The 57,671-nt window shown below is 35.0% G+C and carries 45 protein-coding genes and 2 pseudogenes (2 of these 47 cut by a window edge); 43 read left to right on the forward strand and 4 right to left on the reverse strand.

Going from position 1 to position 57,671, the window contains the following annotated elements:
* The 3 genes from RTW14_RS00560 to RTW14_RS00570 all read left to right on the forward strand — a co-directional run.
* Nucleotides 1–1,477 carry the 3' portion of an ABC transporter ATP-binding protein gene (locus RTW14_RS00560; RefSeq protein ID WP_312647368.1) on the forward strand. 224 nt of this gene lie to the left of the window's left edge, so only the last 1,477 of its 1,701 coding nucleotides appear in the window; its start codon lies off the left edge, out of view; the stop codon is at nt 1,475–1,477.
* Entirely contained in the window at nt 1,470–2,300 is an 831-nt protein-coding gene (locus RTW14_RS00565) for an energy-coupling factor transporter transmembrane component T family protein (protein WP_312647369.1), read from the forward strand. Before RTW14_RS00560 ends, RTW14_RS00565 begins: the two co-directional genes overlap by 8 nt.
* Nucleotides 2,301–2,411: 111 nt before the next feature.
* Complete coding sequence (locus tag RTW14_RS00570; protein WP_312647371.1) at nt 2,412–3,734, forward strand: ClC family H(+)/Cl(-) exchange transporter; 1,323 nt, start codon at nt 2,412–2,414, stop codon at nt 3,732–3,734.
* Nucleotides 3,735–4,289: 555 nt separating this feature from the next.
* Here RTW14_RS00570 and RTW14_RS00575 read toward each other — a convergent pair.
* Together RTW14_RS00575 and RTW14_RS00580 are read right to left on the reverse strand one after the other, a co-directional pair.
* Nucleotides 4,290–7,742, reverse strand: coding sequence for an S-layer homology domain-containing protein (locus RTW14_RS00575; RefSeq protein WP_312647373.1), 3,453 nt, complete (start codon nt 7,740–7,742; stop codon nt 4,290–4,292).
* A gap of 58 nt (nt 7,743–7,800) precedes the next feature.
* Nucleotides 7,801–8,925, reverse strand: a complete 1,125-nt coding sequence (locus RTW14_RS00580; RefSeq protein ID WP_312647374.1) for an acyltransferase — start codon at nt 8,923–8,925, stop codon at nt 7,801–7,803.
* 293 nt (nt 8,926–9,218) lie between these two features.
* Between RTW14_RS00580 and RTW14_RS00585 the strand changes: the two genes are divergently transcribed.
* From RTW14_RS00585 to RTW14_RS00650, 14 genes are all read left to right on the forward strand, one after another.
* Nucleotides 9,219–10,691 carry a sodium:solute symporter family transporter gene (locus RTW14_RS00585; RefSeq protein ID WP_312647375.1) on the forward strand — a complete coding sequence of 491 codons (1,473 nt, stop codon included), beginning with the start codon at nt 9,219–9,221 and terminating at the stop codon, nt 10,689–10,691.
* Between the two features lie 186 nt (nt 10,692–10,877).
* Nucleotides 10,878–13,253 carry an S-layer homology domain-containing protein gene (locus RTW14_RS00590; RefSeq protein ID WP_312647377.1) on the forward strand — a complete coding sequence of 792 codons (2,376 nt, stop codon included), beginning with the start codon at nt 10,878–10,880 and terminating at the stop codon, nt 13,251–13,253.
* An 83-nt stretch (nt 13,254–13,336) separates the two neighbouring features.
* On the forward strand, nt 13,337–13,948 hold the full coding sequence (locus RTW14_RS00595; RefSeq protein ID WP_312647379.1) for an S-layer homology domain-containing protein: 612 nt from the start codon (nt 13,337–13,339) through the stop codon (nt 13,946–13,948).
* Nucleotides 13,949–14,012: 64 nt separating this feature from the next.
* Nucleotides 14,013–15,404, forward strand: coding sequence for an S-layer homology domain-containing protein (locus tag RTW14_RS00600; protein ID WP_312647380.1), 1,392 nt, complete (start codon nt 14,013–14,015; stop codon nt 15,402–15,404).
* 435 nt (nt 15,405–15,839) lie between these two features.
* Nucleotides 15,840–18,551 (forward strand): S-layer homology domain-containing protein, encoded by a 2,712-nt coding sequence (locus RTW14_RS00605; protein WP_312647382.1) that lies wholly within the window; start codon nt 15,840–15,842, stop codon nt 18,549–18,551.
* 198 nt (nt 18,552–18,749) lie between these two features.
* On the forward strand, nt 18,750–20,291 hold the full coding sequence (gene murJ, locus RTW14_RS00610; protein ID WP_312647384.1) for a murein biosynthesis integral membrane protein MurJ: 1,542 nt from the start codon (nt 18,750–18,752) through the stop codon (nt 20,289–20,291).
* A 33-nt stretch (nt 20,292–20,324) separates the two neighbouring features.
* Nucleotides 20,325–21,056: an IspD/TarI family cytidylyltransferase gene (locus RTW14_RS00615; protein WP_312647386.1), complete on the forward strand. Its 732-nt coding sequence runs from the start codon at nt 20,325–20,327 to the stop codon at nt 21,054–21,056.
* A complete protein-coding gene (locus RTW14_RS00620; protein ID WP_312647389.1) occupies nt 21,037–22,086 on the forward strand; it encodes an alcohol dehydrogenase catalytic domain-containing protein in 1,050 nt (349 codons plus the stop codon). Before RTW14_RS00615 ends, RTW14_RS00620 begins: the two co-directional genes overlap by 20 nt.
* Nucleotides 22,087–22,098: 12 nt before the next feature.
* On the forward strand, nt 22,099–23,223 hold the full coding sequence (locus tag RTW14_RS00625) for a CDP-glycerol glycerophosphotransferase family protein (RefSeq protein ID WP_312647391.1): 1,125 nt from the start codon (nt 22,099–22,101) through the stop codon (nt 23,221–23,223).
* A 15-nt stretch (nt 23,224–23,238) separates the two neighbouring features.
* Complete coding sequence (locus tag RTW14_RS00630) at nt 23,239–24,438, forward strand: glycosyltransferase family 4 protein (RefSeq protein WP_312647392.1); 1,200 nt, start codon at nt 23,239–23,241, stop codon at nt 24,436–24,438.
* Between the two features lie 46 nt (nt 24,439–24,484).
* Nucleotides 24,485–25,429 (forward strand): glycosyltransferase family 2 protein, encoded by a 945-nt coding sequence (locus RTW14_RS00635; protein WP_312647393.1) that lies wholly within the window; start codon nt 24,485–24,487, stop codon nt 25,427–25,429.
* A gap of 45 nt (nt 25,430–25,474) precedes the next feature.
* A complete protein-coding gene (locus RTW14_RS00640; RefSeq protein WP_312647395.1) occupies nt 25,475–26,092 on the forward strand; it encodes a sugar transferase in 618 nt (205 codons plus the stop codon).
* Complete coding sequence (locus RTW14_RS00645; protein ID WP_312647396.1) at nt 26,037–27,188, forward strand: lipid II:glycine glycyltransferase FemX; 1,152 nt, start codon at nt 26,037–26,039, stop codon at nt 27,186–27,188. Before RTW14_RS00640 ends, RTW14_RS00645 begins: the two co-directional genes overlap by 56 nt.
* A gap of 4 nt (nt 27,189–27,192) precedes the next feature.
* A complete protein-coding gene (locus RTW14_RS00650; RefSeq protein WP_312647397.1) occupies nt 27,193–28,371 on the forward strand; it encodes a LegC family aminotransferase in 1,179 nt (392 codons plus the stop codon).
* A 59-nt stretch (nt 28,372–28,430) separates the two neighbouring features.
* Here the strand turns inward: RTW14_RS00650 and RTW14_RS00655 are convergent, their stop codons facing one another.
* Together RTW14_RS00655 and RTW14_RS00660 are read right to left on the reverse strand one after the other, a co-directional pair.
* Complete coding sequence (locus tag RTW14_RS00655; RefSeq protein WP_312647399.1) at nt 28,431–30,410, reverse strand: O-antigen ligase family protein; 1,980 nt, start codon at nt 30,408–30,410, stop codon at nt 28,431–28,433.
* Between the two features lie 170 nt (nt 30,411–30,580).
* Nucleotides 30,581–31,903, reverse strand: coding sequence for a TolC family protein (locus RTW14_RS00660; RefSeq protein ID WP_312647400.1), 1,323 nt, complete (start codon nt 31,901–31,903; stop codon nt 30,581–30,583).
* A gap of 616 nt (nt 31,904–32,519) precedes the next feature.
* On the opposite strand from RTW14_RS00660, the gene RTW14_RS00665 reads away from it, so the two are divergent.
* The 26 genes and pseudogenes from RTW14_RS00665 to RTW14_RS00785 form a co-directional block, all read left to right on the forward strand.
* Complete coding sequence (locus RTW14_RS00665) at nt 32,520–32,711, forward strand: nucleotidyltransferase substrate binding protein (protein ID WP_312647402.1); 192 nt, start codon at nt 32,520–32,522, stop codon at nt 32,709–32,711.
* Nucleotides 32,712–33,983 carry a glycosyltransferase gene (locus tag RTW14_RS00670; protein WP_312647403.1) on the forward strand — a complete coding sequence of 424 codons (1,272 nt, stop codon included), beginning with the start codon at nt 32,712–32,714 and terminating at the stop codon, nt 33,981–33,983. It begins immediately after the preceding gene.
* Nucleotides 33,984–34,243: 260 nt separating this feature from the next.
* A complete protein-coding gene (rfbA, locus tag RTW14_RS00675; protein ID WP_312647405.1) occupies nt 34,244–35,131 on the forward strand; it encodes a glucose-1-phosphate thymidylyltransferase RfbA in 888 nt (295 codons plus the stop codon).
* Between the two features lie 18 nt (nt 35,132–35,149).
* Complete coding sequence (rfbC, locus tag RTW14_RS00680) at nt 35,150–35,710, forward strand: dTDP-4-dehydrorhamnose 3,5-epimerase (protein WP_312647406.1); 561 nt, start codon at nt 35,150–35,152, stop codon at nt 35,708–35,710.
* A 59-nt stretch (nt 35,711–35,769) separates the two neighbouring features.
* A complete protein-coding gene (rfbB, locus tag RTW14_RS00685) occupies nt 35,770–36,789 on the forward strand; it encodes a dTDP-glucose 4,6-dehydratase (RefSeq protein WP_312647408.1) in 1,020 nt (339 codons plus the stop codon).
* A gap of 34 nt (nt 36,790–36,823) precedes the next feature.
* A complete protein-coding gene (gene rfbD / locus RTW14_RS00690; protein WP_331654371.1) occupies nt 36,824–37,744 on the forward strand; it encodes a dTDP-4-dehydrorhamnose reductase in 921 nt (306 codons plus the stop codon).
* A 161-nt stretch (nt 37,745–37,905) separates the two neighbouring features.
* On the forward strand, nt 37,906–38,874 hold the full coding sequence (locus tag RTW14_RS00695) for a glycosyltransferase (protein WP_312647410.1): 969 nt from the start codon (nt 37,906–37,908) through the stop codon (nt 38,872–38,874).
* A gap of 28 nt (nt 38,875–38,902) precedes the next feature.
* Nucleotides 38,903–39,676: an ABC transporter permease gene (locus RTW14_RS00700; RefSeq protein ID WP_312647411.1), complete on the forward strand. Its 774-nt coding sequence runs from the start codon at nt 38,903–38,905 to the stop codon at nt 39,674–39,676.
* An 8-nt stretch (nt 39,677–39,684) separates the two neighbouring features.
* A complete protein-coding gene (locus RTW14_RS00705) occupies nt 39,685–40,407 on the forward strand; it encodes an ABC transporter ATP-binding protein (RefSeq protein ID WP_312647412.1) in 723 nt (240 codons plus the stop codon).
* A 129-nt stretch (nt 40,408–40,536) separates the two neighbouring features.
* A complete protein-coding gene (locus tag RTW14_RS00710; protein ID WP_312647414.1) occupies nt 40,537–44,538 on the forward strand; it encodes a glycosyltransferase in 4,002 nt (1,333 codons plus the stop codon).
* 14 nt (nt 44,539–44,552) lie between these two features.
* A complete protein-coding gene (locus tag RTW14_RS00715) occupies nt 44,553–45,515 on the forward strand; it encodes a GDP-mannose 4,6-dehydratase (protein ID WP_312647415.1) in 963 nt (320 codons plus the stop codon).
* Between the two features lie 15 nt (nt 45,516–45,530).
* The gene (locus tag RTW14_RS00720) at nt 45,531–46,565 is read left to right on the forward strand and encodes a GHMP family kinase ATP-binding protein (RefSeq protein ID WP_312647416.1); all 1,035 of its coding nucleotides are present in this window, start codon (nt 45,531–45,533) and stop codon (nt 46,563–46,565) included.
* Between the two features lie 14 nt (nt 46,566–46,579).
* A complete protein-coding gene (locus RTW14_RS00725) occupies nt 46,580–47,227 on the forward strand; it encodes a D-sedoheptulose-7-phosphate isomerase (protein WP_312647417.1) in 648 nt (215 codons plus the stop codon).
* A 4-nt stretch (nt 47,228–47,231) separates the two neighbouring features.
* The gene (locus RTW14_RS00730) at nt 47,232–47,921 is read left to right on the forward strand and encodes a nucleotidyltransferase family protein (protein ID WP_312647418.1); all 690 of its coding nucleotides are present in this window, start codon (nt 47,232–47,234) and stop codon (nt 47,919–47,921) included.
* The gene (locus tag RTW14_RS00735; protein WP_312647419.1) at nt 47,914–48,360 is read left to right on the forward strand and encodes a D-glycero-alpha-D-manno-heptose-1,7-bisphosphate 7-phosphatase; all 447 of its coding nucleotides are present in this window, start codon (nt 47,914–47,916) and stop codon (nt 48,358–48,360) included. Before RTW14_RS00730 ends, RTW14_RS00735 begins: the two co-directional genes overlap by 8 nt.
* A 190-nt stretch (nt 48,361–48,550) precedes the next feature.
* Entirely contained in the window at nt 48,551–50,080 is a 1,530-nt protein-coding gene (locus RTW14_RS00740; RefSeq protein ID WP_312647420.1) for a hypothetical protein, read from the forward strand.
* 5 nt (nt 50,081–50,085) lie between these two features.
* Nucleotides 50,086–50,493, forward strand: a complete 408-nt coding sequence (locus RTW14_RS00745; protein ID WP_312647422.1) for a sugar 3,4-ketoisomerase — start codon at nt 50,086–50,088, stop codon at nt 50,491–50,493.
* A gap of 2 nt (nt 50,494–50,495) precedes the next feature.
* On the forward strand, nt 50,496–51,590 hold the full coding sequence (locus RTW14_RS00750; protein ID WP_312647423.1) for a DegT/DnrJ/EryC1/StrS family aminotransferase: 1,095 nt from the start codon (nt 50,496–50,498) through the stop codon (nt 51,588–51,590).
* 15 nt (nt 51,591–51,605) lie between these two features.
* Nucleotides 51,606–52,712, forward strand: coding sequence for a UDP-N-acetylglucosamine 2-epimerase (locus RTW14_RS00755; RefSeq protein ID WP_312647424.1), 1,107 nt, complete (start codon nt 51,606–51,608; stop codon nt 52,710–52,712).
* A gap of 6 nt (nt 52,713–52,718) precedes the next feature.
* Complete coding sequence (locus tag RTW14_RS00760; protein ID WP_312647426.1) at nt 52,719–52,856, forward strand: hypothetical protein; 138 nt, start codon at nt 52,719–52,721, stop codon at nt 52,854–52,856.
* Nucleotides 52,857–53,215: 359 nt separating this feature from the next.
* The gene (locus RTW14_RS00765) at nt 53,216–54,163 is read left to right on the forward strand and encodes a glycosyltransferase family 2 protein (protein ID WP_312647427.1); all 948 of its coding nucleotides are present in this window, start codon (nt 53,216–53,218) and stop codon (nt 54,161–54,163) included.
* Between the two features lies 1 nt (nt 54,164).
* Entirely contained in the window at nt 54,165–55,415 is a 1,251-nt protein-coding gene (locus tag RTW14_RS00770; protein ID WP_312647429.1) for a lipopolysaccharide biosynthesis protein, read from the forward strand.
* A gap of 1,109 nt (nt 55,416–56,524) precedes the next feature.
* Nucleotides 56,525–56,653, forward strand: a complete 129-nt coding sequence (locus RTW14_RS00775) for a hypothetical protein (protein WP_312647431.1) — start codon at nt 56,525–56,527, stop codon at nt 56,651–56,653.
* 1 nt (nt 56,654) lies between these two features.
* Nucleotides 56,655–56,840: pseudogene (locus RTW14_RS18780) on the forward strand (DapH/DapD/GlmU-related protein); the annotation flags it as partial.
* 402 nt (nt 56,841–57,242) lie between these two features.
* A pseudogene (locus RTW14_RS18785) lies at nt 57,243–57,341 on the forward strand (sugar O-acetyltransferase); the annotation flags it as partial.
* 109 nt (nt 57,342–57,450) lie between these two features.
* Nucleotides 57,451–57,671, forward strand: partial view of an FAD/NAD(P)-binding oxidoreductase gene (locus RTW14_RS00785; protein WP_312647433.1) — the 5' portion only. The gene runs 154 nt beyond the window's last position; the window shows 221 of its 375 coding nt (coding positions 1–221); the start codon lies at nt 57,451–57,453; its stop codon lies beyond the right edge, outside the window.

The raw sequence follows: 57,671 nt of genomic DNA on the forward strand, positions 1-57,671 counted from the left end.
AGAGTGTTCCTTGTTTCAGATGGGGAGTCATGTGGGAACCATACTGCAAGACCAGGATTGTCAGTTTGTAGGGCTATCGGCAGGAGAAGATGTAGCATTTGCATTTGAAAATGACTGCGTTCCAACAGAAAAAATGAGAGACTTAGTAGATATGGCACTAGAGCAGGTTGACATGCTTAAGCAAAAGAATGTTACACCACAAAGCCTTTCAGGCGGGCAGAAACAGAAAGTGGCCATAGCAGGAATACTTGCAATGAAGGCGCCTATTTTACTATTTGATGAACCTTTGGCAAACTTGGACCCAGCCAGTGGGAAAAAGGCTATGGAGACTATTAATCTGCTTCATGAAAAACAAGGCAAAACCATAATTGTAATCGAGCATCGAATAGAGGATGTCCTTGAGCATAATTTTGATCGTGTAATCGTAATAGACGCAGGAAAGATTGAATTTAACGGTACACCGGATGAACTGCTGGCAGATGGACATTTACCCAAAATGGGACTGCGACAGCCACTATATGTAGAAATGTTAAAGATGTGTGGGGTTGAATTAAAAGCAGAAGATAAAATATCTAACCTTGAAAATACATTAAAGTTTAAGGAACAGGTAGTAAGTAAATATATGTCAGATACTTTTGAAAAACAGGAAAAATACCAAGAAGAATTACTGAGGTTAGAAGGTATCTGTTATAAATATTACAAAGAAGATCCCTATACCATTAAAGATATAACATTTGACGTGAAGAAGGGGGAAATGCTTGCTATTGTTGGAAATAATGGGGCAGGTAAATCCACATTACTTAAAACTATTTCTGGTATTGCCAAGTATCAAGAGGGTTCAATGCATTACGTGGGAGAATGCATTGATAAATGGTCTGCAAGAAAGCGTGCAGGGGCCATCGGATTTGTTATGCAGAATCCGAATCATATGATTACTAAGGATATGATTTTTGATGAGGTAGCATTTGGACCTAGAAATTTTGGGATAAAGGAAGAAGAAGTAAAGGAAAAAACGGAAAACGCTTTGAGAGTCTGTGGGCTTTATGCCTATAGAAACTGGCCAACGTCCTCACTAAGCTATGGACAGAGAAAACGTCTGACTATAGCCTCTATTTTGGCTATGGGGCCAAAAGTAATTATTTTAGATGAGCCTACAGCAGGGCAGGATTACACAAGCTATAGGGAATTTATGACCTATCTATCAAAGATTAGAGAAAATGGGACAGCTGTCATTCTTATTACCCATGATATGCATCTGGCGCTGGAATATGCGGACAGGGGTGTGGTACTTTCACAAGGTACAGTGATCGCACAGGATACCATGGATAAAATCTTATCGGACAGTGAATTGATAGAACGTGCCAATTTAAAGCATACCTCTATTGAAAGCATGGGAAAGCTTTATGATGTGGATGATTTAAGCGGCTTTATTGCTTACTTTACACGTAGAATTACTGGAGGTGAAGCGCATGACTAAAAGTGGATCCTTATATATTGAAAGAGACTCTGTATTTCACCGGTTGGATGGAAGCATTAAGCTATTAATGCTAGTTGGCTGGACGGCTTTTGTATTTGCATTTATGGACATTCGCGTATTTGCAGCAATTATAGTGTTAGGACTTGTTATGCTTAAGATTTCTAAGCTTCCCAACAAAGCTATTTGGCCGTTTTTTGTGTTTATTATAGTATTTACTATATTTAATTCAGCATTTTTGGTGGCCGTTACGCCGTCATATGGTTCAAAGCTTACAGGAACCTATACGGAATTGTTTACTTTGTTTGGAGTGTATACAGTGACTTTCGAAACCCTTTTTTACTGTCTGACTTTGACATTAAAATATATTTCGATTTTGCCAATAACTATTTTATTTATTTTTACTACACACCCAAGTCATTTCGCGGGGAGTATTAACAGACTAGGCATTTCCTATAAAGTGTCATATGCGGTTAGTATTGCATTTCGTTATATACCAGACGTTAAGGCTGAGGTGGAGCATATTATTCATGCACAAGAAGCAAGAGGTGTTGCTTTTCAGAAGGGTGATGCCAGTGCATTTACTCGGCTAAAAAACTATGGAACGGTTATGATTCCTCTGCTCATGTCTTCCTTAAGCAGAATCGAAGCAGTTTCCAATGCCATGGACTTGAGAGGATTTGGAAAAAGTAAAAAAAGGACCTGGTATCATAGAGAACCACTTTCAGTAGTTGACTTTATCTTTGCCGCTTTGTCTATTGCCGTATTATTGGCAGGTATAAGCATAAAGGCGAGCATTGGTGCCATTTTCTGGTATCCATTTTAGGCGATATATTAATATTTATTAACTAACACAGGCTTTTTTGGAACTTTGTAATCTATGTTACAAGATGAAGTTTCAAAAAGGCCTATAATTTTGAATTATCGAGGTAGTGACATGCATTTTTTAGTACATAAAACAATTAAAACAGTAGGGAAGTTTAAGACATTTAAATACTCTTTAATGCTAAAAGGAGCTATAGTAGGAGCGTTAACAGGAATACTGATTGTTTTATTTCGGCTGAGTGTACAGGGGATGTGGGGCATTACAGAGCAAATTCTTAACTATGCCCGTAAAAGTGTTCTATTTGCTATGGCTTGGTTATTAATTTTATTTTTTATAGCACTTGCTATTTCGTTTTTATTAAAAATAGAACCAATGATCGCAGGAAGTGGTATCCCACAGGCAAAAGCTGATGTAAAGGGCCAACTATCTTTAAAATGGTGGAAAGTGCTTCTTTGTAAATTTACAGGCTGTATATTGGCATTAGGCAGCGGCTTGAGCTTAGGGAGAGAAGGTCCCAGTGTTTTGCTTGGAAGTATGGTTGGAAAAGGGTTTGCACGCATAACTAAGAGAGGTAGGCCCGAAGAACACTTTTTAATGACCTGTGGTGCGGGAGCGGGTCTAACCGCAGCTTTTAATGCGCCAATTGCAGGAGCGGTATTTTGTCTGGAAGAGATGAATAGATCCTTCTCAGAGAAAACCTTACTGACAGCCATGGCTTCAACTATTACCGCAGATTTCATGGCTAGTTATATCTTTGGTCTAAAACCCATTTTTACATTGAAAGTTGGGCAGACAATGCCACTTAAGTACTATTGGTTAATCATGATTCTTGGGGTTGTATTAGGTGCATTGGGGGCCTTATTCAATAAATGCTTGGATATGTTTCAAAAACTGTATAAAAAGCCTTTTATTAGACCTTTTAGGATAATGATACCCTTTGTAATGTTATTTGTTCTTGGATTCATATATCCTAATGCTATCGGTTCTGGCAGTAATTTAGTAGAGGCCGTAAGTACAGGAAAGTTTCTAATCAGCGCAATGTTTATTCTGTTTATAGTATGGTTTATATTTTTTATGTTCTGTTTCGGTTCTGGCGCTCCTGGCGGAATATTTATGCCACTGCTGGTATTTGGAGCAATTTTAGGCAGTATATTCGGGCAAATCTCTGGGGTTGGACTTGGATTTGGCAATGCTTATTTAGAAACATTTGTGATTGTGGGGATGGCAGGTTACTTTTCTGCTATAGTACGTGCACCTATAACTGGAATCATACTGATTAGTGAAATGACAGGAACACTATCCCATTTATTGGCATTATCTTTGGTTTCCTTAGCGGCCTATTTTGCAGCAGATATCTTAAAGGCAAAGCCAGTATATGACCAGCTTTTGCAGCGAATTATGAATGAAATGAAACGACAGGAAAAAGCAGCATAAATGAAAATTGGACTCCGTTCTGATATCAGATTTAAGTTAAGTATAGTTTGCTTGCAGATTAGAGTTGATAAAGTGGATGTGAGCTTGTAAGATTTCTAATCCTGTAATTTGGGAGTTTTAGTCCTATGAATTGCGAGCTATAATCCTACAACCCGCGACTTTGAGATAATTACCATAAACTATGGAAGAAAAGAAATTTTAGGGCAAAAAAAGAGGCCCAAATTACTAAATATAGGATATTGGAGCCCAAACTTTATAAATATAAAACTAAAATTGCACTAAATGTACTAACAATCGTATAATTAGTGCAATTTTTATTAGCAAAAAATAGAGTTCTTGCCCTAATAAGGTGATAAACCTAGTTTTTATGGCAAGAACTCGTAAATTAGAGCGACAAAAGCTGGAAGCAAGAGCCAAAATTAAAAAGGAAAGGTTCATTTTAAAGAACCTCTCCTTTTTTGAAATTTATATCTTTGCTTCAGATTTACATAGAGTCACCCAAGGTGCACCCATAGGTACTTCCGCCTTAGAGTTACTTTTGCGTATACCTTTTGGTTATTGCATAGTTCCTTTTTTTTCTTTCGCTTTTATAAAAACTCCTTTAGCCTCATTAAGAGCACTCTCACTGCCATCGACTTCCTCCTGAGTTGCCTCTCTTTTTTTATCATTAATATATACTGCAGCAGCGAGAACTCCGGTAAACGTATTATATTCATCAATTGTTACCCAGGTGTCTCCACTAGGTACTTTCTCAGCGGAGTCACTTATGCGTATGCCGGCAAGCTCAGAGTTAGCAGCAGCTATTGACGATTTAAGTTTAGACTTATCAGCCATATGACCTTTATCCGTTTTGAAGGCTGTTGTTGCTGTACTTAAAGCACTTATTCTTGCTGATACCTCACTTGCAGTTGAAATGGAATTTATGTTTTCGTTGGCTTTAGATATTGCGCTATTTAAGTCGTTTACTGCCAGTTGAGTAGCCCATTTTTCTGATGGAGAGACATCAAAACCATCCACACTTATTCTCACACTTCTAGCTAAAGCATCGGCATCTTTTACAGCGTTAGTTAAAGCTGAAATATCTATTCTAAATTTAGTACCAGATTTTTTACCATTTGTAAATGAAGTTACAGCAGCATTCAAAGTATTTGCCGCTACCTGAGCATCTGCAGTGGTAGAAACTATGTTCCTATCAGTAGTAGCTTTATTAATTGCAGTATTCAAAGTATCCAATTGTGATTGTGTAACCCATTGTACTCCCTCAAAAACATCGGAACCATTAGCGCTAATAGAAATACCTTCCTTTGCTTTATTTGCATTACTAATCGCAGTATCAAGTAAAGTTAAATCAATATCCCTTGCAGCCGTAAAAGTTGCACTGGAAGAATTTAAATAAATGTTCGAACTATTCCTAAACCTGCCGGAAGGAATTGACACCGTATAGCTATTTCCAGCAGTTAGAGCCACCTTTGGAACAAGAACCATAGTACTTCCACTGATGCTTGGAGTGAAGGCAACATTTGAACCCGTAGTATTATTTCTTAAAGTAATATAGCTTGTCATATCAGATGTTGAAGGCTGATAACCTGAAGTATTATACATGGTTGTAGAGTAACTCAATATAATGCTTTGGGTTAAGGCAACATTTGCCGCACCGTTGACTGGAGTAAAACTTACAGTAGGTGCTGATGGTGACGAAGTAGTCCATGTAACACTATAAGAGCCGATATTGGTATCATCTGACTGCGTTCTAAATTTCCTTGATGGAATCTCCACATAATATTTCTGCCCTTCCTTAAGGGTAGATTTAGGATCCAGCGTAATTGTCTTCTTGGAAGAATTTATACTTCCAGAGAAGGAAACTTTGCTTCCGCTTGAACTTCCTTCTCTAAATATAATGTTATCTTCAACATAAGAATCAGTTATGCTCTTTCCTGCATAAGTCTCAATGGACTCAGAGAAAGTAATGTATGGGTCAATCGTACGGCTTACGTCCGTTTCTCCTGATTTAGGATAAAACTTAAGCGTTCCATCCGTATCATCACCTGTTGTAAAGTAAGTAGTCTGAGCAGCATTACCTTTATCCTTCGTGTCTAAAAACTCATTCTTGTCTATGACTACATAATATTTGGTATCATCATCCAAATTTTTGTCAGGAGTCAGCGTGATAACTTTCTTACTGCTGTTTATGCTTCCAGAAAAAGATACTTTGCTGCCAGAGGAGGAACTCCTTCGGAGATAAACCAGGTCAGCGATATCAGAATCTCTAATAGTTGAGCCATTGTATTTCTTTACAGCGGTATCAAATGTAAGCGTAATGGTTGTATCTAACTTTACATTTGATGCTTTATTTTTAGGACTTACGGCAATGTCATAATCAGAGTTTGAATCATTACCTGTTGAAAAATAAGTCGTTTGGGCATCATTTCCTTTTTTATTAGTATCTAAGAATTGATTCCTTGAGATAACAACATAGTATGTGGTATCGTCAGATAAATCTCTGTCAGGTGTTAGTGTAATAACCTTTGCACTGCTGCTTATACTTCCAGAAAAAGATACATTACTTCCAGAAGAGGAACCTTTTCGAAGATAAATCAGGTCAGCAATATCTGAATTGCGAATACTTGATCCATTATATTTTGTAACAGCAGTATTAAATGTAAGAGTAATTCTTGTATTAAGATTTACATCTTTTTCATTATTTCTAGGGCTTACTGCAATGGCATAATTAGAGTAATCAGCAGAGGAAATACCCGAACCCATTTTAACGTATCTTGGTTTTGTCTCGTAAGTAACACCGCTGGAATTTACGTTCATGGTGTTAATACTGCCAGAACCATTAAAAGTAGCGGCAGCATCGACATTAGCTGTGCCAATACTTGCTTTGCTGTTTAGTTTGATAGTACTGCTTCTACCCGAACTATTTACGTTTAAGGTAGTAATGGCTCCAGATTCTACATCTACATCAGCTGAAGAACCCGTTACATTAACCTTAACAAAACTTCCCTTTAAAGTAGTATCAGCAGAGCCTTTTATATCCACATTATTAAAGCCAGTTCCATATAAGCCGCCAGATAAGCCGGAGGTTTCAAGTGTGGCTGTGTTTCCAGTAGTAGTTTTATTAATAGTTGTCTGACCCTTTGCCAGAACTCTTACTGCAGAAGAACTTTTTTCAACATAAGCGTTTGCAACTCTGGAGTTTGATACTGTAATGGTATTTTCACCACCACCATACACGTATAAAGTTCCAAGAACCATACAGTTAGATAGTTCTGCTTCACCACTACCTAAATCAGAATGCATCGTAACATTGTTTGAATAAATGCGGTTAGATAAAGTGGTCCCTTTGTCCTTTACGGTTGTACTTGAGGAAACAATATTTTCTTTATCCAGAATACTACAGATAATCTTTGCAGTCATTCCTCGGGTAAGTGAGTCCTGAGGATGGTATCTGCCATCTTCATAAGCCCCCATATATCCTTTTCCATATATTTTTGCAACTGCATCCGTGGCCCAGCTGGAAATAGATCCTTTATCTTTAAATGATGAGATGCTGCCGCTAGTACCGTAGGTTGGCACAAATCTGGAAACCATAGCAGCAGCTTCTTCTCTGGAGACTGCATTGTCAGGTCTGAAGGTATTATTATCGTAGCCCCCTACAAATGCAGCAGAAATCCCCTTTGCTACATCATTATAATACCACTCATTAGACGGTACATCTGAAAAAGTTACACTAGTAGAGCCGGTATTGCCAAGCGCTTTGTTTACCATGCTGGTAAACTCTGCTCGTGTAACAGATTTGTCCGGACAAAAAGTCCCATCAGGATAACCCTTTACAAAACCTGCAGATACAGCCTTATTTATATAAGATTCTGCCCAATGTCCACGTATGTCACTAAAAGTAGCTCCATAAACTGTAGTTGGAACAGATATTAAAGGAACGGCTATAATAACTGCTAAAAAACATGCAAATAATTTTTTCGTCAAATTAGTTAAGACGATTTTCATAAAATAATTCCCCCTTCGATACACGATTATGGCGTATCCATAATCTGCTATTCATATTTTAGCACCTGCCAGTGCGAAAAACAAGTTTTGGAATACCAAAAACAAGATGGTAAATTTGCATTATAAGAACACTCACCGCTAAACTGATGAGGTAAATTATAAATGCATTTTGAGGCAGAGACCATGCGGATTCAGTGGGTAGTAAAATCGCTGCTGCACGGCACTGCTGTATGATAAACGGATGAACTAAATATACCACCAGCATATATTGAGGAAGATGCCCTGCAAGTATCTCAAGGGGCTTCCAAGGTTTTATGAAGCTTAGTTTCGCTGCCAGTAAAAAAACAGCAAAACTCATAAAAAACACTGTTGGTGAATAGTTGCTAAAGTAAATCAAGTTTGGATCTTCAAAACCAAACATAGGGTTTAGTTCCCAAGTCTCTTGATAAGTAAATCTTAAGGATAATATTCCAAGTACAAAAACAACTGTAGAAATACGCCAGCCAGGGGTGTAAGTACTTAAAAGATAGCCCGCCACGTAATATCCTATATATCCCAAGAAAAAAGAAAGGGACAGTTTATCCAAAAGCATATCAAGAAGAGGAATATTCCAAAGTTCTTGATTTAACTTAGTTACAGAGGTGATTAAAACACATAGGACCACAAAGTAGATTAATTGTGGTTTAGAAGCCTGCGCTGTAATGTGCTTTATCAGGGGGGTTATCAGATAAAGTCCTGCAAGCATGTAAAGATACCACATATGGTAATGTCCTTGTGCAAAATATAGCCAAAATTTGTTCCAGTTAATTTTATCCCAACTGTCAGATAAACCAGAAGTTATCAGTGCCTCAAAAAAATTTTGTTCTGCCAGTGAATAAAAGAAAGACCAAAAAACAAATATAGCAACTAGCTTAGGAAGATACTTTTTAAATATCGTGATTAATGAAATTTCTCTGTCAGGGCGTAATAAAAATGCACCACTGAGCATGACAAAGATTGGGACACCAACTCGCGATACTGTTGCAAGTTTTACAGCCTGCTGCCATTGAAGATATTCATCTACGGAAACCGGAGCTTTATTGATGTATTGTACAGAAAGGTGCAGCATAACTATAAGATATGCCGCTAATATACGTAAAATGTCGTAATTTACCAGTCTTCCTGATAAATGCTTCGTCTCCATGAAAGTCTCCCCTTTTATGCTATTCATAACCCAATAAATGGTTATTATTTCTACCATTATAATATCAGATAAGATCTGTCGCAATATATATCGGTAAGATGAAATAAAACTTTAATGTTGCGAAATTTGTCAAAATATCATAACATGTTTATTGTATCCCTAAACTTATGGCAGATAAGGACTGGTAAGTTTAATAAGGGCAGTAGTGCGCAATTAGCGCAAAGTAGTAGTTATAAGTTATTTTAATCCGGAAGACCGGAACGTAGGGTAGTAGTTTAGGAGGAAAACTTAATATGACACAATTCATTACAACGATTTCATTGGTAGTGTTTATTTTTATTATGCTAGGCATTGGAATCATAAGCACTAAAAAAGCAAGCAGTGTAGAGGGATTTCTGCTGGGAGGCAGGAGCATGGGACCCTGGTTATCAGCTTTTTCTTATGGGACTTCTTATTTTTCAGCAGTTATCTTTATTGGATATGCTGGCATGCATGGATGGAATATTGGTCTAGGCAGTATGTGGATAGGCATCGGAAATTCTGTTTTAGGCTGTTGGCTGGCATGGAAAGTATTGGCGAAGAGAACCAGAAATATGACAAGAAAATTAAAAGCAAGGACCATGCCAGAATTTTTTGCTGCTCGATATGATTCCAAAGGAATGAAGTTGTTTTCAGCTGTTATAATCTTTATATTTTTGATTCCGTATTCAGCTTCTGTTTATAAAGGACTTGGTACCATGTTCAGTGCCATTTATGTGGGGGCAGATCCTGCAATCTGCATGCTTCTAGTAGCAGTCTTAACAGGGATTTATCTGGTTTTAGGAGGCTATGTTGCTACCGCACTTAATGATTTGGTCCAAGGAATCATTATGATTGTAGGACTTGTGGCTATGATCGCAATACTGGTTAACCGTCCTGAGGTAGGTGGAATTGCACAGATCGTTCCCAGATTATCAGCAATAGACTTGCAGCTTACAGATATAACCGGCGGGGACAGCGCTTCTTTTTTAATTACCAACATTATGTTAACAAGTTTTGGGGTATGGGGATTACCTCAGATGATAAATAAATATTACGCTATAAAAGATGACAAGAGTATAAAGATTGCAACTGTGGTTTCAACATTGTTTGCCCTTTTTATCGGTGCTGGAGCCTATTTTACAGGCTCGCTATCAAGGCTGTTTTTACCAGCTACTGAAGGGGGAATGCCAGATGTGGCAGGTGGTTTTGACGGTGTTATGCCAACCCTTTTAATGGAGGCACTTACGTCCAATGTGTTTTCCATGGTTGTATTAAGCATCATCATGCTGCTTCTTTTATCCGCTTCTATGTCAACCCTTTCAGCCGTAGTGTTATCATCCAGCTCAGCAGTATCGGTGGATTTAATCGGAGAAATAAAGCCAGAAATAAAGGACAAGCACCAAATGATTGTTATGAGACTCTTATGTGTTCTCTTCATAGGCTTGTCTTTTATTTTTGCAACCATGAATATTTCTTTTATTGTAAATCTGATGTCCTTTTCCTGGGGAGTGGTGGCAGGATCCTTTATAGGACCATTCATTTGGGGCATATATTCAACGAAGGTTACAAAAGCCGGAGCTTGGGCAGGGCTGCTGAGCGGCCTTATAGTAGTAGGTGGAGCTATGATGTACTATTGTAGTATAATAGGATTTGCAGATGCAAAGACGCTTGCACCCCAGATGGGAGTTGTAGCGATGATAGTTTCTGTTATAAGTGTGCCTGTAGTAAGCAAGTTTACAAAATAATTAAGTTGGGGCTATTGCACTTTAAATTAGTGAGTAGCCCCTTTTTTAATGGTGGACAGTACTTAAAGCAGGATATATAATTAAATTATGGATATTTTTATCAGTGTACATAATTGTTAATTGAGAACAAAAACAATAACTTTAACGTCACATAGAATAGAGATGAGAAGGGGAGGTTTAATAGTCATGAAAAAAAAGATGCTTGCGGTAATGCTTTCAGCAGCCATGGTGCTGACAACGAATGTTAGCTTTGCGGCAGCCAATACAGATAAATTTACAGATCTTAATGGACACTGGGGACAGGCCATTATAAATGAAGCCGCAACTTTAGGTATTGTTGGAGGATATCCAGAAGGTTATTTTTTACCAGATAACCTTATGAAGAGGGAAGAGTTTTACAAATTGATTACGAATGTACTTACTGCAGTTCCGGATACTTCCAAAACTACACTTGCATTTAAGGATGTGGACCCAATAGAATGGTATATTCCTACTATAAAAACTGCTGTTGCAGCAGGTATTACAAAGGGATATGAGGATGGTACTTTTGGGGTTGGTCAGATGATTTCTAGACAGGAAGCAGCAAAGGTCGTGGCTTCAGTTATATCAACAGGTAATCTGGATATTTCTAAGAATGCCTCTACGGCAAAGGATGCGACACTAATTGGGGACTGGGCATTGCCTTATGTAAATATCATGTTCCAGAAAGGATATATGAAGGGTGACGATCAAGGTAACTTCAGGCCTACAATGGCACTAACAAGAGCAGAAGCGGCAACCTTGCTTTTAAATGTTAAAAAGAAAGAAACGGTTATAAAAGGGCCAGGAACTACAGCGGTTGCTCCGACAACAGAGGTGGCCCCAACAGGAAATGCAGGCTGCCAAAGAGTTCATTTGATTACTGCGGGAGCTTTCACAGTAGGGACAGGTACAGCAAAGGATCCTTACGAAGTCTCCACAGAGGCCCAGCTTAACCATATAAGAGCGCATTTAAGTGAGGGTGGATATTACAAATTGACGAAGGATATAAAAGTAAGTTCTGATTTTGCCACTACGATACCAAATGTATCCACAAGCACATCAAACTGGAATGAAGGAAACTTTGAACCGATTGGGACAGAAGACAAGCCTTTTGTAGGTAATTTTGACGGAAATGGTCACAATATAAGTGGTCTAAATATAACAGGAACGGCTAAAAGCAAAGATACTGGAAATGTGGCTGGATATGCAGGACTTTTTGGATATGTGGATTCTAAGAGTACTATTGAAGGTTTAACGATAGATAAGTCAACTATAAAGGGTTCGGTTAATGTGGGAGGTATTGCTGGATATAACAAAGGCAGCATTACAAATTGTGTACTTGGAGAGGGGAGTATTGTGGCTGGTCAGGTAAATACTGGCGGTATCGCAGGCTATTCCAAGCAGAAATTAAAAAGTAATGTTAATAAAGGAACTGTTGAAGGGTCAGAATCTAATACAGGAGGAATAGTTGGCAGCATAGACTTGGAAGGGGAGGCATTATCTGGATGCGTAAATAAGGGAGTAGTAAAAGGACGATCAAGAACAGGCGGAGTGGTTGGTTATATAATGGCTTCTTCTGCTACCGTTAATATTGAAAAATGTAGTAATTCGGGAAAGGTGAGCGGCACAGCTGATTATGCGGGCGGTATTGCAGGTCAGGGGGATGGTTCTTCCTACGGAGTATATATAACAGAATGTTATAACACTGGAGATCTTTCAGGGGATAGCGCTAATGGAGGTGTTGTAGGATATGCAAAGGGAGAGAGAATTAAAATAAATGATTGTTACAATACAGGTGAAATAAATGGAAAAAATTCTGGAGGAATAGTTGGCAATAATGAAGGCCAGATAGAAACGTGCTATAACAAAGGAAAGATTGTAGCAAACTCTGAGGCAGGTGGAATAGTGGCTTATCAGACCACCGGAGACGGGCGTATTCAAAAATGTTATAATGACGGAAAAGTTACGGCTAATTCAAATGCTGGCGGCATAGCAGGACTAAGTAAAGATAAGATTTTTAATGTATACAATACAGGAAGCGTTAAGGCAACCGATACAGCAGGGGGACTGGTAGGCTGGAATTATGCTATTATTCAACGCTCCTATAATGCTGGTACAGTAGAAGGAAATAATGCTATAGGCGCTTTAATAGGTAGAAACAGAGCCAAACTTATAGATTGTTTCTGGCTTGCAGGCACTTACAATTCAGACATTGGGATAGAAGATGCCGGCTCAGCAAAAAGCATTGTTATGATACTTTCGAAGGAACAACTTTCAGGTCAGTTAAAGGTGAAACTTGGTAATGGATTCCAGCTATTAACCGCTTATCTAAATAGTAAAGATGGTTCGAAGGTATGGGAGTATACTTATAAAGTTAATCAGTCAGCTACCAGTGAAAGTTCATCGATTATTTCGGATGGTGGAGGCATTGTCCCTCCTATTACCGTTTCGACTACAGATGAAAAGGGAAATGTCATAAGTTCGTCAGATTTGAATTCTGGATATATCTATCCGGGCTTAATTGGTTTAGAAAGAAAATAGTTTTGTAACACCTATGTAATGGACTTCACTCCATTCTTTGGTATAATGTACAAATAGAGTTAAGAATTTAGGAGGAGATTAAGATGATTGGAAAGAAAATAGCGGCATTAGCCATATCGGCGGTTTTGGTGTTGAGTAGTGGTAGCATCGCATTTGCGGATACTACCAGCTCCAGTTCTGGGAAGATATATCCACAGGATGTAATGAATACACAACTACTTACGCCAGTGAAATTTTTAATGGATAAAAAAGTTATTACGGGAGATCAGGATGGATTATTTCACCCAGAAAAAAATATTACAAGAGCAGAATTTGCTACTATGATGGCAAAGGCTACAAATAATATTAATGAACTTGATACAGTTGCAAAGAAAGTTTATTATAGCGACTTGAGCGGATATGACTGGGCAAAAGGGTATATAAACGCATGTGCAAAGGCAAATCTAATACAAGGTGTGGGCGAACAGAAATTTGCTCCAGGCAAAAATGTATCTTATGCAGAAGTGATTACTATTATAATAAGAAGTAAGAATCCATCGGCTGTTACTGCGGGTACATGGCCGGATAACTATATTCAATATGCCCAAATGAATATGAATAGTATGATTGGAGATCGTAATATATCTGACTGGTCTGCTCCGGCAACAAAAGGTGATGTGGCAACGATGCTTTATAGGAGCATGCCAAAGAATTAGCTGAAATGCAAAAACTTGGACAAAAATGAGGCAGATCAATGAAAAAGGGAGGCAAGATTAGGAAATGAAGAAGATATTAAACATTGTTTCATTCATGCTGGTTGCAATGATGTTTGCCAGCACGGCAGCATTTGCAGCTACTGTTCCCACGGATATAGCAGGAACAAGTTGTGAAGAGGCGGTTAAAACTTTAACGGAAGCGGGAGCTATTACTGGGGATACGGATGGTAAATTTCATCCAGAAGATAAATTAACAAGGGCACAGGCGTGTATTATCATAGTTAAGACGATTGATCCAGTTGCATCACTTGTAAATGGTACAGCTACTCAGTCGTCAGGCAAAACTGGATTTACAGACCTTAAAGGATACAGCTGGGCATCTGGTTATATTGCCTATGCAGTAGAACATGGCATTGTTAAGGGCTATCCTGACGGGACTTTTAAGCCAGGTGTAAATGTAAGTACAAATGAAATGCTTACTATGGTTCTTAGAGCTGCGGGATATACAGAAGATAAAATAGGTACCGTCTGGCCCAATGATTATATTACAAAGGCTAAGGAGGTAGGCATTCTTAAAGGCATTGATGAGTCTTATCCGGAAAATGCTACCAAAGGCATGGCTTCTCAAATGACTTTTAACCAGATGAAAGAACTAAGAGCTATGGCTCCAACTATAACTCCAGACCCACAAGGTACAGAGAAAGACAAGCCAAGCAGCATTCCGTCAACTAGTGGAATGAAATTTGTGACAGGAAGTTTTGATGACAATTTGAATACTTTTGGAGGCAAAACAATTTCTGGGAATATAGAAATTTATACTTATGGGGCTAAGAAAGATTATAGTAAGGACATGAAACTTTCGGATAAGGAAGATGCATATAGAAAAGATACGGTATATAAGTTTAAGGATGTTAAAACTCCTGCATGGTATCTTGTAGAAAATGATAAAATAACTAAAATGATTTTACCCGTAGACACAGGGTTTAGCGGTAACGTATATGGAGTCGTTAATGGAACAATTAAGGTGTCAAGCCAGGATAAAGAGGCCATAACGGGATTTGAGACATTAACTGCCACAAAAGCCATCACATGGTTTGGGAAAAAAGGACTTGCAGTACCAACATTTACGCCTGGTGACGGACAGCTTTATGAATTATATACATCAAACGGTGAGGTAAGGAACGTGGCAACAACTGACGGAGCTAATGGGAAGATGTTTAAAGAGCTCACAACAGGTAGGTCATGGACTGCTGTTACTGAATATGGTGATAGTGTTATTACCATTTCAAGTGGATTTATTCCAGTAAAACGAAATGCTTCCATATATATTTGGGATGACAGCAACAAGGAATACAGAGCAGGAAGCCTTTCAAGCATTAGAGCTGGTAAGGAAGTAAGAGCTTATGATGTTAGTGATGATGACTCAAATGAAGCTGATGTTGTGATTGTCAAATAAGAAGTGTCGTAATTTGAGCATTGATGGAATGTGATTATTTAAGAGACTGTATCAAAATGAGATTTTATTTTGATACAGTTATTTTTTTAAACGAAAGTATGACTCTATTACTTTAAACGTTAACATTCTTGTAATACTACTGTAATAGACTTATATAATTTTTTTGCTATAATATAAAAGTACTAAGAAATACAAAATCAATATAGAGAAAAACTAATATAAATGTGTATTACAGTTATGTTACATTTCCCTCAATAGGTTGACTGATGTATTTCATAAAGGGTATAATTCACTGTGATAGGATATGCATTAGGGACTCCTTAATACCATAACCTATTCATCATGTCAAATTATCTTCAGAAGGGGAAGGTGATTTGCTCACAGTAAAACAACAGAACCCCTTCGAGGAACAATTCTAAAGGAGGAATATTAGAAATGAAAAAAGTACTTTCATTTGTGCTAATTTTAGCGCTAGTACTATCCAGTTTCTCAATGGCCTTCGCTGGTTCAGCCACTGAGCTTAAATCATTAAGCGATATTGGCGGAAATACTAACGAAGAAGCTATTGAAGTAAACTATGACTTAGGTATCGTAACTGGTAACCCAGACGGTACATTCCAGCCAGCAAAGGCTGTAACAAGAGCAGAATTTGCTGCTATGATTACAAGAGCTTTAGCTATTCCGCAGAGCGCTCTTGCAGGTTATGCAAATGCAACTTTTAAGGATACAAACGGTTATGCGTGGGCTGTTCCTTACTTAGCATTCTGCAACTCAAAGGGCATCATGCTTGGAGACGGTGCAGGAAATGCTATGCCTGGAAAGACAATCACTGTAAATGAAGCTGTAACTATGGCTCTAAGAGCAATTGGTTACACTGCAAACAGTTCTGAGTTAACAGGTGTTTGGCCTTCAAACTACGTTACTAAAGCTCAGGAATTGAAAATGTATGATGACGTAGCTAAGGATGCTGCTGGTGTTGACAAGGCAAATGCAGCTCAGATTATCTACAATACATTAACAGTACAGAAGGTTGCTGTAAACTCAGACGGTAAGACAGAAAAGCTTTGGGCTGATAACCACAAAGATGACAAGGGTAACCTTGATAACGCAACAACTCTTCTTACTGCAGGACTTAACTGCACAGCAGAAGGTCCAGTAGTTGTTGGTGGAAATAGTTCTTCTATCGATGATTCTCTGATTAACATTGCAAAGCACATCGGTAAACATGGTACTATCTACAGAAATGATGACAAGGAAATCGTAGCCTTCATTTCAAAGGATAACGATCAGATTGTTGGTAGATTTACTGCTAAGGATAAGTTCGTAACTACTAACGAAGAAAAAGAATATAACATTAATTGCACATCAGCTGGAGCGCTAATGTTAAACAATGCAAAGACAAATTCTACAAAAGCAGAATTTGCTACTAAAGCTCCAGATGGTACAGTTTTCGGAATGGATGGTACTGAATTTGCTCTTAACGTAGACCTTTCAGGTAAGACGATTAAAGAAATCTATTCTGCAGTACAGTGGAAGGCCAATCAGTCAAAGCAGATTGATGCTGGGGATTTAAACGATATTAAGGATACTAAGACACCTAGACTTTTAGGTGAAAAGTTCATCTTAGATGATAATGATAAGATTGACTACACTCAGTTTGACTTAGTTGGTGTTAAGAGTCTTTCAGACATCAAGGCTGACAATGTAGTTTACGTTTACTCAGACAGCAAAGGTATCAGAAAGGTTGAAGTTGGTACTCAGACTGTTGAAGGTACAATAGACAGCTTTAAGAATGCTAAGAGCGATGCTGCTACTAAGTTTGCAATCGGAGCTAACACTTACAAGAATGCTGAGCAGGTTGTAAACGGAGTTAGCGGAGGTTCATCCGTTGAAGATAAAAACGTAGCTGACGATGTTAAGGCATTCTTAGATGCTAGAGGTTATGTATATGACTTTACTAAGGGCAAAGGAAATAAGAACTTTGCTGTAATCGAAAAGCAGGATGCAAACATTGACAATCAGGTTAAGATGATGCTTGCTGATGGTACTGAAAAAGTATTTAATTATGATAAAGCAGATGATAAGGCTGGTAAGTTATATGCTGGTACAATCATTGGATATGGCTTAAATAAAGATGGCAAGATTACAGATTCCAATAGAAAATTCATCACTGCTGAAAAAATCAATCTTGCAAGCAAGACAGTTGTGAACTCAATTACTAATGCTAAATTGAATGCACAAGGAACAAGTGTACCTACAAGTGCAGCTTCTGTAACTACTCTTTTCAAGAACGCTAAGATTGACAAAGATGCTGTAGTATTCACTTATAAGACAAAATCAACTACTAACGTAGCAGATCTTGACAAAGAGACTCGTACTCCAAATGGTTCACCATTAATAACAAGCCCTACTGATGCTAGTATAAAATATTATAATTACATTGATGATTATGATGTAACTACTCTTGATAAGGTAGATGTTGATAAGGACATAGCAGGAGACGGTGTATATCTATTATTTGATGAAAATAATAACGGTTCATTGAAAGAAGATAAGATAGTAGCAATGTTTATCCCTGATAGCGCTGCTAAATCAGGAACTAAATCTTATGCTGTGATTAATGAAAAGACAAGAGGCACAAACGCTGATAAGGATAAAGTATGGAAGATTACAGGCATTATAGACAATCAAGTTAAAACGGATGTATTGACTGATGATGGTGGAGATTCATTCTTCGATGGTTATAGTGCTCCTGTATATAAGAAGGGTCTTACTGGCTTAGCTTTATATCAGGTTAAGGTTGATGCAAAGGGTGTTATTACAGATGCTACCCGCTTCAAACCAGGCACTGTGGACTTTGATAATGATAAAAAACTTAAGTCTACTGACGTTATGACTGTAGAAAAAGCTGATAAGAAAAATTCAGTATTAGTTCGTGATAAGGATGCGAGTGGCAATGTTCTTACTTCAAGTACAAGATATGCTATCTCTGATAAGGCCTTTATCTATGAATTAAATAGTGATGACGACTATGTAAAGTCATCATCAGACTTACATGACGGAGATCAGGTTGTTCTTTATGAAACTAACGATGATGAGGATGGATATGATATCGTAGTCTTTGTTAGAGCTGGATTTGACAAATAAGTCTTAATGGCAAGATAAAGATTAATCTATTGATTCAAAAATATGTAATATTTCAAAAGACGGGTTTATGCCCGTCTTTTGTTATTCTATGGAAAGTTTTCTAGAATTTATGGATTTGTAATCTGACTTGTAAATAAAGACTGTAAAGGGTATAATATATATCAAATAATCAAGGAAGGTAAATAGGTAGAAGCGGACTTGGGTAATAAAATACAGAGATCAGTAGCACAAACTGCAGTCTTGATGGCAATATTAACTTTGATTTCAAAACTGTTTGGCTTTATGAGAGAAATGATTTTAGCAGCTATTTTTGGTGCCAATTATATTGTAGATGCTTATGTAATGTCCCATACTATTCTTACAACTTTATTTGGGGGTATTATTATTGCCTTATCAACAGCCTATATGCCTTTATTTTCACAAATATCAGAGAAGAAAAGTAAAGAGGAAGGAAAAAAATTTACCAGTGATATTATTGGATTGCTGATTTTGATAACCCTAGCCATTTCTATTATAGGTATATTTTTTTCTAATCAGATTGTTACTGTATTTGCATGGGGGTTTAAAGGTGAAACTGCAAATCTTGCTAAATTTTTTGTAAAGATTCTTTTTTCATATATTATTTTTTCTTCTATAGCAGGCATTCTAGAGTCTTATTTGCAATATAATGGAGTATTCATACCACAGATTATAAGCGGATATCTGATCAGTATATGTATGGGCGCTGGGATAATTATCAGTGCATATACAAGTTGCTATTATCTGGCTTTTGGAACATTGGCAGGATATGCTTTAAGATGTCTGGTAGTCATATATTTTGCAAAGAAAAATGGGTATAAGCAATACCTTCAGATAAATTTAAAGAAAAACCTTAAAGAGATATTTAGATTAGCTTTTCCCGTATTTATAGGGAGCTATATAACATATATTAATATTTTTGTTGACAAGACTTTAGCTTCTAATCTGGCAGAAGGCAGCATAGCAGCCTTAAATTATGCATCGTTGCTCAACATGATGATTATCAATGTTACCATAACCATATTATCTACAATAATATATCCGAAATTGTCACAGGCTAATGCTTTGAATCAAAAAGTACGATTTAATGCATTGGTCAGCAATGGATTTAATATTGTAGTTATAATAGGGTGGCCTTGCTCACTAGGGGCAATGCTTTACAGTACTCAGGTTATTCGAATGGTTTATGAAAGAGGGGCATTTACTGAAAGTGCCACGGGAATGACTAGTTCAGCTTTTTTTTACTATGCAGCTGGAATGATGTTTGTAGCTGCCAATGAGTTTATAGTACGTATTTATTATTCAATGAAAGACATGAAAACTCCCATGATGGTTGGAGGAGTCAGTGTTATAGTAAATATAGCTTTAAATCTTATTTTAGTTAATTATATGGCTCATAATGGCTTAGCATTAGGAACTACTATCGCTGCTCTGGTTAATTTTGTCCTACTACTCTATGGAATGAAACGGTATCATACTAATGTGCATATTATTTCTTCCAAGGGTAAATTGCTAAAAATTGTTATAGCAGGTATTTTAGCGGTAACAGGCTCTTATGTTAGTTACTTAATTATGATAAATTATATGAATCAGACTTTTATAGAGAGACTGGTACAGATGGCTACAGTAGTCATAGTTGCAGCTACCTTATATTTGCTGTTGCTGATTGCGTTTAAAATTGAAGAGGTTAAACTGATAAAACAAATTTTTAAGAGAATGTGATTCAGTTTTATTAAAGGGGAGAGACGATTTTATATGAATATAGGAATAATATTGGCTGGGGGAATTGGAACCAGAATGGGGCAAATTGAAAGACCCAAGCAATTCATTGAAATTTATGGAAAACCAATTGTTGTTCATACTATTGAGGCATTTGAAATGCATAAAGATATAGATCAAATTGCAGTAGTATGTTTGAAAGAATGGATGGAGAGCCTAAGGGGACTTATTAGAAGGTATGAATTATCAAAAGTCCAATGGATTATAGAAGCTGGAGAAACTCGACAGGATTCCACAAATAATGCATTAAATCATTTAAGAAATGTTTGTAACGATGACGATATTTTAATTATACACGATGCTGCAAGACCGTTGATATCTTCTAGAATTATAACAGAAAACATTATAGAAACGAAGAAAAGCGGAGCGGTAGATACAGTGATTTCTGCAACAGATACAATTGTTTGCAGCTTGGATGGAAAACGTATAAATGATATCCCTAAAAGAAAGAATTTTTTTCTTGGACAAACGCCCCAGAGTTTTAAATATAGTGTGATTACAAATGCATATGATACTATAACAGATGAGAAGCGCAGAGAGGCTACGGATGATTGTAAGATTGTAAAAGCCTATGGGCATGAAATTAGTTTGGTAATGGGTGATAAAATCAACTTTAAAATAACAACTTCGGATGATTTGATGATGCTTAAAGCCATGTTAAAATTAAGTGATATGGGGAGAGGTTCTTATGTTTTCCAAAATGATTAAAATTGTTGAACCTCGCAGGTTTGAGGAATATATAACTTGTTTGGAGCAAAAGGCAGGAGAACTAGTTATAAAACCTCAGTTTTTAAATATTTGTAAAGCAGATTTGCGCTACTATTTAGGCTTACGGGAGCAAAACATTTTAGCATTAAAGTATCCCCTTTGTTTAATTCATGAAGCAATAGGCGAGGTTGTTAAAGAAAGTGAAATTGGAAATATTAAAAAAAATGAAAAAGTTGTTCTCATTCCCAATCGTTTACCAGAATGTAAAAGAGATAAAGAGTGTGCCTATGTTTGCCTTGATTTATCATTAGGGAAAAATTATTGTCCTGAATCGGTTTTTGCATCCAGCAATGCAGACGGTTTTTTGAGGGAGTATCTTGCATACAAAGAGGATAGCACGGTAAAGCTTACAACAATAGAAAATGAAGCCTCATATGTATTTTTGGAGTTAGTTTCTGTAGCATGCGCTGCTGTTCGACGGGTAGATATCAATAAATTTGATGAAGTCATTGTTTGGGGCAGCGGAAATATGGCATATATAACAAGTGCAGTGATAAAATATTGTTATGGGAAAAGTGTTACGGTAGTAGGAAGAAATGAAACAAGACTTAAACAATTTCAGTTTTGTGATACACTATCAGTATTGCAGGCAAAGAAAAAAGATTTAAAAAGAAACCTATTTTTCGAATGTGTCGGTGGAAGCAATTCTCAAGAAGCAATCAATCAAATCATTATAGAAGGAGCCATTGGTGCGGAAATTGTATTAATGGGAGTTCCAACTCAAAATCCCGCCATAAATACCAGAGGGATTTTGGAAAAAGGAATCATAATGAAAGGAACAACTCGAAGTGAAAGGGAAGACTTTTTAACGGCTGTGAAGTGTTTTGAAAATCATTCATTTAGGAAAGAGATTGAGAAGTTAATTATAGATATTATTGAAATACGGAATATTTACGATGTACAGAAATGTTTTGAATTAGAAGAAAATGAAAAAAAATTAGGAAAGCATGTTATGAAACTGAATTTATAGAGGAGTCGTATGGTGAAAAAGAGATTGCTTTTATATACAGCATATGGGGCGTTAAAAGGGAACATATGGACAATGTATGACTTTTATTGTAAAAATTTAAAAGAGAGTTTAAAGGATCAGTTAGAGGTGGTCTATGTGGATGCTGAGGCGGTAGGAAATCAAAAATTTTCGTCAGCCAAATCGTTTGTGAAAAGAAATATGGCTCTTTTGTTCCCACATTTATTGGTAAAAGGGAAATTTGACTATTGGGTGACAGATAGCGGAGGGAATTTTTTAAGCAGATTGTCCAAAGGTGTAGAAGTAGCACATGGCTATGGAACTAAACAAACACCAGGAGCAAATGAAAAAAACTCATTAAAGATAAAACTTTTGGAAAAATTTTTTTTGAAAAATTTAGATGCTTTTATAACTTTATCAGATTTTGATAGTACCTATTTTTATAATCGATGCCAAATAAACCATAACGCCAAATATTTACCTTTGGGATTACCAAGAAATGATCGTCTTTTGGAATTTGAACAAAATCATATATTAAGGCAAGAATTTTGTAAAAAAAATAATATTCCGTTTTCTTCAAAGCTTTTATTGTATGCTCCCACATGGAGAGAAGCAACATTTCATGAAATCGAAACCAGCAATTTAGAAGAGCTGAATGAACTGCTAAAAAGAGAATCCGCATATTTTCTGTACAGGCCACATCATCATGGAGGCATTTTTTCCCAAAAAGATATAGAAAATTTAAGTAACTTTATTTTCTTTGATAGCACAGTTATGGCAGATTCACAAGCAGCCATTTCTATTATTGATTGCTTGATTACAGATTATAGTTCTATATTTGTAGATTTTTTGTTATTGAATAAACCCATTTTCTTTTACGTATTTGATTTAGTAAAATATAAAGATGATAGGGGTCTGGTTATTGATTATAAGAATGACATGATGACTCCCGGACCTAAAATCTTTGACATGAAAGAGCTGATTGATGAAATCAGTAAATGGTTATCCGGACAGGATTCATTTGCTGGGGTAAGAGAAGAAGCTAGGGAATTTTTTCATAACAATTTGGACAATAAGAGTACACAGCGTTTATGGTCTTATTTAGTAGAAAAACTAAATTTGGATGTAAGCAAGTGCTAGAAAGGCATATTAACCATGAAAAATGAAGTTTTAATAATTTCACATTTCTCGGAAAATGAAGACAATATATCTAATGACAGATTAAAATATATTGCAGGTATGATAGGAAAGAGCTACTTAACAGAATTGCTGACATCTTCTTTCCTTCATACCGCTAAGAAACATAGTTTGAACAAGAAGGAACAACATGAATTTTATACGACGACCTATATAGATGAACCGGGATACCAAAGGAATGTTAGTATCAAGCGCTTTATCAGTCACTTTAGAAGTGGAAAAAATCTGAAAAGATATTTAAAAAGTATACAATGCCCTAAAATGCTATATTGTGCAGTTCCGTCTTTAAGCTGGGCCTTTGTAGCTACTAGATTTGCGTTAAGGAATAGAATTCCCATAGTAATTGATATTCAGGACTTATGGCCAGAAGCGTTTAAAATGGTCTTTAATCCTTGGGGATTGGGAAACATTATATACTACCCCATGAAAAGAATCGCAGATTATATATATCAACATGCAAATGCAGTAATTTCTGTATCGGATACATATTGCCGAAGGGCTGAATTAGGCAAGACTGAACGCAAATTTTTTTTGCCTGTTTATATAGGAACTTCTTTTGAAAGATTCGATAAAATATTACCGCATCAACAGGAGCAGGATATTTTTTATTTGATTTACGTGGGCACTTTAGGTCACAGCTACGACTTAAAGTGTGCAATTGATGCTTACGGAATCGTCAAACAAAATAAAAATACTGATCTGTTAAAGTTTCTTATATTAGGAGATGGCCCTTTAGAACAGGAATTTAAACGATATGCCAGAGATAAAAATTTAGATGTGGAATTTAAAGGAAGGCTTAAATATGAGGAGATGGTATCCTATTTAAAGAGTGCACATATTGCTATAAATCCCATAAATGGGAAGTCTGTTGCTAGTATTATAAATAAACATGCAGATTATGCTGCCGCGGGTCTTCCGGTTATATCCACGCAGGATAGTCAGGAGTATAAGATTTTATTGGAAAAATATAATGCTGGATTTAATTGTGAATGCGGAGATTCTCAGCAAATGGCTCGATATATAATCCATTTGCTGACAAATGAAGAAACATGGAAAGAGATGGCTGCTAATAGTAGAAAATTAGGAGAAGCTGTTTTTAATAGAGATACATCATATATTAAAATTGAAGAGTTAATACGGAAAATATTAAAGAAATAGAGTTTCTACTTACAATATAAGAGAACTTAATTTGGAGTATAAAAATATGTTAGGAATTGTAATCTTAAATTACAACACGGCAAAATTAACAGCAGATTGCATAAATTCAATAATGAATACCTATAAGGGAGCTTTTAAAATATATATTGTTGATGGAGGTTCTACAGATGACTCTGTTATTATCTTGGAGGATGCTTATAGGGAATCCGAAATTATAAAGATAATTCAGTTGAATAAAAATTATGGCTTTTCTTATGGAAATAATAGAGGTGCCGAAATAGCAATAAAGGAAGGATGCAGGAAGATACTTATAACGAATAGTGATATTATCTTTTATGAAAATGCCATCGAAAATCTGATTTTAACGTTTGAAAAATATGAAAGTACTGCTTTAGTATTTCCATGTGTTTATAATACAGGAGATATTTTGCAGAGTGTTGACATTGTAATAAAGAAGAGAAGCTGGCTGGATATTTTAATTTATGAGAATATTTTTTCGAAGTTTGTTCCAAAAGCTATTAAAAAGAGAACTCGGAGACCTGTAGAAGAATGTATGGAAGAAACACAATCTTTCTACTTTGAAGGCTGCTGTTTTTTAGTTGATTCCATTAAGTTCTGCGAAGTAGATATGCTAGATGAAAATATCTTTTTATATGGAGAGGAAAGCATTCTTAGCGAAAAAATTATAAGAAAAAATTATAAGATGTATTATATCCCAGATTCAAAGGTACTTCATTTAAAAGGGGCAAGCAGCGAAGGAATAACTAGAGCCGAAAGAAGCTATATTTGTTTAAAAAGTAAATTGTATTTCTGGTACAAATATAAAAAATTTCCTAAAATTTTAGATTGGATTACAGTAAAAGCAGGACTTCTTATACTTAGAGTCCGATATAGAAAAATAGAGGGAATTACACAACTTCATTATCGATATAAAATAGAGTTACTGAGCTATATGGAAGAGCTACATAAGCAAAAACGAATATTGATATAAATTATGTAATATTTAATATAAGAAAATTATGGAGAACATAAAAAGATGTATAAAAAATATCTTAAAAGGTTTTTGGATATAGTAATTGCATTAATCGCATTAGTGCTTTTATCACCCGTATTTGTGGTCGTTGCCATATTAGTGCAAATGAAATTAGGAAAACCGGCGATTTTTAAACAGGAGAGGCCTGGTCTACACGGAAAAATTTTCACTTTATATAAGTTTAGAAGCATGACAACTGAAACTGATGAAACAGGAGTGCCTCTGCCTGATGAATTAAGGCTTACAAAGTTTGGAAAGATGCTTCGGACAACCTCATTAGATGAACTGCCAGAGCTATGGAATATTTTAAAGGGTGAAATGAGCTTGATTGGACCAAGACCTCTTTTGATTCAATATCTGCCTTTATATAATGAACATCAGAGAAGGAGGCATGATGTCAGACCTGGCTTAACCGGGTTGGCACAAGTCAATGGTAGAGCAGATTTATCATGGCAGGAAAGATTTGATTATGATGTGGAATATGTAGATAATGTCTCTTTTGCTGAAGACCTTAAAATATTGCTAAAGACTATTGCTGTTGTATGTAAAGCTGAAAATATTGAAAATGAAGAGTCAGGAACATGGTATCCTTTTATGGGTAATGATAAAGAAGATGAATGAGGATAAAAGTGAAGGTGATAAAAGAGTGAAATTAGATGTCATTACGCTGCAAGAAAAGAAAAAATGGGATAGTATTGTATCATTATTTAGTTCAGCAGATGTATATTATTTAAGTGAGTATGTAGAGGCTTTTCGGCTTCATGGGGATGGCGACCCGTGTTTATTTTATTTCTTAGACGAAAGTAGTGGATATAAGGCGCTGAATGTTGCCATGAAAAGAGACATTGCAAAAAATGTTCATTTTGCTGGGAAAATAGAGGAAAATAAGTATTTTGACCTTGCTACCCCATATGGATACGGGGGTATTGTTTTTAATGGAGGAAGTAAGCAAAAAACTTTTTTAAAAAGTGTAAATGAAACATATACTCAATATTGCAATGAATTTAATATTGTTTCTGAATTTGTCAGATTTCATCCCAACATTGAAAATGGTCCCGAGTCTAAAGGCTTATATGACGTAATACAACTAGGTGAGACAGTGTGCTTAGATTTAAGGGATAGAGAATTAATTTGGGAGAACATAATCAGTAAGAACAGAAATATGATCAGAAAAGCACAAAAATCTGCTGTAAAAATAAAAAGTGAACTGTCGCATCAGATAATGCAACAGTTTATTCAATTATATCATTCTACTATGGATAGGGATCATGCCGACTCATATTATTATTTTGGCGGCAATTTTTACAATAGCATTCTGGAAGATTTAAGGAACAATAGCACTATCTTTTATGCAACATGGGAAGATCAAATCATAGCAGCCTCTATAATTTTGTTCAGTGGTAATCGAATGCATTATCATCTATCTGCTTCCAATGCTGCTTTTAGGCACTTGGCACCAACTAATTTATTACTTTATGAAGCGGCCTGTTGGGGCGCGGAAAATGGGTATAAAACGTTTCATTTAGGAGGTGGTTTGGGAGCTCAAAACGATAATTTGTACAACTTTAAGAAGGCTTTTAATAAACAGGAAAATACACAATTTTGGATAGGTAAGAAAATATTTAATGCTGATTTATATGATTATTTATTGAAAATCAGAAAACAGGAAATAAATTTTGATGATAAAACGGGATTTTTTCCTAAATATAGAGGGTAAAAAGATGGACAGAAAACAAATACAATTAAGTGTTCCCAATTTAGATATGAAGATTGTGGACAATTTACGGGAATGCATTGAAACAGGCTGGGTTTCTACAGGGGGCAGATTTATAACAGAGTTTGAACAGAAAGTTGCTAAATATGTCGGCATCCAGGATGCAGTTTCGGCACAAAGCGGTACGGCAGGCCTGCATGTGGCGTTGAAAATTTTAGGGGTTACTGTGGGGGATGAGGTCATTGTGCCTACCCTTACTTTTGTGGCTGCAGTGAATCCTGTTAAATATCTTGGGGCAGAGCCCGTGTTTATGGATTGTGATAGTTCCTTTTGTATGGATACAGACAAGCTGAAGAAATTTTGTGAAGAAGAATGCAGGTTTGATGGAAATAAGCTGATAAACCAAAAAACCGGTAGAACCATCAAAGCGATAGTGGTGGTACATGTTTTTGGAAATCTGGCTGACATGGAAAAGATTATGAATATGGCAGCAAAATACAATCTAAGAGTTCTGGAAGATGCAACAGAGGCTTTAGGGAGCTATTTTAAAGAAGGTAGATATAAAGGATTTTTTTCAGGGACAGTAGGTGATGTGGGGGTATATTCCTTTAATGCCAACAAAATAATAACTACCGGCGGAGGTGGCATGATTGTATCACGCAATCAGGCATATTTAGGCGAAGCAAGATATCTGACTATAACGGCCAAAGAGACTACCCCGGAAGAAGCCTTATTTTTTGTCCATGGAGAAGTGGGATACAACTATAGAATGCTAAATTTACAGGCTGCTTTAGGTGTCAGCCAGATTGAAAAATTAGAACAATTTATTCAGACTAAAATGGCGAACTATAAGACTTACGAAGAGCAATTACAACATACTGAGGGAATCACAATTATTCCGTTTCAAGAAGATATAAGATCAAATCATTGGTTTTATTCTCTGTATATCGAGGGTGAACGATTTGGCGAAAGCAGAGATGAATTAATGCACCGATTAATTCAAGAAGGAATTCAGTGCAGACCTGTTTGGAAATTAATCCATACGTTAAGGCCTTATATTAACGCTCAGAGCTATAAAATCAGTAAGGCCGTAGATTATGCTGACCACATTCTTAATGTGCCTTGCTCCACCAACCTGACGGAAGAAGAAGTCAAATACGTCTGCAAGATGATTGTACAAAAATAATAGTCGGATAGTAAAGCCCCTGTAAAAAAGCTTTAAAGGCTTTTTTACAGGGGCTGATTTTATCTTTCTTTTATCGGAGTGACTTGGCCTTTTAGCATGATGTTTATAGCCATGCCCGTGCCCAATAAGCCGTAGAACATTGGCATAACAGATACCGTAGAGTCGTCTACTAATCCTGATACAAGGAAACCGCATATACCGAGGAAAATCCCCAGACCGGTATATTCGATGAATGTGCTGATATTTGATTTCCAGAACAGTTTAAAGCTCTGAACAACATACATAAACCATAAAACTAGTAAAGCCAGTACAGAAATGCCTCCAGTACCAATCCAGGCCCCCATATACATATTATGAGGTTTGTCAACAATCATATTAAGATTCCAATTCGCATTATATTTTCCTACGTAGTCATTTTGAGGGAAATAGATACAGTAGGTATCAGCACCGTGGCCTATCAAAACAGTTTCTTCCATCATCGGCAGAGTACGGGACCAAATGTATCCGCGGCCGGAGCCGAAGCCTTGATTATTTTTCCAACCGATGGCATCTGTTTTGTTTAGTGATACGAAATTTCCCAAGTCATTTCGATATCTCACATCTTGGCCGTCCATAGTGACAAACGGCCATTCCTTTTCCCCAATTTTTATGATAAAGTAATGATTACCGGCAGAGTCCTGTGCAGGTCCCAAGACTAAAGACTTAAATCTTTTGTCATCAACTGAAAAAGAGGAATCGGTTCCAGCGATAAGCTTAATATCAAGATCTTTGCCCTTGCTGTCCGTAAGTTTTATGGCAAGAGGAGTTTTGGGATATGTAGTAAATGTTATCTCATTGCCATTATAGCTTAAATGAATATCATTCCCTTTGGTTTCTATATAATCAATGTGAACTTTTGAAGTATTGGAGGAGTTTTGGCTTTCTGCTTTTCCAGATATTTCTTGAGTCTTTTTAGTATCAAGTCCCAATACGCTATGAGTTGTACCTGAAATTTCTGGCAGCCATCTGTCGGAGGTCACTCCACCAATAAGAACGGTAATAGCTAAGAGCAAAATAATGGGTTTCCACCAATTAAGCAGCGCTTTATTGAGGACAGCAAGTGCAACTAAAACAACAATTGCCATTCCCAAAAATCCTCCTGAAGATTCCGAGCCAATCAGATTAAACATAGTTAAGGCGAACAATATACCCCAAAATATTTTCTTCCAGATAGTCTCCTCTTTTCCCTGCATCATTGAACGAATAAACAGTAAACCAAAGAGAGGAATTAGTAATGTAAGATAAAAGGAAACATAGTTAATGTTATATACTGTTTGATATATTTCTTTATTCTTAAAATTAAATGTAAGACCATCAATATGACTCCAAAACCAGCTTGGCGTAATCAGCTTCCGGCCAAGTATAGTCTTGAAAAAATCATGATTAAGTGCTTGAGAAAGCCCCAGAAGATTAAGGAGTATTGAAGATGCCACCGTAGGATATATAATCCATTTGATGTTATTCTCACTATTTACTGTGTTAATGATAAAAAATAACAAGATCATATAGGAAAGCAGTGGCAGTGTACCTTCAAATCTGTCATTCCATCCCCAAAGAGCAAATTCTTTGTAATCACTCGTCATGTAAGATATTAAAACAAAAGCGCAGTATACAAGCATGGGAATGTAGTATGGTGAACGCTTTATAAAGAAAGTCTGTGAAAAAACACGGTATAGCAAAAAAAACAATACTAATACAGCACAAATAACGATTGCCACCATTTTAAAATAACTGAAGAATTCAGTTAAATCATTTCCATCACTTGTCCAAAAAAATTGATTCATTGGCCTTTTGTATTCATGCAATCTTACAATCATGATGACGAATGCTGTGAAAAATGCAGCTGGAAGCAGTTGAAACCAATGCATGTCTTCATTTATTCTTGGAGCCATACTCATAGAATAAATGTAATCTGAATGTTTGCCTGAAGTAGAGGCACTTTTTTTAGTGGGCTGCTTTGTCTGTGCAGTTTTATTCCCCTGTTGATTTATTTTAGCCATTGATAATTCCCCCAAATATTTCAAATTTAATCTATATGCCTTCCTATTATACCTTAGCCTCTGAAAGAATGCAAATTTACCAGGTAGTTTTTATAATTTTTTCAGATATAAAAGTATGCAAAAAGCAGACAGCACAATTTGCTGTCTGCTCTGTATAGTGCAGCAAATATTTATTTAATGGATACTGCTTCAGTACCAATACCAAAGGATAAGTTATAGGCATTGACTGCTAAATTATAATCCAGTATAGCTTTATAGTATGCTTGCTGAGTATCGAAGGTGTCTATATTAATGCCAGACAGATCCGTCACTGTAATAACACCGCTATCAAACCGGAGCTGGGCTAATCTAGATGCTTCTTTTGAATTTTCATAAGAGACCTTACCGGAAGTTACTGCATCGTATTTTTGCTTCATATCCATATACTTTGTGCGAACATCCACTTCCACTTTTTCAGGTGCAGTTTTTACTCCTTCCTGCGCCATTAATAAAGTTGATTTGGCGCCTAAATAAGTAGCGGAACTGCTTGGATATGCTTTGACATTATTCAATGCATACTGTGCCATTTCTGCATTGTAATTGGCTCCATTGATTTCGTTTCTATTGATAAGAGCTTCTTTCACCCCTTCATCCACAGCTTTGGTTGGGAAAGATAAAGCCGTCAAGCTGTCGGTCAAAGTTACTTTCTGATGGATATTATAGCCCATAAATAAGTTGAAATTCATTTTCATTTTCTCAAAGCCATTGACTGCCAGAGCATATTTGTCTTTTGCCGTATTTAAGTTCGTTTCAGCAGTTAAGGTGTCCAGCTTTGATACAGTACCCAATTTAAATTTAAGCATGGTGCTGGTGTAAATGGCCTGAGTTCTGGTCAAATTGTCTTTGGCTACCTGAACTTGAGCTTCCGTATATTTATAGTTATAATACATCTCATAGGTCTGAGATTTTAAATTATTGATAGAAGCATCATAGTTTTTTGGAGCCTGTATGTTTCCGAAAGTGCGGTTTGCTTCTAGCATGGTTTTGTTTGAAGTATCTAAAGCCCATTGAGATGCCACATCCTTAGCTTTTTCCAGTTGATGCATGGACGAAAGTTTTTCGCTGTAGCCTTTAGCAACAGATAAATCAGTATCTAAAGTGTATTTGGCCAAGGTTGCCTGTGGACTGTCAGCCAGCATTTTTTTGTATGTGTCATCTAAAGAAAGGCTGATTGGAGCAATCACTGCAGGTCCTTGAATGCCAGCAGCTGTAATAGCTGAGTTGGTTGTAGTTACAGCGGAGTTTGTAGTTGTTAGGGCTCCGTTTGTTGTGGTTATCGCGGTTCCTGTTGTGGAAATTGCGGATTTCGTAGTGCTAATGGCACTACTTGTTACTGCACTAGTGGTTGCTGGAGTTCCAGCTTTTGTAGTTGCTGCTGCGGCAACAGCTGTTACAGGAATGGAAGTAACCATAAGAGCAGATGCCAGCAATGCTATGAATAATTGTTTTTTCATCTTTAAAAGAATCCTCCTTTTATTTATCTGATTTATCATTTGTTTGCATGTATCGATTGTATTACATCATTGGTAAAACATTGTATTTCATCATAGGCATAACTTTAGAGTAAAGTCAGCCTGAAGTGTTATTCGTCGTTAAATAAACTGACCCATTGGTCGGGGTTTATTCTACTACCTTACACACAATCATGTCAATATACATTATACCAAAAGATGTAGGAATAAATATTAAATCTTTCTTAATAATTGTTTGGGAATTATCAAATTCAAAATTTAATTTAAAGAAAAGGCTTGCCCTAAAAGCTTTTAATAACCTACGATTATCGCAATAATTGCAAAAAAGAGGCATCCTCGGGCAATACAAATAGTAATAGTAGAAAAAATATAATACATGTACAAAACTGAATTTAGTAATAATAATCATAACAAAATCATTGTTATCTGTGGAAGGCGTATGTTTGTTGGCAGAAAAACGGAACTCGAGGAATTGGAGACCAAGAAAGTTGTAAAACTGTTCCAGATAGCTTATAATATTTAGAACAAGAAGATTATAGAATCAGAAGGCACGGATACAAAGTTGTTAGATAACATAGATAATGAGGGAGTAACATTGATGAATAAGCTTGAGGAAAAGCAGGATAATGAGGATGGTGTTATCAAAGAGGAAGCGGCATGGATTTCTCTGTTAAATGATAGAAATAGCACATCTCGTATATACGATGAACAAACCGCCATAGATGTTTTGGGGCGTATAAAAGGACAATATGTAAACTTATTTGATGAAATAATAGAGAGATTGAGATAGATGAAGAAATTACTTTATGTAGCATCCAGTTATGGGCACATACTCAGTTTTCACATACCTTATATAAAAAAACTGCAAGAGATGAACTTTGAAGTTCATGTGGCAGCTGCAGGAGCATTAGGAAAGATAGGAGCAAATACTACATTCTCAGATGCACTCAGGGACATTCCAAAGATTGATATTCCGTTTCAAAAGAAAATCTTTTCACCTAAAAATCTTGGCTGTACCCTTGAACTGGTTCAGCTTATAAAAAAGGAAAGGTATGATGTCATAAGTGTACATACTTCTTTAGCGGCTTTTTTTGTAAGGCTGGCGGTTATGCTTATAAGAGGCAGTAAGCCCACAGTAATAAATACGGTACATGGATATTTGTTTGACAAGGACACACCTTTTCTCAAACGAAATATTTTTATTTGTGCAGAAAGAGTAACCATGCTGGCAACAGATGTATTAGTTGTGATGAATCAGCAGGACTACGAGATAGCTGAAAAATATCACCTATATAGGAAAAGACTGATTAAAATTCCGGGGGTAGGCATTGATACCCAGCGCTTTTCAAGAGAAAAAGTTGAAGAGGAGCTTCTTCGTGATGAGATGAACAATGGGAATAGAAATGGTACTGAGGAAAGTGATAGGGACTCGCTCCGCCGAACAGAACGGTTAAAATTTGGAATTGTTGAGAATGATATTGTTTTAATCTATGCAGCAGAATTTTCAAAACGCAAGAACCAAAGGATGCTTATAGAAGCCATGTCAGACCTTCCGCCTAATGTTAAATTACTTTTAGCAGGTGAAGGAGAGCAGCTAGAGGAATGCCGAAAATTGACGGAGCATTTTGGTCTGAATTTGACGGAACATTTGAAGTCGAAAGGGGAACAGATGGGAAGCAAATCTTCTAATCATGGGAACAGAGTACTCTTTTTAGGGCATGTAAAGAATCTAGAGTCGTATTATTATCTATCGGATATTTGTGTGTCAGCCAGCAGAAGTGAGGGGCTGCCTTTTAATATCATGGAAGCTATGTCCATGGGGCTGCCAATTGTAGCTACAAATGTGAAGGGCCATCAGGATTTAGTGGAAGAAGGAGTCAATGGTTATCTATATGATTATGATGGTATAGAAGGCTATGTTGAAGTAATAAAGTGGTTAATAAAAGAGCATGGAAGCTTGCGAAATAACACTGATATATCAAAAAACAACGTTATAAAAGCACGAGAGTATAGTTTAGATAATGTGATAAATGAAGTACTAAATGTGTATAGTGAGGTATAAATCCGCTTTGGTTATGAAAGGAAAGTGAACCATGAGAACAAGCATAATTGGAAATCTTGATACTCAGGTATGAAAAATGCTTTGGTTGGATGAAGAAGATGCAAATGATAAGAACAACAATGAAATATAAATATATCAGGGCATGAAAAGGTGTAAAAATCAGTCGATTATTTAATCAATATATGTTATAATGAACAGATATTTGCCATGAATGAGACAAGTATATATTTTACTAAAAAAGAACAAGAAAGGATTTTGTTATGAAAGGCATAGTTTTAGCTGGTGGCAGTGGTACAAGACTGTATCCGCTTACCATGGTTACATCAAAGCAATTGTTACCTGTATATGACAAACCAATGATATATTATCCTTTGTCAACTTTAATGCTGGCAGGAATAAAGGACATCTTGATTATATCCACTCCACAGGATTTGCCTAACTTTGAAAGACTCTTAGGAAATGGAAACAAATATGGAATTAATTTATCCTACAAAGTACAGCCTTCACCAGATGGACTGGCACAGGCATTTATATTGGGTGAACAATTTATAAATGGTGATGATTGTGCTATGATACTTGGTGATAATATATTTCATGGTAATGGTTTAACTGTGCAATTAACAAAGGCTGTTAATAATATCAAGGATCATGGTGGAGCTACTGTTTTCGGTTACTATGTAAATGACCCAGAACGGTTTGGTGTAGTTGAATTTGATAAAGAAGGAAGAGCGGTTTCATTGGATGAAAAACCAAAAGAACCAAAATCAAACTATGCGGTAACAGGTCTTTATTTTTATGATAAACAAGTTTGTGAATATACAAAAGCATTAATGCCTTCTGCAAGAGGAGAACTTGAAATAACGGATTTAAATAAAATTTACCTTGAAAATAATAATTTAGATGTAATAACATTAGGCAGAGGTTATGGCTGGTTAGACACAGGGACTGTAGATAGCCTTGCAGAAGCTGCAGAGTATGTAAAGGTGATAGAAACAAGGCAGGGATTAAAAATCGCATGTCTTGAAGAAATTGCTTATAAAAATAAATGGATTGATACTAATAAACTGTTAGAAAGTGCTAAAATGTACGGAAAAAGTGAGTATGGTCAGCACTTGCAGCGGGTAGCTGAAGGGAAAATTATATATTAGTGTAATTGGGAGCGGAAAATGAAAGTTATAGAAACTAAAATTGAAGGTGTCTATATTGTAGAGCCGAAAGTATTCGGAGATGAACGAGGATGGTTTATGGAAACCTACTCCAAAATAAAAACACCACAAATCGCGTGTGAATTTGTACAGGACAATCAATCTTTTTCTAAAGAAAAAGGAACGCTAAGAGGAATACATTTTCAAAATGGTGAGTTCGCACAGGGGAAGTTAGTTCGTTGTGTGCGTGGAGCAGTATTGGATGTAGCAGTAGATTTAAGAAAAGGGTCTCCTACCTATAAACAGTGGGTGGCAGTAGAGCTTTCAGCAGAAAATAAAAAACAGTTATTTATGCCAAGAGGATTTGGTCATGCATTTTTGACTCTTACAGAAGATGTTGAATTTGTTTATAAGACGGACAACTATTACAACGGACAAAGCGACAGAGGCATTAAGTTTGATGACCCAGAGATAAATGTAATTTGGGATTTAGAAAGATGGGATATAAAAGAACTTATACTTTCCGATAAAGATAAAAACGCGCCGCTGCTTAAAGACAGTGATTGCAGCTTTGTATATTAGAAGAGGGGCAGAAAAAACTGCCCTTTTTATTTGGGTTAGATGATTTTGGAGGAAAACTTATGAAAATATTAGTAACTGGCGGAGCTGGTTTTATAGGTGGAAATTTTGTGCATTACATGATGAAGGAGCACAAAGAATATGAGATTTTGTGTGTTGATGCACTTACCTATGCGGGAAACATGGAGACTCTTGCCCCGGTTATGGATAATTCCAAATTTAAATTTGTAAAAGCTGATATAGCAGACAGAGCAGCAATTTACAAGATATTTCAGGAAGAAAAACCAGACATAGTTGTGAACTTTGCGGCTGAAAGCCATGTAGACAGATCTATAGAAGAGCCTGAGCTCTTTTTAAGAACAAATGTGATGGGAACACAGGTAATGCTTGATGCCTGTAGAAAATACGGCATTCAAAGATATCATCAGGTATCCACAGATGAAGTGTATGGTGACTTGCCACTTGACAGAACAGACCTTTTCTTTACAGAAGAAACTCCTATTCAAACATCAAGCCCATATAGTGCTTCAAAGGCTAGTGCAGATCTTTTGGTACAGGCATATTATAGAACTTTTAAAGTGCCAGTAACCATTTCAAGATGTTCAAATAACTATGGACCATATCATTTCCCTGAGAAGCTGATTCCACTTATGATTGCAAATGCATTAAATGGTAAATCTCTTCCTGTATATGGGAGAGGAGAAAATGTCAGAGACTGGCTTTATGTAGAAGACCATTGCAGAGCAATTGACATGATTGTTCATAAGGGCACTGTTGGAGAAGTTTATAATATTGGTGGACACAATGAACGAACTAATTTGGAAGTGGTAAAGACTATTATCAGAGAACTTGGGGTTAGTGAAGAATTGATTACTTATGTAACAGACAGAGCTGGTCATGACTTAAGGTATGCTATTGATCCTACCAAGATTCACCATGAACTTGGATGGCTGCCGACTACAACATTTGATAATGGCATAAAGAAAACGATTACATGGTATCTTGATAACAGGGAATGGTGGGAAAATATTATAAGCGGTGAATATCAAGATTACTATGAAAAAATGTATCATAATAGGTAAAGTATAGAAGGGATAAGAAAAAGGAGAGATAAATTTGGGAGCCAGCGTAATTGGAAATCTTGATTCTCAAGTGTGGAATATGCTTGGAATAACACCAAAAACTGTAGAGCAAAAAATTTTGGTAACGGGAGTAACAGGTCAACTTGGATATGATGTTTGCAGAGAACTTAAAAGACGAAACATTACTTATATTGGTGCAAGCAGTGCAGATTTTGACATAACGATTAAAGAAAAAACAAGAACTTTTATAAAGCAATATAATCCAACTGCGATTATTCATTGCAGTGCATATACAGCAGTAGATAAAGCCGAAGATGAACCTGAAAAATGTTTTTCAGTAAATGAAGGCGGAACACGTAATATAGCTGAAGTTTGTAAAGAACTTGACTGCAAGATGATTTATATAAGTACTGATTATGTGTTTCCGGGTACAGGGGAGCAGCCTTATAAAGTTGAAGATCAAACAGCACCTCAAAACACTTATGGAAAAAGTAAATTGGCAGGTGAAGAGGCAGTAAAACAACTTTTAGAAAAATACTTCATTGTAAGGATTTCTTGGGTTTTTGGGGAAAACGGTAATAATTTTGTAAAAACCATGCTTAGGATAGGTAAAGATAAAGAAGAAATCAATGTGGTAGGCGATCAGGTAGGGAGTCCTACTTATACAGCTGATTTAGCCCCACTTTTATGTGATATGATTATGTCAGATAGATATGGGGTTTATCATGCTACCAATGAAGGCTTTTGTTCATGGACCGAATTTGCAGAGGGAATTTTCAAAAATGCAGGATATAAAACGAAAGTGAATCATATAACAACAGAGGAGTATACAACAAAAGCAGTAAGACCTAAAAACTCAAGAATGAGTAAACTTGAGCTAGAGGAAAATGGGTTTAAGAAGTTACCTGCTTGGCAGGATGCAGTAAGACGATTTGTAAAGACTATAAACTTATAAGAATATTGAAAAATCTAAAGCCTAAGAACATTATTTTCTTGGGCTTTAGTTTGTATTAACTTTAGCGAAAAATAATGATTTTTGAAATAAAATATGTTATACTATAGCGATTGTCTAAATGGCAATAGATAAAATAGCAATGGGAGGAAAGAAAAGTTGACATGAATGAACAAATTTCGCCAAAAACTCCTTTAGTAAATATAGTTATGGCTACTTTTAATCCTAGAATGGATTGGCTGAAAGAGCAGTTACAGTCTTTAAATGAGCAGACTTATAAAAATATAATCATATATATTAGGGATGATTGTTCGGATAAAGTCAGCTTAGAGGAGATAAAAGCCTTTATTAAGGAAACTATAACAAATTTTCCTTATAGTATCCAGCAAAATGCCGAAAATATAGGGTCTAACAGAACATTTGAAAAGCTTACGGAGCAGGCTGAGGGTCAGTATATTGCTTACTGTGACCAGGATGATATCTGGTTGCCAGAAAAAATTCAAAAGTTGGTAGATTTTATACAGCAGACTAATAGTCAGTTGGTTTGCAGTGATGTCTACGTAATAGATACAAAGGGCAAGACAAATGCAAATAGCATAACAGGAGCGAGAAAGAGACATGTGTTTAAGGAAGGTGGAAATCTTGCCAATGACTTACTGTTTAGAAATTTTGTTATAGGTTGCACTATGTTGATGCCAACTAAGCTAGCGAAAGATGCCATGCCATTTGTAGAGGATATGGTACATGACCATTATCTTGCACTATACGCATCAACAAAGGGCAGCATAGACGTATATAAAGAAAATCTGATAAGATATAGAATTCACGAAAGCAATCAGACAAATATACTTTCGAAGGTTTCAAATAAGGCGACTTATTATCAAGTACGTATAAAGCCGTATTTGAGGCGGATGGAGCAGCTTAAGAAAAGATTTGATATTAAGGAGCTGGATGAGGCTTACGAGTGGGCTCAGGCCAGAGAAGTGTACTATCAGAATAAGAGTAGTAGTAAGGCTTTGTGGCATTTGAGACATTTAGATAAAAATACAACAATTTTTGAACTTGTAATGCTTAGAATGCCAAGTTCTGTATTTAACAGTGTTTTGACATGGATACAAAGAGGGAAAGTATAAAAAATTAAAGAAAAAAAGAGGAAATATAATGCACTATTTAGCAGTGTTTAATAAATACAAATTTCTTTTATCACAACTTGTGGCAAGAGATTTTAAAACTAAATATAAAAGAAGTATATTAGGTGTTTTGTGGAGTTTATTAAATCCATTATTAATTATGATAGTTCAATATATGGTGTTTAGTGAACTGTTCAGATGGGATATTGATAATTTTGCAGTATATCTTTTATCTGGTACAGTTATGTTTAACTTCTTTCAAGAGTCCACAAGCCAAGCTTTATTATCTATTACAGGAAATTCAACATTAATAACAAAAGTATATGTTCCAATGTATATTTTCCCGTTGTCAAAAGTGATTTCTTCATGCATCAACTTGGGGTTTTCTTTAATTGCACTATTTGCAATTGTTTTAATACAGGGACTACCTTTTAATATTTATTATTTCTTAATTCCATATAGTGTTTTATGTATGCTTTTATTTTCAATTGGCATGAGTTTTATACTTGCGTCAATGATGGTTTATTTTAGAGATACACAGTTTTTGTATGGAGTAGCCTTGACTGCGTGGTCATATTTAACCCCGTTGTTTTACCCAGAAACAATTTTGCCAGAAAAATTTATGATTTTTATGCAATGTAATCCAATGTATCATTTTATTAGATATGTAAGGAATATTATTTTAGATGGAAGTCTACCTACCATGAGAGCACACATATTGTGCTTAATATTTGCTGTGATTCCTTGTATGATTGGTATGCTAATATTTAACAAAGCGAAGAAGAATTTTATTTTAAACATTTAGAGGCGAAGATGATAGAGATAAGTAATGTAAGTATGTGCTATAAAGTACAACGTGAGAATATAAAAAGCTTAAAAGAATATGTTGTTAATGTAATAAAAGGCAAGGTGACTTATGACGAATTTTGCGCTTTAGATAACATTAACATTAACATAGGTAAGGGTGAAGTTTGTGGAATTATTGGTAGCAATGGTGCAGGAAAAAGTACATTATTGAAATTAATCGCGGGAGTATTAGCACCAACAACAGGCGAAATTTCCGTAAAAGGGACAATTGCACCTATGTTAGAATTAGGTGCAGGGTTTGATCAAGATTTAACAGCAAGAGAGAATATTTATCTAAATGGGGCGATTTTAGGATATAGCAAGGAATTTTTAGATAGTAAATATAATAGTATTGTTGATTTTTCAGAGTTGCATAGCTTTATGGAACAGCCTATCCGAACTTTTTCGTCCGGAATGATGATGAGATTAGCTTTTTCAATTGCCACAATTATTGAACCGGAAATTTTAATTGTTGATGAAATTCTTTCAGTTGGGGATGCTCACTTTGCCGAAAAAAGCAGTAAAAGAATGAAAGAACTAATGTCAGGAGGAACCACTGTTATAATGGTTTCACATGTTTTACAGCAGATTGAGGATATATGCGATCGAGTTATATGGCTAGAAAACGGTAAGATTGTGTTAGAGGGTGAGTCAATGGAAGTATGCAATGCATACCGTTCTAAGTTATAAAATTAGAGAGACTTAAATATAGCGAAAGAATTGAAATAATCCAAAATATAATCTAAGGAGAAGATTATGATTATACATGAGCAAAATGGAAGAAAAGTATATTCAGATGGAAACGAAACAGAACTAAGAATGTTAGAGATTGCAAAGCAATATCCAGGAGATAATAGTCAAGAGTTCATATCAGACAATAGTTGTTATACAATTAATAATACTTTTTCTAAAGTAAGGGAAAATATACTAAATTGGTATCCCTTTAAAGAAAATGCATCTATATGTGAAGTAGGAGCAGGCATGGGGGCTATAACTGGTTTACTATGCGATAAAGCTAAAAAAGTTACTGCAATAGAGATGAATGCGCTCCGTGCAGAGATTATAAAAAAAAGGAATGCTGATAAAACAAACTTAACGGTTATTAGTGAAGACATCAATTATTTTGAAACAGAAGAAAAATATGATTATGTTATATTTATTGGGGTTTTAGAATATGCTGGGATTTTTTTGACGGAGGACAACCCGTATGAAAAATTTATTATAAATGTTTCTAAATTGTTAAAGGAAGATGGTATACTTCTTTTTGCTATTGAAAACAGATTTGGCATTAAATATTTTAGCGGTGCATCAGAAGATCATCTTCAAAATCCTTTTGTTGGGATTGAAGGATATAAGGAAAAAAATACAGCTAAAACTTTTTCTAAAGCAGAACTTATTGAGATGCTAAATAATTGTGGGCTTTCTTATAATAGATTTTATTATGTTCTTCCAGATTATAAATTCCCCAATATAATAGCAACAGATAATTATATTCCATCGTATAATGAATTACAGAAAGTTCCTTTTACATATGGAAAAAATAGTGTCTTATTATTTAATGAAAAAGATGCTTATAAAGATATTATTAAGAATGAAACTTTTGGTTTTTTTGCAAATTCATTTTTAGTTGAAACATCAAAAACTGAGCTTGAAAGAGACTTTGTGGTTTTTGTGTCAGCTAGAGGTGAGTGTAAAAAAGACTATAAAATAGTAACGACAATAGATACAGAAGGAACTGTAAGAAAAATCCCAACAACAAAGGAAGCTGAAAAGCATATACAACAGATATTGGATAACACTACCAATCTGAAAAAAAGAGGGATAAATGTTCTAGAATATAATTTAAATGATAACATACTCTGCACTCCATTTTATAATGGTAAGAAAGCTGATAAAGTTTTTGAGGAATCAATCAAAACAAATGACTTTAAGACAATTTGCCTGCTTGTTGATAGCCTAAGAAAAAGTATATTTAAAAGTTCAGATATATCAAAATCAGATTATAATATTTTGGAAGAGTCAGGGCTGTATCAAAAACAGTACAATTATGGCACAATATTAGAAAAAGGATATATTGATATGACCTTTTATAATGCTTTTTTTGAAAACGGAGAACTTACTTTTTATGATCAAGAGTGGTGTTTTGATAAGATCCCAGCAAACTTTATTCTTTATTATGCTATAAAGTGCACATATAATCGCATTAGTGAAGTTAAGTACATAAGCTTAGAAAATATCTTGAATTATGCAGGAATAGGAGATGAAGCTGCTGTTTATGATAAATTGGAGGAATATCTTTGGGCTACAGTTTTGTATAGGCAGGGGGATATATATGGTGAAGATGGCTATTGCAATGTATATAATTCCTCATATACATTGAAAAATATTTTACAAGAATATAAGGACATTGCTAACTCTTTACATGAAAAACTTAAGCATAATGAGAATTTGATAAATAAATTAAATGTTCTGATTAAAGAACAAGAAAAGCACATTAATGAAAATAATCAGCAAATTGAAGCGGGTAAAGCATTATTATATAATAAAGAGAGCCATATTGAATTATTATTGGAATCGGAGCGAGAGTTTGAACGTTTTAAACAGTCGAGATCTTGGAGATATATGTCGTACATATGGAAGATAAATGGCCTGCTCATTCCTCGTGGAAGCAAAAGAAGATTGGTAGCTAAGATAATGCTTAAATTTGTTAAACATCCTCCTTTTTTTTTAAAGAAGATATCTCCTACTAGAATAAAAAAATTATTTTATTATTTAAGACGCGAAGGTGCAGAGGGTGTATCAAAAAGATTAGAAGACTGTTTATCAGTACCATCGGAAATGAAAATGAATATTACCTTAGAAGCAGTTGCAAATCATAAGAGCTTTGAAGAATATGAAAAGTTATATGTAAATGAGTGTGATAATCCTCAAGTTTCAATAGTAGTACCTGTATATAATCAATTTGATTACACGTATAATTGCATTAAATCTATAATTAATTGTACAGAAAAAGTTACATATGAAATTATAGTTGCAGATGATTGCTCTGATGACATGACTACAAGAATAGAAGAGATTATATTTGGAATTAATGTTATTAACAATGAAACAAATTTACAATTTTTAAAAAATTGTAACAATGCATCAAAATATGCAAAAGGGGAATATATAATATTTTTGAATAATGATACTCAAGTACAACAAAATTGGTTAAAACCTTTGGTTGAGTTAATTGAAAGTGATAAAACTATTGGCTTGGTTGGCTCAAAACTCATATATCCCGATGGAAGACTTCAGGAAGCTGGCGGAATATTTTGGAAAGATGGATCTGCCTGGAATTATGGAAATGGATCGAATCCAAATGAGCCTGAATTTAATTATGTAAAGGAAGTTGACTATATCTCTGGAGCTTCAATTATGTTATCTAAAAGACTTTGGGATGAAATAGGTGGATTTGATGAGAGATTTGCCCCAGCATATTGTGAAGATAGTGATTTAGCCTTTGAAGTGACAAAAAGACGATATAAAGTAGTATATCAACCTAAATCAGTTGTTGTTCATTTTGAGGGAATCTCCAATGGCACTGATATTAGTCAAGGGCAAAAAGCATATCAGATTATAAACCAGAAAAAGTTCTATGAAAAGTGGAGAGATATATTAGAGTGCGAACATTCTGAAAATGGAGAACATGTTTTTCTAGCAAGAGATTGTAGTTTTACAAAAAAAACTGTACTAGTTGTTGATCATTATATTCCTACATTTGACAAAGATGCAGGGAGTAGAACTGTATATCAATATATTAAACTATTGTGTAGCATGGGATACAATGTAAAACTAATTGGAGATAATTTTTACAAAAATGAGCCTTATGCTAGTTCTTTTGAAAAAATGGGTGTTGAAATATTATATGGACCATACTATGCTAGTCATTGGAAAGATTGGATAAAAGAAAACAAAAAGTATATTGATTTTATATTTTTAAATAGACCTCATATTTCAATTAAGTATATTGATTTTGTAAAAGAGCATACGAATGCAAAAATTATTTATTACGGACATGATTTACACTTTTTACGAATCTCAAGAGAATATGAAATTACAAAAGAAGAGAGACTACTAAAAGAGAAACAAAAATGGAGAAAAATGGAACTTGATATTATGGCAAAATCAGATGTTGTCTTTACCCTAAGTACTGATGAACAAGCAATAATTAATAAGGAATTAGGAGAAGTGAAAGCTGTAATTAGTCCTATATTCTATTACAACGAAAAAGTACTAAAGGAGGAAATTGTACTAAAAAAGAGAGAACATATTATCTTTGTAGGAGGATTTTCACATAGACCAAATGAAGATGGCGTTTTATGGTTTGTTGAAAAAATTTGGCCAATAATTAATAAACAGCTACCAAATACTAAGTTTACAATAATTGGATCAAATCCTTCACAAAAAATTAATGATTTACAAAATGATAAAATAAAAGTTACGGGTTATATTTCAGATGAGGAATTAGATCAATATTATAAACAAGCGCGTATTTGTGTTATCCCATTAAGGTATGGAGCGGGAGTAAAGGGCAAAACAATTGAGGCAATGCAGCAAGGAGTCTCAATTGTATCTACAAGTATAGGGACAGAAGGCTTAGTTGATATTGAAAAATACATCAAACCGATAGATGAACCTGAATTGTTTGCGTTAGAAGTAATTAAAATATATAATAATGAAAAATTATTAGAAAAGAATGCTGCTAAATATTTAGAATATATTAGAATGCATTTTTCTGATGAAGTAGCTAAAAAATTATTTAAAAAAGTTTTTTCTTAGAAAGGAATTATAAAATGACGCAAGTTTTAATAACAGGTGCAGGAGGAATGGTAGGTTCACATATGGTTGACTATTATGCAAAGTCTAAGTCAATTATAGGAACTTATTTTAAACCAACCACTGATATTAGTGAAATTGAAGGTAAAGCCGATTTAATTGAATGTGATATCAGATATTTTACTGGGATTTATGATATTATTAGACTACATAGACCGTTAGAAATTTTTCATTTAGCAGCTCAGAGTTATCCATCTGTTTCTTGGGAAAGACCTCAAGAAACAATGGAAATAAATGCAACGGGTACAATTAATTTATTTGAAGCGATAAAAAGAGTTAAACAGGAGGACATGTCTTACGACCCAATAGTAATTATTGCCTGTTCAAGTGCTGAATATGGCGATTCTCTAAATAATTGTGTGGGGAAAGCAAATGAACAATTGGAACTTTTACCTTTACATCCTTATGGAGTAAGTAAAGTTTGCCAGGATCTGTTGTCATATCAATATTTTGTTAACTTTGGTATAAAAGCAATACGAGCAAGAATATTTAATACAACAGGGCCAAGAAAAACAAATGATGTATGTTCCGACTTTACAAAACGTATTGTATTGATGGAGAAAAATAAGAATACTAATAACATTTTAAAAGTAGGTAATTTACAATCCTATAGGGCCATTGCGGATGTGAGGGATTTAGTAAATGCATTAGTTTTGCTTTCTGAAAAAGGACGGGCAGGAGAGGTTTATAATATTAGCGGCAGTAAAGCTTATAAAACTGAACAAATTGTTGATATAATTAGAGTTAAAACAGAAATTAATTTTGAAATTGAGGTTGATCAGAAGTTACTTAGACCTACAGATGAAAAAATAATATTTGGGGATTCTCAGAAATTAATTAAGCAAACTGGTTGGCAACAAAAATACGATTTAGAAACAACCATAGAAGACATGCTTAATTATTGGAGAAAAAAATTGTAAAGGAAATGTAAACTTATGATAATACGTTCCAAAGCACCATTAAGAATTGGATTGGCTGGGGGTGGAACTGATGTTTCGCCTTATTGTGATGAATTTGGTGGAGTTGTATTAAATGCTACAATTGATATGTATGCATATTGCACTATTGAACCGTCTGATGATTGCAAAATACAATTTTTTGCAGCAGACAGGAATGAAAGCTTTGAATGTGACAGCACATCATATATTCCCCTAGAAGGTAATTTGTTATTACATAAAGGAGTATATAATAAAATTATAAAAAAATATAGTAATGAGAAGCCCTTATCATTTAAATTGACCACATACTCTGATGCTATAGCAGGTAGTGGATTAGGCTCATCTTCTACTATGGTAGTGGCAATAATTAAAGCCTTTATGGAATGGTTAAATTTGCCGCTAGGAGAGTATGATATTGCTAGGTTAGCATATGAAATTGAACGTGAAGATATTGGGCTATCAGGTGGAAAACAAGACCAATATGCAGCCACATTTGGAGGATTTAATTTTATTGAGTTTATGCAAGATAGCCGTGTGATTGTAAACCCTCTAAGAATAAAAAATTGGATTAAGAATGAACTTGAAAGCTCACTTATTCTTTATTATACGGGAACTTCTAGGGATAGCGCTATAATTATAGATGAACAAATTAAAAATACAAAAGCTAAGGACGATAAATCTTTAGAGGGTATGCATGAACTTAAAGAATCTGCATTTAAGATGAAAGAGAGTATTTTGAAAGGCGATTTTGAAACATTTATACTATGTTTAAAAGATGGATGGGAAGCAAAGAAGAAAACTTCTAGTGTTATTACAAACCCACAGATAGACAAAATGTATAATTATATAATGGAGAATGGAGCCAAAGCAGCTAAAATAAGTGGAGCTGGTGGAGGGGGATTCATGATGATTATTTGTGACCCAACCAAGCGATTTCAATTAGTTCAAAAACTTAAAAATACAGAAGGAAGCGTTATTCTAACTAGTTTTACCGAAAAGGGTACTCAAGCATGGACTTTATATGATAAATAGAGGTTAAATTGTATATGAAACAAGACAGTAAATTGATTATTGATAGTTTAGTAAATAGGTTTCCTGAATTGGAAATATGCATTTCAGATATTAGCAAGACAATAGAGATAATTTTGAAAACTATCCAAGAAGGCAAAAAAATTTTGATTTGTGGAAATGGTGGAAGTGCTTCAGATTCCTTGCATATTGTGGGTGAACTGATGAAATCTTTTACCAAAGAACGAAAATTGTCAGATAAGAAAATAGAAAAAATAAAAAAAGATTTTCCTTTGGATGCGGAGTATTTAATTAGTAATTTACAAGAAGCAATTCCTGCAATTTCGCTTGTAGGGGAAACTGCACTAATTACGGCTTATTCTAATGATCAAACATCAGATTTAGTTTTTGCTCAACAAATTTGGGGACTAGGAAATAAAGGAGATTTATTGTGGGCTATTTCGACATCAGGCAATTCTCAAAATATATTATATGCTTGCAAGGTTGCTAAAATAAAGGAAATGAAGGTTATTGGCTTAACAGGAAAAACAGGGACAAATTTGAGACAACTTTCAGATGCAACTATTTTTGCACCAAGCGATGTAACTTATAAAATTCAGGAATATCATTTGCCGATATATCATGCTATTTGTTTAGTTCTTGAAAATGAAGTTTATGGAGATTAAAAAGATGGAAGCTATTATTTTGGCAGGTGGATTTGGGACAAGATTATCTCACATCGTCAGTGATGTTCCCAAGCCTATGGCGCCTGTAGAAAATCAGCCTTTTATAAAATATATTGTAGATGACCTAATCCAAAAAGGTATTAGTAAAATTGTTTTTGCTGTAGGATATAAAAAATACTGCATTATTGATTTTTTTGGAGGACAGTATAAAAATTGTAAAATAGAATATTCAGAAGAAGATACCCCTTTATTAACAGGTGGGGCTATAAAAAAAGCGATAAAAAATTGCATAGAGGATTTAGTTTTTATAATTAATGGCGATACATTTTTTGATGTAAACTTGAATGAGATGATGGATTTTCATAAATTAAAACAATCAGAAGTAACCATTGCATCTAAAGCAATGAAAGATTTTGACCGATATGGAACGTTGGTATTACAAGAAAATAGAATACTCGAGTTTAAGGAAAAGCAAAAATGCAAAAATGGTATTATAAACGGTGGATATTATTTAATTAATAAAGATTTACTCGATAATGTTAATATAGATAAATTCTCTTTTGAAAACGATTATTTAGAGAAAAAAACGAGACAGAACAGAATGTTTGCTTTTTTAAGTGATGGATATTTTATTGACATCGGCGTGGAAGAAGATTATAAAAAAGCGCAGAAGGATTTTATGAGTTATGAATAAGGCAGTTTTTTTTGATAGGGATGGAACCATTAATGTTGAGATAAACTATCTACATAGAATAGAAGATTTTAGGTTTATTGATGGAATGTCAGAATTTATAAAAAAGTGGAATGATTGGGGATACAAGGTAATCGTAGTAACCAATCAAGCAGGAATTGCTAGGGGCTACTACACTGAAGAAGATATGCATAAGCTACATGCTCATATTAATAAGGAGCTCAAAAAAATTGGTGCTCATATTGATGCCTTTTATTTCTGCCCACATCATCCAGATTTTACGGGAGAGTGTAATTGTAGGAAACCCAAAACTGGAATGATAGAACAGGCGATTAAAGACTTTGATATAGATGTATCACAATCTATATTATTTGGAGATAAAGAATGGGACATAGAAGCAGGGAAAAAAAGTGGAATTTTTGGAGTGCAAGTTAAATCATAAAAGTGGCAAAAAGATTTATATTTAGATTTATGTTATGTTTGTATGGTGCTGGGATGCGTCTAGTTTTTTTAAGTACTATTTAGGTTTTGAGGTAAATAGTGAACATCATTATTATATGCACAGATATTTTATTTGTGCTATCAAGTATACTTATTGCACATTGAATAAGGAGGATAAAGAAATAGATAATATGAATAATAGTGTGGGAGATAGAAAAAGTGCGTACATATTGGATTACTTTTTGCCCATCATACTAGTGGCGATAACATTTATGTGGTACCAAAACAATAATTGGTCTGTGCTTATGGGAGATGATTTGATTGCAGTAACGGGATTCAAAAATCTTGGATTTTGGGGGAACCTATTTTGTGCTGATGATATTGCAATGGGAAAAATTAGGCCGATTCAGAAGGCAATGCTATATGTGGTTTATTACTTTTGTGGAATTGATTATAAAGCATACTACATCGTGTCTAGAATTTTGGTTGCGATAGCCGCTATTTCTTTTTATCTAGGAAGCAGAAAAATAAATGGAAATAGAATTTTATCGGTAGGCGTGGCTGTTTTGATTGTGACATGCCCGTTTTCTGCGTATGGAGCTTGGCAATATATAGGTGTTAGTGAGAGCTTTTCATTAATATGTTGTGTTTTATATGGGGTTACAGCATATAAGACAATTTGGTGTGAAGATAATCTGAAGAATCATATTTTCTTATCCATTATATTTGCTTTGTTAATATTTAACTCTGAACGGTTTATGTACATTTGTGCTGTAACAATTCTGATGATATGTATAAATTTTGGTGTTAAGTGGCGCAGAAAAATACTTTATATATTCATCTTAATTTGGCCAATTCTTTTAAGAAGTGTATTGATAAAAGTACTCGGAAGTACGTCTTTAGGCACTGGGCGCGAAGATATTGGGACATTATTATCTACATTGGTTCCGTATGCCATCAAAGGCTACATAAATATGATTGGTTTTTCAATAGGAGATGATTGGCATGGAGGATTTTCTATCGTTCAGTTGTCACCGCTGATTCTGATGATAAGCTCACTACAATTATTTATTTTTATGGGTGTTCTTTTTGATGTTTGCAGGCTCACTTTTGTAGAAAAACGGAAAAAATACTTGAGTATAATCATGTGGTATTTATTTTCACTCACAAGTTTATTTAGCTATGCGCTTGTAGGAGCTACGCATGGTGAAGACAGATTTCTCTGGGTACCATATGCATTTTATTTGTTTGCTTTGGTTGATTATGCGACAAAACAATTGGGAGATAAAAAGGAAAATAATACAACAGGGAAAAAAAGTTTTAAAAATATTGCATGGAGAGTTTGTACACTAGGTGCTTGCGTAATTATTCTTGTGTCAAACTATTATTATTTTAATTTAAAAACGCATGTTAATTTTAGATATTCACAGGAAATGGCTGAAACTGCAAAGGAAAGTATTGAATTATTAGAAGGCTTTGAGAATGTAGAAAATATTGCTTTTGTAAATCCAAACGATTATTCTTGGGTATTTTACGGTAACAGTTTTACGAGTTTTTATATTAGCGAAAGTGCAAATTCTTATCATTACAATTCTGTTGATGAATTGAATAAAAATAGAGAATTGCTTGGCGATAATACAATAGTTATTTATCCGGACTTATCGCACGATGTACCATATGGCGCAAAGGCATATTGGATAAATGATTTTCATGAGGAGTGAATGTTATGCAAATAATGAAATATATGTTCCAACAACATGGAGATGATAGAGGACAGCTTGTTGCTTTAGAGGCATTCAAGGATATTCCTTTTGAAATAAAAAGAGTTTATTACATGTATGATACTGGGGAAGGAGTCAGGAGAGGTTTTCATGCACATAAGAAACTAAGCCAGATTCTGATTTGCATACATGGTTCTTGCAAAATACTTTTGGATAATGGCGCTGAGAAGAAGATAATCCCTCTGGAGAAGCCATATGAAGGCGTGTACGTATCAAATGACATGTGGAGAGAAATGTATGACTTTTCCCAGGATGCAGTACTTATGGTTTTGGCGTCTGAATATTATGATGAATCTGATTATATTAGGGATTATGATGAATTTTTAAAATATGTTGAGAAGGAGGAAAAGTAATTATGGGAGTACCATTTGTATCTTTTGAAACAATGCATAAAGAAATTGAGCTTGAAATGATAGCAAAATTCCAGGCTGTTTTTGAAAACAATGTTTTTATTAAAGGTGATGAGCTTGAAACCTTTGAAAAAAATTTTGCTGATTATTGTGGAAATAAATATTGTGTTGGATGCGCCACTGGCTTGGATGCACTTTTCCTTATATTGAAGGCATACGGATATGGTCCAGGAGATGAGGTGATTGTACCAGCTAATACATTCATTGCAACAGCGTTAGCTGTGTCTTATTGCGGAGCAACTCCTGTTCTCGTTGAGCCAGATGAAGATACCTATACTATAAATCCTTCAATAATAGAGGAAAAAATCACCGATAAAACAAAGGCTATTATAGCGGTTCATTTATATGGCAGATGTGCAGATATGGATCCAATCTTAGATGTTGCAAAACGACATAATTTGAAGGTGATTGAAGATGCCGCACAAGCACATGGCGCCAAGTATAAGGGAAAACGAGCAGGTAGCATTGGTAATGCTGCAGGATTTAGCTTTTATCCAGGAAAAAATCTTGGTGCTTTGGGCGATGGTGGAGCTATTGTTACGGGCGATGCAGAACTTGCAGACAAAGTAAGAACATTAGCTAATTATGGCTCAAAGGTCAAATATCATCATGTTTATCAGGGAAACAATTCAAGACTTGACGAAATTCAGGCTAGTTTCTTGAATGTAAAGCTTAAAAAACTTGAAATGTGGAATGCGTACAGAAAGAGGGTGGCTAACTATTATTATTCAAAGATTGATAATCCTTTACTTAAATTGCCACAAATGTCTGATGAGGTTTTCGATTGTGTATGGCACCTTTTTGTAATTCGTTCTTCAAAGAGGGATGAATTAATAGATTATCTTAATGAAATGAGCATAGGAACAACAATCCATTATCCTATTCCCATTCATATGCAAGAAGCATACGCTGGATTAACTACTGAAAGTTTTCCGATTGCTGAAAGTTGTGCTGATGAAATTGTTAGCATTCCTATGTATTATGGAATTACAGATGAGCAGGTTGCGTATGTAATTGATGCATTAAATAGTTTTAAATAGGAGACATCGTATAATATGAAGAATTTATATTTTTTTATCGGGACTGAAGCTGAGTTGATGAAAATGTTTCGAGTTATTCAAGAGGCCAAGCAGAGAGGATATGACTGTAAGATTATTTCTAATGGTCAAAATGATATAAAAGATAGTTACTATTTAAAACTTGTCGGTGGAAAAATTGATGTTGATTTGACCAAAATGATGCCTGAAGAAAAGAAAGTAGGCAATTACCTTTCATGGTTTATTAAAACAGAACGTCTTGGAAAAAGAGTAATGATTAAGGAGAAAGAGAAAAGTTCAGGAAATTTGCTTATGATTGTTCATGGAGACACTCTTTCTACATTGATGGGAGCAAGAATTGCTCACAAATGCGGGATAGAGTATATGCATGTTGAAAGTGGTTTGCGATCGCATAATTGGTTTTCCCCATTTCCTGAGGAAATTGATAGATACTTTTCATCTAAGAATTCGGTTATTAATTTTTGCCAGAAAGCAGAAGCAGCAGAGTATGCTGCTAAAGCGTTTAAGGGAGAGTCTGTCAATACTTTATATAATACCGGAATTGAAATTTTATATAACGCTATAAATAAAATAGAAAATGAAAAAATTCCAAGTCCTGTAGGTGGAAAGTATTTCTTAACTGCAATCCATAGGCAGGAAAATTTGATGAATAAAAAATTTATTAAGAGTACTTTTGCAAAGATTTTTGAAATTTCAAAATCGATGAAATGTGTGTTCATTTACCATGTACAGACAGAGAATGCGCTTAAGAAGTTTGGATTATGGCAGGAGTTTGAGAACTGCGACAATATAATCAAAATACCTAGACAAGATTATGTTTCGTTTATCAATTACGTAATCAATAGTGAATTTGTTATGGCTGATGGATGCGGAAATCAACAGGAGCTTTATTATCTTGGACAGCCTTATTTGATTATGCGTACTGCTGTTGAGGAGGATTCTGAAGGTCTTGGGTGGAATGCATTTTGCTTTAAAGGGGATTATTCAAAAATCTCTGAGTTTGTTGAACATTATAAGGACTATAAGAAGGAAAGGGTAGTTCCTAATAAATTGCCAAGCAATATTATTATGGATGCAGTAGATGAATACTGTGGAAGGAAGTAGTAGAAATTGAAGGTAAGAGAGTTAGAGAGCAAAGATGCAGTATTAATGCTTGAACGGATGTATGATGATTCGGTTACACATGATTTAAAAACTGATTTTGCTTCTAAGACCTTAGAAGATTTTCAAAACTTCATAGTTAAGTGAATTCGCGAAACGGACCTTAATTATGCAATTACAGAAGATATTAATGATGAATATTTAGGAACATTTAGTTTAAAACATATTCAAAATGGTAATGCTGAATTTGCATTTGCCATAAGGAAGAGGATCATCGGTAGAGGGATCCCTTTAGAAACTATGCAAGAGATTATAAGAGTGACTTTTGAGGAAAAGAGTATAAACAAAGTTTTTGGTGTGTTGTATCTCCTCAAAATAAAGGAGCCTGTAAGATTTTATTATAAAAATGGATATGCCCGTGATGATTCGTACAAGGTATTAGCAAAAAACTTTTACGCATCAGATGAAATTAATAAATACATTTAAATAACTTGGAGGGCAAGAAAATGCAAGATAAGATAAGTATTGTTGTGCCTTGCTATAATGAAGAAGCAGTATTAAATGATTTTTACAAAGAGATAACAAATACAATAGCGGTTTTGATGAAGCATACAAATTATGAGGTTATTTTTGTGGATGACGGATCGAAGGATGAAACTGCAAAAATAATTGAGCGATTTTCAAAAGAAGATAGCCATATTGAATTTGTTTCGTTCTCTAGAAATTTTGGTAAAGAAAGCGCAATGTATGCTGGTCTTAAATATGCTAGTGGAGATTATACAGTAATTATGGATGCCGATCTTCAGCATTCACCGAAGTACATTCCGGAAATGTATCAAATTATGCAGACTGGCAATTATGATATGGTTGCTACAAGGCGAAAAAGGCGAGGAACCGAGCCAAAGTTTAGTTCTTTTTGTAGTGAATTTTTTTACAAATTTATGAATAAAATCTCCGGAATTAATATGGGAGATAATGCAATGGACTATAGAATGTTTAATAAAAAGGCAAAACAGGCTATCGTTGATTTGACTGAATATAACCGTTTTTCAAAAGGAATCTTTGAATGGATAGGATTTAGAACTCATTGGATTAAAATAGAGATAAATGATCGTACTGCAGGAGAATCAAAGTGGTCCTTTAGAAAATTACTTGAATATGCGATAGAAGGCTGTGTAGCTTACTCAACGTTGCCGCTGCATCTATCCTCCTTATTTGGACTTATTTTTTGCTTCATAGCATTCATTATGATTATTGTTATGGTTATACAAACAATTGTTTTGGGCAGTGCCGGTTCTGGATATGCTACAATAATATGTTTAATTCTATTGATTGGAGGCATTCAATTATTCTGCATAGGAATATTGGGTCAATATCTTGCAAAAGATTATCTTGAAAATAAAAAGAGACCGATTTTCTTGGTTCAAAAATCAAGCAAGGAAGAAAATGAATAGTATGGAGAGAAAAGATAATAAATTTCTACAGGCAAGTATAATACTATTTGGCTTAAATATTATGGCAAGTGCACTTAATTATTTATGCCAGCTTGTTATGGCGAGAGTGCTGTCTGTAGAATCTTATGGAACGATAAATACAATCTTTTCATTTATGATGATAGTTGCAGTGCCTGGAGCTACATTAACCATGGTAGTAGCTAAGTATTATGCGGGTGATAATCATTTATGTGATAAGAGACTTTATTTAAAGAAACAATTAAGGGTAGTATTGGGACTTACGGCAATTGCAGCGATTGCTTTGCTATGCACTCTGAAATTATTTTCAAGGCTATTATTAATAAATGATCATTTCGTTTTGATAATGGCCTTTTTTCTTGCAGCCTTTGGATATTTTCAGCCATTGTATTCTGGTGTGTTTTCTGGAAATAAATGCTTTATTTTAGTTGGAATTTATTCAATGTTTATTCCGTTATACAAATTGTTAGCAGTTGGCGGGGCATATTTATATTCAAAAGAAGATAAAATCAGATTATGTGTAGTCCTTATCATCCTGATTCTAGGTGTTATTATTACTGCACTATATGGTCATTTTAAGTCTTACAATATCCTAGGTAAGGATTCTGTTACTCAAGTGTATAAAGAGAGATTATACACTAGGGAAGACCTAAATGCGTTGTTCTTAAATATTAGTCTGATGTTGTATATGAATATTGACTTACTTTCGGTACGATATTATGGGGATGAGACAGAGAGCGGTCTATATAGTTCAGTCTTGCTTTTTGGGAGAATAATATATTATTTTGCAACAACACTAGGTACAATTCTTTTGCCTTCAGTAGCAGATGCCACCATGACAGAAAAAGAACGCAAGAAAACTTTGAAAAAAGCATTAATTCTTATGATTAGTTTTGCAGCGATAAGTATGGTGCCTATTAATCTGTTTAAAGATACTTTTATTAAATTTCTTTATGGAGTGGGCTATTTAGAAGCAGATAAATACGTAATTTACGTAAGCATTATATGTTTATCGTTAAGTATTTACACAATAATGGTAAATTATGTTGTTGGAGTTGGTAAAACAAAGAATGCAGCCATTATTATGTTGATAGTAGACATTCTTTTGCTTGGTAGTGTTGCAGTACTTCATAGTGTAACACATATCCTTTTAGCAATAGGAATAATTGGCATTATAGGTGCCATAGCAATATATTTAGGGGAGAAGATGGTAGGAAATAATAAAAAAATATAGTAGTTTCAATTTTTACCGTGTACTAAATACGATATGGATTTTGTTGTTTCATGCCAAGATACAGTATGGTTTTACTGTTGAAATAGAATTTATCGACAAATTGATAAGTTTATGCGCAGTAGGAGTTACAAATTTTAAAGTTTTATAGGGGTCTTTTTAAGAATGAAATAAGTTTGGCGCTTTTATATCGAGTTACTGATTTTAAGCAGTTGATAGAAATATTACCAATAGAACTAACCTTGACACACAGACATGGTTTGCACCTTTTATGCTTGGATTTTTATTTAATGATAAACTGGTAGTTTCTTAGTGTCCTACTATTTCTATATACGATTTTTCCGTAATAAATATCATTTACAATATGAAAGTTAATAACCATTGGATAATGATTTTTATTATTGTTGTGATGGCAGTTATTTGATCATTTTATCCATACTATTTATCTATAAATATTGGGGGATATATTTTTAAGTTATTATACAAATCCTCTTTTGAGAATTCTGGAATTTATTGTTTAAGTAGTGATGGCAGATATAACGAATAAAGCTGAAAACCAAATGAAATTATCCCAGCGCCAACGTGCGTTTGTGCACTGAGTATTCTTGTATATAGAAAAACAAGCGTTGGATGAGTCCTGTCGAATACAGACTTCATCTTAGAGTTCCATAAAGAAATAGCGTAGCAGTAAAAAACTACTACGTTACAAAGTCTAACTTTAAGGGGTCGCCTCATAGATGCCCTGAATGTTTTTTTATAACATATATTATTTATGTGAAAATTTGGTTGCAGTATTCCTATTACTTACAGTGATAATGCAATCGTGATGAAGTGTTATGAGCAATTATTATTCAAAGTATTTGAATTAATTGGATGGAGGTAAAAACATGAAAGTAAATGCTACAGAATTGGCGAATAGAATTGTTGAAATTTGCGGCGGCTATAATTCTGCACTATATCTTACTTAATCATAGAAAACTTACTGTCAACATGATTGTATTTAGCACACCGGTGTTAATATACTCGCATATAGTTAAATTTTATGGCAATTTGTCTCAGTGGCAAATTTATGAGAACTGGTATTTGTTGGAACCCTAAGAGGGGCTGTAGGAATGATTGTAGGTGTTCTTGATATGATGTTGTTAATAAATTATCAATTCAAGGAAGGGTGCCGATGGTTATCTGTTGATATTACTATATTGAGCTTACTAATAATAGGAGCAGAAAGGATGGTGGCATAAGATGGCGTATAGCATAGCAAAAAATGTAATTATCGGTGAGAATGTAAAAATTGGCGAAAACGTTACAATAAAAGCCGGATGTATCTTGGAAGATAATATTGTGCTTGGAGACAATGTTTACGTTGATTTTGGAACGATTATCCACAGCAATGTAACAATAGATGAAAACAGTACAATAGGTGCGCGATGCATACTTGGTGAATACATAGTTGATTTTTACGAGGATAGAGTAAATAAGGTTCATCCGTTGCATATTGGCAAAGAATCACTTATTAGAAGTGAAAATATTATATATGGTGATAATATTTTTGGAGATTATTTACAGACTGGTCATAGAGTAACCATACGTGAAAAGACCAAAATTGGCTCACATGTGCGTATAGGAACCCTGTCTGATATTCAGGGACATTGTGAAATCCAAGATTATGTAAATATGCATAGTAACGTTCATATAGGAATGCACAGTGTTGTAAAGAAATATGCATGGATTTTCCCTTACGTAGTACTGACTAATGATCCTAATCCACCATCAAATTCTTTAATGGGAGTTACTGTGGAGGAATTTGCAATCATTGCTACAGGATCAGTGGTACTTCCTGGAAAAGTGATTGGTAATGGGGCACTGGTAGGAGCTGGTTCTGTTGTAACAAAGGATATTACAGAAGATGCGATTGCTGTAGGCAATCCTGCAAAGGAACATGGAAAAACAGAGAAACTAAGAGATGCCACTACCGGAGAACAGGTATATCCGTGGAGATATACATTTGACAGAGGTATGCCATGGGAAGGCATCGGATATGATAAATGGAATAAGGAGAACAAGTAAAGGGACAAAATTATGCCAAATCGCCTTGACAGAAGCTTTTACCAGCATCAGGAGGAGTTCGGAGCAAAGAAATTATATAACTTATGTTAAAGCTAAGGCTGTTGTTTTGGCTACAGGGTGCAGGGAACGGGGCAGAGGTAATCTTGGAATACTAGGAACAAGGGCAGCAGGAATTTTTACTGCAGGTACAGC

It is taken from the genome of Aminipila sp. (assembly GCF_032051575.1).
In the GTDB taxonomy this organism is placed as follows: domain Bacteria; phylum Bacillota; class Clostridia; order Peptostreptococcales; family Anaerovoracaceae; genus Aminipila.

Coding starts and splice junctions, on each gene's coding strand:
- RTW14_RS00705 (WP_312647412.1), top strand. CDS start 39,685: ATGATAGAGATAAGTAATGTAAGTATGTGCTATAAAGTACAACGTGAG.
- RTW14_RS00715 (WP_312647415.1), top strand. CDS start 44,553: ATGACGCAAGTTTTAATAACAGGTGCAGGAGGAATGGTAGGTTCACAT.
- RTW14_RS00750 (WP_312647423.1), top strand. CDS start 50,496: ATGGGAGTACCATTTGTATCTTTTGAAACAATGCATAAAGAAATTGAG.
- RTW14_RS00770 (WP_312647429.1), top strand. CDS start 54,165: ATGGAGAGAAAAGATAATAAATTTCTACAGGCAAGTATAATACTATTT.
- RTW14_RS00635 (WP_312647393.1), top strand. CDS start 24,485: ATGTTAGGAATTGTAATCTTAAATTACAACACGGCAAAATTAACAGCA.
- RTW14_RS00735 (WP_312647419.1), top strand. CDS start 47,914: ATGAATAAGGCAGTTTTTTTTGATAGGGATGGAACCATTAATGTTGAG.
- RTW14_RS00565 (WP_312647369.1), top strand. CDS start 1,470: ATGACTAAAAGTGGATCCTTATATATTGAAAGAGACTCTGTATTTCAC.
- RTW14_RS00700 (WP_312647411.1), top strand. CDS start 38,903: ATGCACTATTTAGCAGTGTTTAATAAATACAAATTTCTTTTATCACAA.
- RTW14_RS00650 (WP_312647397.1), top strand. CDS start 27,193: ATGGACAGAAAACAAATACAATTAAGTGTTCCCAATTTAGATATGAAG.
- RTW14_RS00620 (WP_312647389.1), top strand. CDS start 21,037: ATGTTTTCCAAAATGATTAAAATTGTTGAACCTCGCAGGTTTGAGGAA.
- RTW14_RS00665 (WP_312647402.1), top strand. CDS start 32,520: ATGAATAAGCTTGAGGAAAAGCAGGATAATGAGGATGGTGTTATCAAA.
- RTW14_RS00630 (WP_312647392.1), top strand. CDS start 23,239: ATGAAAAATGAAGTTTTAATAATTTCACATTTCTCGGAAAATGAAGAC.
- RTW14_RS00725 (WP_312647417.1), top strand. CDS start 46,580: ATGAAACAAGACAGTAAATTGATTATTGATAGTTTAGTAAATAGGTTT.
- RTW14_RS00765 (WP_312647427.1), top strand. CDS start 53,216: ATGCAAGATAAGATAAGTATTGTTGTGCCTTGCTATAATGAAGAAGCA.
- RTW14_RS00595 (WP_312647379.1), top strand. CDS start 13,337: ATGATTGGAAAGAAAATAGCGGCATTAGCCATATCGGCGGTTTTGGTG.
- RTW14_RS00710 (WP_312647414.1), top strand. CDS start 40,537: ATGTTAGAGATTGCAAAGCAATATCCAGGAGATAATAGTCAAGAGTTC.
- RTW14_RS00720 (WP_312647416.1), top strand. CDS start 45,531: ATGATAATACGTTCCAAAGCACCATTAAGAATTGGATTGGCTGGGGGT.
- RTW14_RS00580 (WP_312647374.1), bottom strand. CDS start 8,925: ATGGAGACGAAGCATTTATCAGGAAGACTGGTAAATTACGACATTTTA.
- rfbC (WP_312647406.1), top strand. CDS start 35,150: ATGAAAGTTATAGAAACTAAAATTGAAGGTGTCTATATTGTAGAGCCG.
- RTW14_RS00775 (WP_312647431.1), top strand. CDS start 56,525: ATGATTGTAGGTGTTCTTGATATGATGTTGTTAATAAATTATCAATTC.
- RTW14_RS00570 (WP_312647371.1), top strand. CDS start 2,412: ATGCATTTTTTAGTACATAAAACAATTAAAACAGTAGGGAAGTTTAAG.
- RTW14_RS00660 (WP_312647400.1), bottom strand. CDS start 31,903: ATGAAAAAACAATTATTCATAGCATTGCTGGCATCTGCTCTTATGGTT.
- RTW14_RS00585 (WP_312647375.1), top strand. CDS start 9,219: ATGACACAATTCATTACAACGATTTCATTGGTAGTGTTTATTTTTATT.
- RTW14_RS00740 (WP_312647420.1), top strand. CDS start 48,551: ATGAATAATAGTGTGGGAGATAGAAAAAGTGCGTACATATTGGATTAC.
- RTW14_RS00670 (WP_312647403.1), top strand. CDS start 32,712: ATGAAGAAATTACTTTATGTAGCATCCAGTTATGGGCACATACTCAGT.
- rfbB (WP_312647408.1), top strand. CDS start 35,770: ATGAAAATATTAGTAACTGGCGGAGCTGGTTTTATAGGTGGAAATTTT.
- rfbA (WP_312647405.1), top strand. CDS start 34,244: ATGAAAGGCATAGTTTTAGCTGGTGGCAGTGGTACAAGACTGTATCCG.
- RTW14_RS00615 (WP_312647386.1), top strand. CDS start 20,325: ATGAATATAGGAATAATATTGGCTGGGGGAATTGGAACCAGAATGGGG.
- RTW14_RS00605 (WP_312647382.1), top strand. CDS start 15,840: ATGAAAAAAGTACTTTCATTTGTGCTAATTTTAGCGCTAGTACTATCC.
- RTW14_RS00730 (WP_312647418.1), top strand. CDS start 47,232: ATGGAAGCTATTATTTTGGCAGGTGGATTTGGGACAAGATTATCTCAC.
- RTW14_RS00755 (WP_312647424.1), top strand. CDS start 51,606: ATGAAGAATTTATATTTTTTTATCGGGACTGAAGCTGAGTTGATGAAA.
- RTW14_RS00640 (WP_312647395.1), top strand. CDS start 25,475: ATGTATAAAAAATATCTTAAAAGGTTTTTGGATATAGTAATTGCATTA.
- RTW14_RS00575 (WP_312647373.1), bottom strand. CDS start 7,742: ATGAAAATCGTCTTAACTAATTTGACGAAAAAATTATTTGCATGTTTT.
- RTW14_RS00600 (WP_312647380.1), top strand. CDS start 14,013: ATGAAGAAGATATTAAACATTGTTTCATTCATGCTGGTTGCAATGATG.
- RTW14_RS00645 (WP_312647396.1), top strand. CDS start 26,037: ATGAAGAGTCAGGAACATGGTATCCTTTTATGGGTAATGATAAAGAAG.
- RTW14_RS00655 (WP_312647399.1), bottom strand. CDS start 30,410: ATGGCTAAAATAAATCAACAGGGGAATAAAACTGCACAGACAAAGCAG.
- RTW14_RS00590 (WP_312647377.1), top strand. CDS start 10,878: ATGAAAAAAAAGATGCTTGCGGTAATGCTTTCAGCAGCCATGGTGCTG.
- RTW14_RS00745 (WP_312647422.1), top strand. CDS start 50,086: ATGCAAATAATGAAATATATGTTCCAACAACATGGAGATGATAGAGGA.
- RTW14_RS00695 (WP_312647410.1), top strand. CDS start 37,906: ATGAATGAACAAATTTCGCCAAAAACTCCTTTAGTAAATATAGTTATG.